This is a genomic window from Micromonospora sp. NPDC023737 (genome assembly GCF_040639715.1).
Lineage (GTDB): Bacteria > Actinomycetota > Actinomycetes > Mycobacteriales > Micromonosporaceae > Micromonospora.
On the sequence record NZ_JBFAAL010000020.1, the window covers coordinates 1 to 55937 of the forward strand.

General features: G+C 72.4%; 55 protein-coding genes (1 of these 55 running past the window's edge). 29 read left to right on the plus strand and 26 right to left on the minus strand.

Going from position 1 to position 55937, the window contains the following annotated elements:
- From AB0F98_RS28120 to AB0F98_RS28130, 3 genes are all read right to left on the minus strand, one after another.
- Positions 1-401: thiamine pyrophosphate-dependent enzyme (locus AB0F98_RS28120; protein WP_357741324.1), on the minus strand; the 401-nt coding region annotated here is incomplete at its 3' end.
- Positions 394-2241: a 2-oxoacid:acceptor oxidoreductase subunit alpha gene (locus tag AB0F98_RS28125; RefSeq protein ID WP_357741327.1), complete on the minus strand. Its 1848-nt coding sequence runs from the start codon at positions 2239-2241 to the stop codon at positions 394-396. The genes AB0F98_RS28125 and AB0F98_RS28120, both read right to left, overlap by 8 nt.
- 283 nt (positions 2242-2524) lie before the next feature.
- Positions 2525-3925: a hypothetical protein gene (locus AB0F98_RS28130; protein ID WP_357741331.1), complete on the minus strand. Its 1401-nt coding sequence runs from the start codon at positions 3923-3925 to the stop codon at positions 2525-2527.
- A gap of 130 nt (positions 3926-4055) precedes the next feature.
- Here AB0F98_RS28130 and ndhC point away from each other — a divergent pair, with 130 nt between their 5' ends.
- On the plus strand, positions 4056-4433 hold the full coding sequence (ndhC, locus tag AB0F98_RS28135) for an NADH-quinone oxidoreductase subunit A (protein WP_076470837.1): 378 nt from the start codon (positions 4056-4058) through the stop codon (positions 4431-4433).
- 104 nt (positions 4434-4537) lie between these two features.
- Here ndhC and folP read toward each other — a convergent pair whose 3' ends face one another.
- Positions 4538-5407 (minus strand): dihydropteroate synthase, encoded by an 870-nt coding sequence (gene folP, locus AB0F98_RS28140; RefSeq protein ID WP_357741335.1) that lies wholly within the window; start codon positions 5405-5407, stop codon positions 4538-4540.
- 150 nt (positions 5408-5557) lie between these two features.
- On the opposite strand from folP, the gene AB0F98_RS28145 reads away from it, so the two are divergent.
- From AB0F98_RS28145 to AB0F98_RS28160, 4 genes are all read left to right on the plus strand, one after another.
- Complete coding sequence (locus tag AB0F98_RS28145; protein ID WP_357741338.1) at positions 5558-6184, plus strand: DivIVA domain-containing protein; 627 nt, start codon at positions 5558-5560, stop codon at positions 6182-6184.
- Complete coding sequence (locus AB0F98_RS28150; protein ID WP_357741340.1) at positions 6181-6678, plus strand: SRPBCC family protein; 498 nt, start codon at positions 6181-6183, stop codon at positions 6676-6678. Before AB0F98_RS28145 ends, AB0F98_RS28150 begins: the two co-directional genes overlap by 4 nt.
- Before the next feature lie 125 nt (positions 6679-6803).
- The gene (locus tag AB0F98_RS28155; RefSeq protein ID WP_357741343.1) at positions 6804-7385 is read left to right on the plus strand and encodes a DNA-3-methyladenine glycosylase I; all 582 of its coding nucleotides are present in this window, start codon (positions 6804-6806) and stop codon (positions 7383-7385) included.
- A gap of 13 nt (positions 7386-7398) precedes the next feature.
- Positions 7399-8019, plus strand: a complete 621-nt coding sequence (locus AB0F98_RS28160; RefSeq protein ID WP_357741346.1) for a hypothetical protein — start codon at positions 7399-7401, stop codon at positions 8017-8019.
- Between the two features lie 46 nt (positions 8020-8065).
- On the opposite strand, the gene AB0F98_RS28165 is transcribed toward AB0F98_RS28160, so the two are convergent.
- Positions 8066-8857 (minus strand): enoyl-CoA hydratase-related protein, encoded by a 792-nt coding sequence (locus tag AB0F98_RS28165; RefSeq protein ID WP_357741349.1) that lies wholly within the window; start codon positions 8855-8857, stop codon positions 8066-8068.
- Between the two features lie 5 nt (positions 8858-8862).
- The gene (locus tag AB0F98_RS28170; RefSeq protein ID WP_357741351.1) at positions 8863-9681 is read right to left on the minus strand and encodes a PaaX family transcriptional regulator C-terminal domain-containing protein; all 819 of its coding nucleotides are present in this window, start codon (positions 9679-9681) and stop codon (positions 8863-8865) included.
- 190 nt (positions 9682-9871) lie between these two features.
- On the opposite strand from AB0F98_RS28170, the gene AB0F98_RS28175 reads away from it, so the two are divergent.
- On the plus strand, positions 9872-10039 hold the full coding sequence (locus tag AB0F98_RS28175; RefSeq protein ID WP_007455245.1) for a DUF3117 domain-containing protein: 168 nt from the start codon (positions 9872-9874) through the stop codon (positions 10037-10039).
- 135 nt (positions 10040-10174) lie between these two features.
- Positions 10175-11650 carry a leucyl aminopeptidase family protein gene (locus tag AB0F98_RS28180; protein ID WP_357741354.1) on the plus strand — a complete coding sequence of 492 codons (1476 nt, stop codon included), beginning with the start codon at positions 10175-10177 and terminating at the stop codon, positions 11648-11650.
- Positions 11651-11675: 25 nt separating this feature from the next.
- Here AB0F98_RS28180 and AB0F98_RS28185 read toward each other — a convergent pair whose 3' ends face one another.
- Positions 11676-12305, minus strand: a complete 630-nt coding sequence (locus AB0F98_RS28185; protein ID WP_357741548.1) for an O-methyltransferase — start codon at positions 12303-12305, stop codon at positions 11676-11678.
- A 258-nt stretch (positions 12306-12563) separates the two neighbouring features.
- Here AB0F98_RS28185 and AB0F98_RS28190 point away from each other — a divergent pair, with 258 nt between their 5' ends.
- Both AB0F98_RS28190 and AB0F98_RS28195 read left to right on the plus strand, forming a co-directional pair.
- Positions 12564-13895, plus strand: a complete 1332-nt coding sequence (locus AB0F98_RS28190; protein WP_357741551.1) for a trypsin-like peptidase domain-containing protein — start codon at positions 12564-12566, stop codon at positions 13893-13895.
- Between the two features lie 76 nt (positions 13896-13971).
- Entirely contained in the window at positions 13972-14391 is a 420-nt protein-coding gene (locus AB0F98_RS28195) for a preprotein translocase subunit TatB (RefSeq protein WP_357741357.1), read from the plus strand.
- Between the two features lie 92 nt (positions 14392-14483).
- On the opposite strand, the gene AB0F98_RS28200 is transcribed toward AB0F98_RS28195, so the two are convergent.
- From AB0F98_RS28200 to AB0F98_RS28210, 3 genes are all read right to left on the minus strand, one after another.
- The gene (locus tag AB0F98_RS28200; protein ID WP_357741360.1) at positions 14484-15632 is read right to left on the minus strand and encodes a P-loop NTPase; all 1149 of its coding nucleotides are present in this window, start codon (positions 15630-15632) and stop codon (positions 14484-14486) included.
- 217 nt (positions 15633-15849) lie between these two features.
- The gene (locus AB0F98_RS28205; RefSeq protein WP_357741362.1) at positions 15850-16476 is read right to left on the minus strand and encodes a DUF1003 domain-containing protein; all 627 of its coding nucleotides are present in this window, start codon (positions 16474-16476) and stop codon (positions 15850-15852) included.
- The gene (locus AB0F98_RS28210) at positions 16469-17749 is read right to left on the minus strand and encodes a CBS domain-containing protein (RefSeq protein ID WP_357741365.1); all 1281 of its coding nucleotides are present in this window, start codon (positions 17747-17749) and stop codon (positions 16469-16471) included. Before AB0F98_RS28210 ends, AB0F98_RS28205 begins: the two co-directional genes overlap by 8 nt.
- A 33-nt stretch (positions 17750-17782) precedes the next feature.
- Between AB0F98_RS28210 and AB0F98_RS28215 the strand changes: the two genes are divergently transcribed.
- Complete coding sequence (locus AB0F98_RS28215; RefSeq protein ID WP_357741368.1) at positions 17783-18652, plus strand: PhzF family phenazine biosynthesis protein; 870 nt, start codon at positions 17783-17785, stop codon at positions 18650-18652.
- Positions 18653-18701: 49 nt separating this feature from the next.
- Positions 18702-19214: a hypothetical protein gene (locus AB0F98_RS28220; RefSeq protein WP_357741371.1), complete on the plus strand. Its 513-nt coding sequence runs from the start codon at positions 18702-18704 to the stop codon at positions 19212-19214.
- A 136-nt stretch (positions 19215-19350) separates the two neighbouring features.
- Here AB0F98_RS28220 and AB0F98_RS28225 read toward each other — a convergent pair whose 3' ends face one another.
- Positions 19351-20100 carry an HAD-IA family hydrolase gene (locus AB0F98_RS28225; protein WP_357741374.1) on the minus strand — a complete coding sequence of 250 codons (750 nt, stop codon included), beginning with the start codon at positions 20098-20100 and terminating at the stop codon, positions 19351-19353.
- Positions 20101-20240: 140 nt separating this feature from the next.
- Between AB0F98_RS28225 and AB0F98_RS28230 the strand changes: the two genes are divergently transcribed.
- The 8 genes from AB0F98_RS28230 to AB0F98_RS28265 all read left to right on the plus strand — a co-directional run bounded on the left by AB0F98_RS28230 (position 20241) and on the right by AB0F98_RS28265 (position 30438).
- The gene (locus AB0F98_RS28230; RefSeq protein WP_357741554.1) at positions 20241-21158 is read left to right on the plus strand and encodes a DMT family transporter; all 918 of its coding nucleotides are present in this window, start codon (positions 20241-20243) and stop codon (positions 21156-21158) included.
- Positions 21159-21257: 99 nt separating this feature from the next.
- Positions 21258-23480, plus strand: coding sequence for an APC family permease (locus AB0F98_RS28235; RefSeq protein WP_357741377.1), 2223 nt, complete (start codon positions 21258-21260; stop codon positions 23478-23480).
- 497 nt (positions 23481-23977) lie between these two features.
- Complete coding sequence (locus tag AB0F98_RS28240) at positions 23978-25120, plus strand: iron ABC transporter permease (protein WP_357741379.1); 1143 nt, start codon at positions 23978-23980, stop codon at positions 25118-25120.
- Positions 25117-25917 carry an ABC transporter ATP-binding protein gene (locus AB0F98_RS28245; RefSeq protein ID WP_357741382.1) on the plus strand — a complete coding sequence of 267 codons (801 nt, stop codon included), beginning with the start codon at positions 25117-25119 and terminating at the stop codon, positions 25915-25917. Before AB0F98_RS28240 ends, AB0F98_RS28245 begins: the two co-directional genes overlap by 4 nt.
- A gap of 73 nt (positions 25918-25990) precedes the next feature.
- Positions 25991-26938: an ABC transporter substrate-binding protein gene (locus AB0F98_RS28250; RefSeq protein ID WP_357741384.1), complete on the plus strand. Its 948-nt coding sequence runs from the start codon at positions 25991-25993 to the stop codon at positions 26936-26938.
- A complete protein-coding gene (locus AB0F98_RS28255; protein WP_357741387.1) occupies positions 26935-28275 on the plus strand; it encodes a DUF1800 domain-containing protein in 1341 nt (446 codons plus the stop codon). Before AB0F98_RS28250 ends, AB0F98_RS28255 begins: the two co-directional genes overlap by 4 nt.
- A gap of 388 nt (positions 28276-28663) precedes the next feature.
- Positions 28664-29479 carry a DUF1501 domain-containing protein gene (locus AB0F98_RS28260; RefSeq protein ID WP_357741390.1) on the plus strand — a complete coding sequence of 272 codons (816 nt, stop codon included), beginning with the start codon at positions 28664-28666 and terminating at the stop codon, positions 29477-29479.
- Positions 29479-30438, plus strand: coding sequence for an NHL repeat-containing protein (locus AB0F98_RS28265; protein WP_357741394.1), 960 nt, complete (start codon positions 29479-29481; stop codon positions 30436-30438). Before AB0F98_RS28260 ends, AB0F98_RS28265 begins: the two co-directional genes overlap by 1 nt.
- Before the next feature lie 142 nt (positions 30439-30580).
- On the opposite strand, the gene AB0F98_RS28270 is transcribed toward AB0F98_RS28265, so the two are convergent.
- Complete coding sequence (locus tag AB0F98_RS28270) at positions 30581-31303, minus strand: GNAT family N-acetyltransferase (RefSeq protein WP_357741397.1); 723 nt, start codon at positions 31301-31303, stop codon at positions 30581-30583.
- 49 nt (positions 31304-31352) lie between these two features.
- Positions 31353-32177: an SDR family NAD(P)-dependent oxidoreductase gene (locus AB0F98_RS28275; protein ID WP_357741557.1), complete on the minus strand. Its 825-nt coding sequence runs from the start codon at positions 32175-32177 to the stop codon at positions 31353-31355.
- Between the two features lie 119 nt (positions 32178-32296).
- On the opposite strand from AB0F98_RS28275, the gene AB0F98_RS28280 reads away from it, so the two are divergent.
- Positions 32297-33253: a CoA ester lyase gene (locus tag AB0F98_RS28280; protein ID WP_357741400.1), complete on the plus strand. Its 957-nt coding sequence runs from the start codon at positions 32297-32299 to the stop codon at positions 33251-33253.
- Between the two features lie 51 nt (positions 33254-33304).
- Here AB0F98_RS28280 and AB0F98_RS28285 read toward each other — a convergent pair whose 3' ends face one another.
- Entirely contained in the window at positions 33305-33859 is a 555-nt protein-coding gene (locus tag AB0F98_RS28285) for a DUF4190 domain-containing protein (RefSeq protein ID WP_357741403.1), read from the minus strand.
- A 116-nt stretch (positions 33860-33975) separates the two neighbouring features.
- Between AB0F98_RS28285 and AB0F98_RS28290 the strand changes: the two genes are divergently transcribed.
- Positions 33976-34881 carry an SDR family NAD(P)-dependent oxidoreductase gene (locus tag AB0F98_RS28290; protein WP_357741406.1) on the plus strand — a complete coding sequence of 302 codons (906 nt, stop codon included), beginning with the start codon at positions 33976-33978 and terminating at the stop codon, positions 34879-34881.
- A gap of 18 nt (positions 34882-34899) precedes the next feature.
- Here the strand turns inward: AB0F98_RS28290 and AB0F98_RS28295 are convergent, their stop codons facing one another.
- Positions 34900-35460, minus strand: a complete 561-nt coding sequence (locus AB0F98_RS28295; RefSeq protein ID WP_357741408.1) for a DUF4190 domain-containing protein — start codon at positions 35458-35460, stop codon at positions 34900-34902.
- Between the two features lie 178 nt (positions 35461-35638).
- Here AB0F98_RS28295 and AB0F98_RS28300 point away from each other — a divergent pair, with 178 nt between their 5' ends.
- Positions 35639-36835, plus strand: a complete 1197-nt coding sequence (locus tag AB0F98_RS28300; protein ID WP_357741411.1) for an acyl-CoA dehydrogenase family protein — start codon at positions 35639-35641, stop codon at positions 36833-36835.
- A gap of 91 nt (positions 36836-36926) precedes the next feature.
- Here the strand turns inward: AB0F98_RS28300 and AB0F98_RS28305 are convergent, their stop codons facing one another.
- Both AB0F98_RS28305 and AB0F98_RS28310 read right to left on the minus strand, forming a co-directional pair.
- A complete protein-coding gene (locus AB0F98_RS28305) occupies positions 36927-37334 on the minus strand; it encodes a CoA-binding protein (protein WP_357741414.1) in 408 nt (135 codons plus the stop codon).
- A 43-nt stretch (positions 37335-37377) separates the two neighbouring features.
- A complete protein-coding gene (locus AB0F98_RS28310) occupies positions 37378-38424 on the minus strand; it encodes an Rv2578c family radical SAM protein (RefSeq protein ID WP_357741416.1) in 1047 nt (348 codons plus the stop codon).
- Between the two features lie 102 nt (positions 38425-38526).
- Here AB0F98_RS28310 and AB0F98_RS28315 point away from each other — a divergent pair, with 102 nt between their 5' ends.
- Entirely contained in the window at positions 38527-38907 is a 381-nt protein-coding gene (locus AB0F98_RS28315; protein ID WP_357741418.1) for a DUF393 domain-containing protein, read from the plus strand.
- 24 nt (positions 38908-38931) lie between these two features.
- Here the strand turns inward: AB0F98_RS28315 and AB0F98_RS28320 are convergent, their stop codons facing one another.
- From AB0F98_RS28320 to AB0F98_RS28345, 6 genes are all read right to left on the minus strand, one after another.
- The gene (locus AB0F98_RS28320; protein ID WP_357741420.1) at positions 38932-39618 is read right to left on the minus strand and encodes a cellulose binding domain-containing protein; all 687 of its coding nucleotides are present in this window, start codon (positions 39616-39618) and stop codon (positions 38932-38934) included.
- A 99-nt stretch (positions 39619-39717) separates the two neighbouring features.
- Entirely contained in the window at positions 39718-40098 is a 381-nt protein-coding gene (locus AB0F98_RS28325) for a DUF742 domain-containing protein (RefSeq protein WP_357741422.1), read from the minus strand.
- Positions 40076-40522: a roadblock/LC7 domain-containing protein gene (locus tag AB0F98_RS28330; protein ID WP_357741425.1), complete on the minus strand. Its 447-nt coding sequence runs from the start codon at positions 40520-40522 to the stop codon at positions 40076-40078. Before AB0F98_RS28330 ends, AB0F98_RS28325 begins: the two co-directional genes overlap by 23 nt.
- Complete coding sequence (locus tag AB0F98_RS28335) at positions 40519-42678, minus strand: nitrate- and nitrite sensing domain-containing protein (RefSeq protein WP_357741428.1); 2160 nt, start codon at positions 42676-42678, stop codon at positions 40519-40521. Before AB0F98_RS28335 ends, AB0F98_RS28330 begins: the two co-directional genes overlap by 4 nt.
- Positions 42675-45245: a helix-turn-helix transcriptional regulator gene (locus AB0F98_RS28340; RefSeq protein ID WP_357741431.1), complete on the minus strand. Its 2571-nt coding sequence runs from the start codon at positions 45243-45245 to the stop codon at positions 42675-42677. The genes AB0F98_RS28335 and AB0F98_RS28340 overlap by 4 nt, the downstream gene beginning before the upstream one ends.
- Before the next feature lie 5 nt (positions 45246-45250).
- Positions 45251-46543 (minus strand): Hsp70 family protein, encoded by a 1293-nt coding sequence (locus AB0F98_RS28345; RefSeq protein ID WP_357741434.1) that lies wholly within the window; start codon positions 46541-46543, stop codon positions 45251-45253.
- Between the two features lie 303 nt (positions 46544-46846).
- Here AB0F98_RS28345 and AB0F98_RS28350 point away from each other — a divergent pair, with 303 nt between their 5' ends.
- Together AB0F98_RS28350 and AB0F98_RS28355 are read left to right on the plus strand one after the other, a co-directional pair.
- Positions 46847-47761, plus strand: coding sequence for an IniB N-terminal domain-containing protein (locus AB0F98_RS28350; protein WP_357741437.1), 915 nt, complete (start codon positions 46847-46849; stop codon positions 47759-47761).
- 110 nt (positions 47762-47871) lie between these two features.
- Complete coding sequence (locus tag AB0F98_RS28355) at positions 47872-49728, plus strand: dynamin family protein (protein ID WP_357741560.1); 1857 nt, start codon at positions 47872-47874, stop codon at positions 49726-49728.
- 1196 nt (positions 49729-50924) lie between these two features.
- Here the strand turns inward: AB0F98_RS28355 and AB0F98_RS28360 are convergent.
- The 3 genes from AB0F98_RS28360 to trxA form a co-directional block, all read right to left on the minus strand.
- Positions 50925-52019, minus strand: a complete 1095-nt coding sequence (locus tag AB0F98_RS28360; protein ID WP_357741440.1) for an HTTM domain-containing protein — start codon at positions 52017-52019, stop codon at positions 50925-50927.
- On the minus strand, positions 52016-52456 hold the full coding sequence (locus tag AB0F98_RS28365; protein WP_357741443.1) for a hypothetical protein: 441 nt from the start codon (positions 52454-52456) through the stop codon (positions 52016-52018). The genes AB0F98_RS28360 and AB0F98_RS28365 overlap by 4 nt, the downstream gene beginning before the upstream one ends.
- 185 nt (positions 52457-52641) lie before the next feature.
- A complete protein-coding gene (trxA, locus tag AB0F98_RS28370) occupies positions 52642-53004 on the minus strand; it encodes a thioredoxin (RefSeq protein WP_355146899.1) in 363 nt (120 codons plus the stop codon).
- A gap of 550 nt (positions 53005-53554) precedes the next feature.
- Between trxA and AB0F98_RS28375 the strand changes: the two genes are divergently transcribed.
- The 4 genes from AB0F98_RS28375 to AB0F98_RS28390 form a co-directional block, all read left to right on the plus strand.
- The gene (locus tag AB0F98_RS28375; protein WP_357741447.1) at positions 53555-54070 is read left to right on the plus strand and encodes a MaoC family dehydratase; all 516 of its coding nucleotides are present in this window, start codon (positions 53555-53557) and stop codon (positions 54068-54070) included.
- Between the two features lie 244 nt (positions 54071-54314).
- Positions 54315-54824, plus strand: a complete 510-nt coding sequence (locus tag AB0F98_RS28380) for a hypothetical protein (protein WP_357741450.1) — start codon at positions 54315-54317, stop codon at positions 54822-54824.
- Between the two features lie 53 nt (positions 54825-54877).
- Positions 54878-55501 carry an RNA methyltransferase gene (locus AB0F98_RS28385; RefSeq protein WP_357741453.1) on the plus strand — a complete coding sequence of 208 codons (624 nt, stop codon included), beginning with the start codon at positions 54878-54880 and terminating at the stop codon, positions 55499-55501.
- 200 nt (positions 55502-55701) lie between these two features.
- Positions 55702-55937: the 5' portion of a DUF6758 family protein gene (locus AB0F98_RS28390; RefSeq protein ID WP_357741456.1), read on the plus strand. It continues 451 nt past the right edge of the window; the window shows 236 of its 687 coding nt (coding positions 1-236); it begins with the start codon at positions 55702-55704; the stop codon falls past the right edge of the window.

The window sequence follows — 55937 nt, forward strand, 5'->3', positions numbered from 1 at the left end:
TTGGTCAATCCGTAGATCCGGTTGTTGAACAGCAGGATCTTGAGGTTGACGTTCCGCCGGAGCGCGTGGATCAGGTGGTTACCACCGATCGAGAGAGCGTCGCCGTCGCCGGTCACCACCCACACGGACAGGTCCGGCCGGGTGGCCGAAAGGCCGGTGGCGATCGCCGGGGCGCGACCGTGGATGGAGTGCATCCCGTAGGTGTTCATGTAGTACGGGAAGCGGGACGAGCAGCCGATGCCGGAGATGAAGACGATCCGCTCGCGCGGGATGTTCAGCTCCGGCATGAAGCCCTGAACGGCCGCCAGGATCGCGTAGTCACCGCAACCTGGGCACCAGCGCACCTCCTGGTCGGACTTGAAGTCCTTGGCGGTGAGCTTGAGGGCGATGGGCTCAGACATTCTTGAGGACCTCTTCCAGCATCGTCTCCAGCTCGGCGGCGGTGAACGGCAGACCGCGGACCTGGTTGTAGCCGATCGCGTCGACCAGGTACCTCGCGCGGATGACGTGCGCCAGCTGGCCGAGGTTCATCTCGGGGATGACCACGCGGTCGTACGAACGGAGCACCGCACCGAGGTTGGCCGGCATCGGGGCGAGGTGACGCAGGTGCGCCTGCGCCACGGAGAGGCCGCGCTGGCGCAGGCCCCGGCAGGCCGCGCCGATCGGGCCGTACGTCGAGCCCCAGCCGAGCACCAGCACCCGCGCGTCGCCGTCCGGGTCCTCGACCTCGACGTCCGGCACCGGGATCGTCTCGATCCGGGCGGCCCGGGTACGGACCATGAAGTCGTGGTTGGCCGGGTCGTACGAGATGTCGCCGGTCTTGTCGGCCTTCTCCAGCCCGCCGATCCGGTGCTCCAGGCCCGGCGTGCCCGGGATGGCCCACGGGCGGGCCAGCGTCTCCGGGTCGCGCAGGTACGGCAGGAAGGTGGTGCCGTCCTCGCCGTTCGGGGCGGTCGCGAACTCCACCCGCAGGTCGGGCAGGGAGTCGACGTCGGGCAGCAGCCACGGCTCGGAGCCGTTGGCGACGTAGTTGTCCGACAGCAGGATCACCGGGGTGCGGTAGGTGAGGGCGATCCGGGCCGCCTCCAGGGCCGCGTAGAAGCAGTCCGCGGGGGACTTCGGCGCGATCACCGCGACCGGGGCCTCGCCGTGGCGGCCGTAGAGCGCCAGATTCAAGTCGGCCTGCTCGGTCTTCGTCGGCATGCCGGTCGACGGGCCGGCCCGCTGCACGTCGACGATGACCAGCGGCAGTTCCAGTGCCACCGCCAGGGAGATCGTCTCGCTCTTGAGGGCGACGCCCGGGCCGCTGGTGGTGGTGATGCCGAGCGCGCCTCCGTACGACGCGCCCAGTGCCGCGCCGACCGCGGCGATCTCGTCCTCGGCCTGCATGGTGAGCACGCCGAACTTCTTGTGCTTGCTCAGCTCGTGCAGGATGTCCGACGCCGGGGTGATCGGGTAGGCGCCGAGGAAGACCGGCAGGCCGGAGCGGACACCGGCGGCGACCAGGCCGAGCGAGAGCGCCGCGTTGCCGGTGATGTTGCGGTAGGTGCCGGGCGGCATCTGCGCCGGCTTCACCTCGTAGCGGACCGCGAAGTCCTCGGTCGTCTCGCCGAAGTTCCAACCGGCCCGGAAGGCGGCCACGTTCGCCGCCACCAGCTCCGGCCGGCGCGCGAACTTGCGCTCCAGGAACCTTAGTGTCGACTCGTACGGGCGGGAGTACATCCAGGAGAGCAGGCCGAGGGCGAACATGTTCTTGGCCCGCTCGGCGTCCTTCTTGGACACGTCCTGGTCGGCGAGGGCGCCGATCGTCATCGAGGTGAGCGCCACCGGGTGCACCGCGTAGCCGGCGAGCGTGTCGTCATCGAGCGGGCTGACCTGGTAGCCGACCTTGGCCAGGTTGCGCTTGGTGAACTCGTCGGTGTTGACGATGATGTCCGCGCCGCGAGGAAGGTCGACCAGGTTGGCCTTGAGCGCGGCCGGGTTCATGGCCACCAGCACGTTCGGCGCGTCGCCGGGGGTGAGGATGTCGTAGTCGGCGAAGTGCACCTGGAAGCTCGACACGCCCGGCAGGGTGCCGGCGGGTGCCCGGATCTCCGCGGGGAAGTTGGGCAAGGTGGAGATGTCGTTGCCGAGCTGGGCCGTCTCGGAGGTGAACCGGTCGCCGGTCAGCTGCATGCCGTCGCCGGAGTCGCCGGCGAACCGGATGACCACCCGGTCCAGTTGACGGATCTGCTTGCTCACGCCTGCACCTCGCTTCGCTGTGCGCGGTGGCGGCTCGAGTTGCTGGTGACCCCGCCTTGCCCGGCCACGCGACCTCCCTTACGCACCCTGCACCGCGCCGGCCGTGACTGGCCCGGCCCGCATGTGGTTTCTCACCTGAGAGCCTACGTCGGACCGACCCGTCACCTTCCCCGGAGGTTCATCGACTGGGACCGGATTGGGGGGTGAAATTCACCACTTCGTGGGGTTTCGCATCTCCTGCCGTAATAGAGATCACGATCGGCCGATGTCTCGGGCCTGTGGATCAAACTTTCGCGTCGTGCCCGCCCGGCACCACCGGCCGGGTGAGCCATCGACGCACCGCCGCGCCGGCCAGCCAGAGCGCCAGCACGATGAGCAGCGTCGAGACCACGACGAGGACCATCGCGATACGCCGTTCCGAGGAGCCGCCCGGCTCGTCCGGCAGCGTCCCGCCGGCACCCAGGACGCCTTGCGAGCCCGTCGGCGCGGGCGCGGCCACCACGGTTGCCAGCGCGACCGCGGCGCTGATCCGGAAGCTCATCTGCACCTGACGGGCACCGCCGCGGGCCGGCACGAGCCGGGCCACCACCGCGCCCGTCAGCGGTGCGTCCCGCTGGGCGGCCGGCGTGGCCTCGACCGGCAGCCGGAGGCTCACGTGGCGTCCGGCCCGGATCGCACCCAGGTCGCAGCGGATCCGGGTCGGGTCGAGCGGTACGCAGCCGGTCGGTGGCGCCGGCACGCTGACTCCGGCGGGCAGGAGCACGTCGATCCGGCCCGTGGCGTCCGCCGTGCCGGTGTTGGTCAGCCGTACGGCGAGGTCCGTGGCGGTGCCGCTGATGTCGAAGGTGACCTCGTCGGCCTCGAGCGCGATGCCGGCCGCCGGGGGCCCCGGTGGGAAGAGCACCGCGAACCCCTCGTCGTCGCCGGCCGATCCCGGCACTCCGGGGGCGCTGGCGGTGACCGCGACCGAGCCGCCCAACGGCATCCGTCGCCACGCGTCCCCGGCGACCCGGAGTCGGATCAGGCTGCTGAACCGGGCGCCCGCGGGCGCCGTCCACTCGCCGCAGCGGTACGCGCCGCCGCCGGTCGCCACGCAGCCGGCCGTGCCGGCGTCCATGAGCCCGGTGGGGAGCCGGTACGACAGGGCGACCCGAGCAGTCGTGCTCCCCGTGTTGGTGACGGTGACGCGCAACGTGGTGACCGTGCTGCTCGCGTTCCAGTACACGGGGGTCAGGGCGACGTCTCCGGTGCTGACCCGTACCCCGAGCGGGTGCGGCGCCGGAGCGCTGTGCGGCGCCGACGGCTGGACCGGAGGCCTCGGCGGCCCGGTGGGCGTCCCCGTGGGCGGCGCGGCGGTGGTGGGCTGCGCCGTCCACGGCGTGCTGGTGGCCGGCAGCGGCGGGTCACTCGTCGGTGGCGCGCTGGTCTCCTGCGGCGGATCGATGGTCGGTGGTGCGGTCGTCGGCCCCGGGTCGATAGCGGTCGGCTCCGCCGTCGGCGTCTCGCCGCCCTGCTCGTCGGGGTCGGTGAGCACAGCGACGGGGCTGGCCGTCGGGTCACCGGGCGCGGCCGGCCCCGGCAGCACGGCGAGGACGGTGAGCACGCAGAGCGTGACGGTCACCCCGAGCGCAGGCACGGCACGGGAACGCCGCGCTCGCCCGGCCGGTACGTCCACGCTGGCCATCTGCCCTCCGGTGACAACGGATCAGGGGTCCCATCGTCGGTACCGTTGCCGCACGGCACCAGTCCCGCCCGGAAACAAATCCGTAACGTGTCCGGAATTGGTCAACCGGCCGGGCGGTAGGCTGCCGATCGTGGACGGTTACCTGGGCTCGTACGCGACGCTCGGGCTCCTGCTGCTCGTCAGCGTCCTCTTCTTCGTGGTGGCGTTCACCGCCAACCGGGTGCTGCGTCCGGGCCGTCCCGCCGAGCCGCCCGGCAAGCGGGCGAGCTACGAGTGCGGGCTCGATCCGGTCGGTGGCGACTGGGCGCAGATGCAGATCCGCTACTACGTGTACGCGTACCTCTATGTGCTCTTCGCAGTCGAGGCGGTGTTCCTCTTCCCCTGGGCCGTGGTCTTCGACCGGCCCGGGTTCGGCCTGGTCACGGTCGTCGAGATGGCGATCTTCGTGGCGGTGCTGGCGCTCGGCATCCTCTACGCCTGGCGTCGCAACATCCTGCGCTGGACCTGAGGCGGCAGGAGCCCGAGCGTTCCGGGGGACCACTCCGGCTCGCCCTGCCAGCTTCGGGCCGGCTGCCCGCCGCAGGGCCGGCGCGGGTGCGGTCGGCGGCTCGATCAGGCCAGGCCGCGCCGGGTCGCCGCCGGCGGGCGATCCCCGCGGATCGAGGCGACCATGTCGAGCACCCGGCGCGTGGCGCGCACCTGGTGGGCCCGGAACACCCGGGCACCGAGCCAGGCCGAGACGACGGTCGCGGCGATCGTGCCCTCCAGCCGCTCGGCGGCCGGCAGGTCCAGCGTCTCCCCGACGAAGTCCTTGTTCGAGAGCGCGACCAGTAGCGGCCAGCCGGTGGCGGTCAGCTCGTCCAGCCGCCGGGTGATCTCCAGCGAGTGGCGGGTGTTCTTGCCGAAATCGTGTGCCGGGTCGATGAGGATCCCGTCGGCGCGTACGCCCAGCGCGACCGCGCGTTCGGCGAGCCCGGTGACCGTGGCGACCACGTCGGCCACGACGTCGTCGAAGGCGGCCCGGTGCGGGCGGGTCCGGGGCGCCAGCCCGCCGGCGTGCGAGCAGACGAGCCCGGCACCGGTCTCCGCGGCGACCCGGGCCAGCGCGGGGTCCGCCCCGGACCAGGTGTCGTTGAGCAGGTCGGCACCGGCGGCCACCGCTTCCACGGCGACCTCCGCACGCCACGTGTCGATGGAGATCACCACGTCCGGGAAGGCGGCGCGGACGGCGGCGATGGTGCCGACCGTACGTCGGATCTCCTCGGTGACGTCGACCTCGGCGCCCGGGCCGGCCTTCACCCCGCCGATGTCGATGATCTCGGCGCCCTCGGTCACCGCGCGCTCCACCGCCCGTAGCGCGCTGTCCGCCTCGAACGTCGCCCCCCGGTCGAAGAACGAGTCCGGCGTGCGGTTGACGATCGCCATCACCACCAGCTCACCGGGGGCGAAGGTCCGCCCACCGAGCCGCAGCTCCCCGGCCATTGCCGCCTCCCTCACCGAAGCCCTGCGGGCGTTCCCCGCACCGGCCGGTCCCGACGCTAACCCGTCCGCCGACGCACCGTTCGAACGGTCCGTCGGCCCGGCGTCGGTGGCGGGCTCGCCCCGGTCCGTTCGGCATGCCACGATCTGTGCATGGGTCAGGTTCTGCTCATGCTGGTCGTGGCGTTGACCGTCGCGGCGGTGGTGTTCGGGGTGACGGCGCTGGTCACCGGTCGTGATCCTGGCCTGGTGCCGGCCGAACCGGACGGACGTGCCGTACCGCTGCCGGGCGACCGGCCGTTGCGGGAAACGGACGTCGAGGAGATCCGGTTCGACACCGTGCTGCGTGGGTACCAGATGGCTCAGGTCGATCGGGCGTTGCGTCGCGCCGCCTACGACATCGGCTACAAGTCCGAGCTGATCGGTGTGCTGGAGGCGGAGGTAGCCGCGTTGCGGGAGGGGCGGACGGCGGACGCGGAGGCCCTGCGGCGGGCCCGCGAGCAGGCTGGTGCCGCCGCGTCGGCGTCCACCGGGGTCGCCGCCGTGCCCGGCACGACGCCCGGAAGCGACCGGACGTTCGAGGCGGGGGGCGGGCAGCCCGAGTTGGCGGTCACCGCTGCCGAGCCCTTCGTCACCGCCGACGGTGCCGCGACCCGCGGGACCACCTTCATCGGCCCCACCTCCGCTCCGGGCGACCCGGACGACGCGGCAGCCGGCCGGAGCAAGCCGGCGGACGGCTCCGGCGGGCACGGCCCGGTGGTGCGCTCGGAGCCGGTGTGACCGCAGAGCAGGGCGGGGACGATCTGCCCGAGGCGGCCCAGCCGGGCGCCGGCGAGGTGACCGCGACGGTCATCGTCGACGCCCCCGCGGAACGGGTCTTCGCCGCGTTGCTCGCCTGGGAGCGGCAGTCCGACTGGATCCCGTTCACCCGGGTACGGGTGGTCGAGGGTGACGGTCGCGAGGGCAGCCTCGTCGAGGCGCTGACCGCGCTCGGCCCGACCGAGCTTCGAGACGAGATGCGGGTGGTCCGGGTCGACGAGCCCTACGAGATCGGGGTGGTGCACTGCGGCCCGTTGCTGCGCGGCCCGGGCGTGCTGCGCTGCACCCCGTTGGCCCGTGACCGGACGCAGGTCGTGTGGCACGAGTGGTTCCACCTGCCCGGCGGCGCCGTCGGTCGGGTCGCCTGGCCGGTGATCTGGCCCGGCTCCAAGCTCGGGCTGACCCGCGCGCTGCGACGGTTCGGTCGGCTCGTCGAGCAGGGGCGGCTGCCGTGACCGGCGTGGCGGCGTGGCCCGCGAACGGCCGCAGCCACCCCTCTACCGATCGGTGACCCGCGCCCTGGGCAGCCCCGCGACGATGGGCGATGGGCTGTCGGTGCTTTGGCCTAGCGTGTGCAGACGTGACTGACCTGGTGATCGGTGCCGACGGGCTACCGCGCTGCGCCTGGGGGGCGAGCACCCCCGACTACGCCGCCTACCACGACACCGAGTGGGGGCAACCGCTGCACGGCGACGACGCGCTCTACGAGCGGATGACGCTGGAGGCGTTCCAGTCCGGGCTGTCCTGGCTGACGATCCTGCGCAAGCGCCCCGCCTTCCGGTTGGCCTTCGACGAGTTCCGGATCCCGACCGTGGCGGAATACGGCGAGGCCGACGTGACCCGGCTGCTGGCCGACGCCGGGATCGTCCGCAACCGCGCCAAGATCGAGGCCGCCATCGCCAACGCGCGGTCGGCCGCGGAGCTGCCCGAGGGGCTCTCCGCGCTGCTCTGGTCGTTCGCCCCGGCCCCACGCCCGGCCCGCCCGACCTCCTTCGCCGAGGTGCCGGCGATCACCGCCGAGTCGACGGCGATGGCCAAGGCGCTCAAGAAACGCGGCTTCCGGTTCGTCGGCCCGACCACGGCGTACGCGCTGATGCAGGCCACCGGGATGGTCGACGACCATCTCGACGGCTGCCATGTCAAGCCGACCGGCACGGCGTGATGGGATGGGAGGCATGACGACCGACACCGCGCACCGGCCGGACGGGACGGGCCGGACGGCGAGCACCGGCGCCTGGGCCGTCCTGCTGCCCGCCGGCCGCTACGACGCCGAACGGCTGGTGCACCACGACACGCTCGAGCTGACCGGCCTGGACGGCACCGTGCGCCCCCGTCCCGGCGAGGACGTGGCGGTGCTGATCGACGAGCCGGTGCGGGTGGTGGCCCTCGGTCGTGTCGCCGCGGCCACCGGCACCCGCCCGGACGACCCGGAGGACCCGCAGTCCGACCGCGAGGCGGCTCTGGTGGTGACGTACACCCGGCGGGCCTTCGACGAGCCGCTGCCGGCCGGTCAGCTCGCCCCCGATCGACCGGTCACCCCGCTCGACCCGGCGGTCCACCGGGCGCTGGCCGAGCGGCTCGGTCCGCCGCCGCCCCGACGTACCTGGCTGGTCAGCCTCGACCTGCCGATCGAGGCCGACTCGCCCGCCGAGGCGGTCCGCCTCTTCTGGTCGTACGTGCAGGAGCTGGGCCCGCGCGAGCTGCCCGCCTTCGTGTCGCCCGCCGGCGACGAACTCGCCATGCAGGCGTTCGTGCTCGGCGCCGAGGCCAACCAGGATCCGGAGGAGGACGACTGAGCCCGGTCGGGAGTGGCCTCGCGAGCGTGACCCGGCCGCCGCCCGCTCAGCGTCCCTCGAAGACCGGCCGTTCCTTGGCGACGAAGGCCATGGTGGCCGCCCGGTGGTCCGTGGTGGCACCGCAGATGCTCTGCGCCTGAGCCTCGGCCGCGAGCGCGTCGGCGAGGGTGCCGGCGTCGGCGATGGAGAGCTGCCGCTTGATCGCCCCGTACGCGACCGTCGGCCCGGCGGCCAGCCGTGCGGCCAGTTCCTGCGCGGCCGGAAGCACCTGCTCGTCGTCGTCGACCATGCGGTTCAGCAGCCCGAGCCGGCAGGCCTCCTCGGCGCGTACGGGCTCGGCGAGCATCAGCAGCTCGACCGCCTTGGCGTGGCCGACCAGCCGGGGCAGCGTCCACGACGCGCCGGTGTCGGCGGCGAGCCCGACCTTCGCGAACGCCATCAGGAAGCTGGTGCTCGGTCCACCGATCCGGATGTCGGCCAGGAAGGCCAGCGAGGCGCCGGCCCCGGCGGCCATCCCGCGCACCGCCGCCACCACCGGCTTCGGCAGGTTGGCCAGGCGGGCGGCGATCGGGTTGTAGTGCGCCCCGACGGTGGACAGCGGGTCCGTGCCGGTGGATTCCAGCGTCGCCACATGCTCGCGCAGGTCCTGCCCGGCGCTGAACGAGCCACCCGCCCCGGCGAGCACCACGGCCCGGCAGCTGCGGTCGGTCTCCAGTTCGGCCAGGACGTCCCGAAGGGCCTCCTTCAGCGCCACGTCGAACGCGTTCATCGCCTTCGGGCGGTTCAGCGTCAGCGTGACGACGGCGTCGGTCCGGTCGACGAGCAGGGGCTCAGTCACTTTGTCTAACGACCCTTCTGTCGGGCGATGCGGTTACCGGCGTCGAGGCACCTCTCGACGTACCGGTCGGCGGCCGGTCGCAGCCGGGCCGCGTGCCGGTCGAAGAAGCTGGCGGCAGCGGTGCCGGGCCAGCGTTCGGGAAGCAGCGCGGGCGGCAGCTGTGGGTCCCGGAACAGGAAGGTACGCCACGCGTGCACCAGCCGGAACCGGGCGGCGTACGCCTCCTCGTCCCCGCTGCGTACGTTCACCTTCGCGATCAGGGGCCGCTGCTCGGTCACGAACCGCTCGTACGCCTGCCCGATCTCGTTGAGGTTCCAGGCGCGGCGTACGACGGCCATCGCACCCGGCGTGCCGGCCGCGTGCGCCGCGGTGAACCGCTCGTGCCGCACCCCCGCCTCGCTGAGCAGCACGTCGACGTCCTCGCCCGGGCGGGTGGCCACCCAGGTGCACTCGTCGAGCGTCCCGTAGCCGAGGAAGGTGAGGTTCGCGGCGAGCCGTTGGCGCTCCCGACGGGACGTCGGTGCCTCCAGCACGATGAGGTCGAACCGGCCGTCCCAGCCGATCCGGCCCGTCCGATAGATCCGGGCGGCCGCCTCGTCGAGCCGCCGCGCCGCTTTGGACGTGATCGAATATCCCGGCCCGGAGGCCAGTTTGAGCGGGTCGAGCCAGCCCTGGCGGACCATCCGGGAGACGGCGGTGCGCACGGCCGGCGGGGCGATGCCCAGCGGTGCCAGCAGCTTGACCAGGGCGGCCACCGGTGCCCGGCCGCCCCTCGCCCGGAGGTGGTCGCCGTACAGGTCGAAGAGTGCCGACCGTGCCTGCATGACCGCACATTGTGACAGGCCTTCTCAAGATAAGCTAGATGCTGTTACATCAATACTGCTTCGGTTTGGGTCCGGCGGTGTTCATCAGGGAAAATCGTTGGTCGACGCCCCCGCGAAGGCTGCGGGTGGTCGTGATGAAGTGGCTGTGGGGCAACCCACCGACCCTGGTGTAGGTCTGAGGGGAGACAACATGGCGGCGATGAAGCCGCGGACGGGCGACGGTCCGCTGGAAGTCACCAAGGAGGGCCGGGGCATCGTCATGCGAGTCCCGCTGGAGGGCGGTGGCCGGCTCGTCGTCGAGATGACTCCCGACGAGGCCAATGCGCTCGGTGACGCACTGAAGGCGGCCGCCGGCTGATCGAGGAACGGTCTGGGCGGCGGCAGCCGTCCCGGCGGTTCGTCATACCCTGAGCCACCGGCCCCGGCCGGTGGCTCAGGGCTTCACCGGTGCGGAACGCGCCGCACCGAGACTTTCCTGGAGGTACGGTTCCGCGTGCTCGCCATCCGTCTGTTCGCCGAGCCCGACCGGCTCGACACACTCGTCCTGCCCGTCCGAGCGGCCGCAACGGCGGAGGGCGGCGACGCCCCGGCCATTCCGGTCCTGACCCCGGCCACGCTGCCCGAGGGAGTCGCCGACGAGGCCGCCGCACTGGTGCCGGCCGCGCGACTCACCGGTCGGGCCGGCGAGACCCGGACCCATCTCCGTCCGGGGCACAGCCCAGGCGTGCTGGTCCTGGTCGGGGTGGGCGACGGGGACGAGGCGGGCTGGCGGCGGGCCGGTGCCGCGATCGCCCGGGCGGTCGCCGACGAGGAGCACGCCACCGTCGCGCTGCCTGCCGACGCGTCCCCGGAGGCCGTGCGAGGGCTCTACGAGGGGCTGTTGCTGGCCTCCTACCGGTTCCGGCTGACCGACGCCGGTGAGGCGCCCACGCTCGCTCAGGTCGACCTCGTGGTCGCCGACCCGGACGACCACCTGGCGGTGGTCGAGACGGCCCGCACCACGGCCCAGCTGACCCGGTTCGCCCGTGACCTCACGAACACGCCCTCCTCGGTGAAGAATCCGCAGTGGTTCGCCGAGCAGGTGGCCGAGCGGGCCGACGGAACGCCGGACCTGCACCTGCGGGTACGCGGACCGGTCGAGCTGGCCGCCGGGGGCTTCGGCGGCATCCTCGCCGTCGGCGGCGGCTCGGCCAGCACCCCGCGCCTCGTCGAGCTGGACTGGCGCCCGGCCGACGCCCGTACGCACGTGGTGCTGGTCGGCAAGGGCATCACGTTCGACACCGGCGGCATCTCGATCAAGCCGGTGCCGGCGATGAAGCTGATGCGCAAGGACATGGGCGGTGCCGCTGCCGTGGTCGCCGCCACCCTCGGCGCGGCCGCGCTACGGCTGCCCGTCCGGGTCACCACGCTGGCGCCGCTCGCGGAGAACGCGGTGAGCGGGTCGGCGTTCCGCCCCGGCGACGTCATCCGCCACTACGGCGGGGTCACCAGTGAGACCACCAACTCCGACGCCGAGGGGCGGCTCGTCCTCGCCGACGCGATCAGTTACGCGGTCCGGGAGCTCAAGCCGGACGTGCTGGTCGACCTGGCCACGCTGACCGGGGCGAACGCAGTCGCGCTGGGCAAGCGGACGGGTGCCCTCTACAGCGAGAACGACGAGCTCGCCGGCACTTTCCTCGCCGCCGTCGAGGCGGCCGGTGAGCAGGCTTGGCGGATGCCGCTCCCGGCGGACTACGTCGAGTACCTCGGCAGCGAGGTGGCGGACCTGTTCAGCGCGCCGACGCAGGGAGCCGGTTCGGTGCTCGCCGCGCTCTACCTGCGCGAGTTCACCGACGACCTGCGCGACCGCTGGGTGCACGTGGACATGTCGGCGCCGTCCTGGGCCGACTCCGACGACGCCGAGCTGACCAAGGGCGCGACCGGTTGGGGCGTACGTTCGCTGCTGCGCTGGCTGGCGACGCTGAGCTGACCGGCGGTACCCGGCCCCGGCGGACCTACGGTTCGCCGGGGCCGGTCAGCACTTTGACCGCGGCGAGCAGCCCGTGCCCGGCCGGCAACAGGGCGGGGATCCAGTGCTCCGACTCCCGGATCGCCTTGATCGTCTCCCGGACGGTCACCGTCTCCGCGTCCCGCGCGGCCGGGTCCCCGATCCGGCCGCCGGCCAGCACCCCGTTGAGCACGAGGACGCCGCCGGGGCGCAGCAGCCGCAGCGCCGCCTCGACGCAGGCGTGGAAGCCGGTCACCTCGGCGTCGACGAAGAGCAGGTCGTACGCGCCGTCCGCCAGCCGTGGCAGCACGTCGAAGGCGCGACCGGTGATGATCCGGGTACGCCCGGTCGGGAAGCCCGCCTCCGTGAAGATCCGCCGGGCGATCCGTTGATGCTCCACCTCGACGTCGATGGTGGTGAGTACGCCGTCCGCGCGCATCCCACGCAGCAGCCAGACCCCGCTGACCCCGGTGCCGGTGCCGATCTCCACCACCGCCCGGGCGTTGCCGGCGGCGGCGAGCAGGCGTAGTGCCGCGCCCGCGCCGGGGGTCACCGCGTCGAGACCCACCTCGCGGGCCAGGCTGCGGGCGGTGCGGAGCACGAGATCCTCGGTGACGTACGACTCGGCGAACTGCAGGGCCGGGTTCGAACTGCCGGAACCGGCGACCGTGGCGATGGGGCACCTCCGGGCGGCGAAGTGGTGCAAGGGGTGGGTTCGCGGCTATGAGCCTAGAGGCGGCCCTCCGCACGCGCAGCCGCGCGTCCCGCCCACGCGATCACGGTGACAACCGCTGACCCCATCCCGGACATCCGTGCAATCCTGGAGGCGGTGTCCCGTCAGCCGCGGCCCGGACGCGCTTGTCGTGGTCGTGAGACGCGGGGCCCGGGGGACGGACTGGGAGGCACCGACGTGACCGACGGCTGGGACTGGCGCCGGCCCGGTGATGCTCCGGCACCAGCGGCACCGCCGGAGGTGGTCGGCCAGCCGGCCGCCACGCCGGGGTACCCGGTTGACCGCGAGGCATCGCCCTGGTGGTCCGATGCGCTCACCGACCCGTGGCGGGACCCGGCGGCGCCCGCTGCGGTGGTCGTCCCACTGGCGGGTCACAGCGGTACGGAGCCCGAGCCGGTCAGCGATCCGGACGCGCCCGGCCGGCCACGGCTCCGCGAGGTCCTCCTCATCCCGCTGGTCACGGCTCTGCTCGCGGGCGCTCTCGGCGGCGCCCTCGGGTACGCGCTGGCGGTGCGTGGCGGCGGCGCGGCCGGCACGGTGCTGGGCGCCGACCCGGGTCAGGCGCCCGCGCTCGCCCAGCGTCGACCGGAATCCCTGGCCGCGGTCGCCGAGCGGGTGCTGCCCAGCGTGGTGACCGTGCGGGTGAGCAGTCTCGGCGGTACGAGCGAGGGTTCCGGCTTCATCGCGAGCGCCGACGGGCACGTGATCACCAACGATCACGTGGTGGCCGGCGGCACCGGCCGGGCCTCGGTGATCTTCAACGACGGCACCTCCTCCGCGGCCAAACTGATCGGGCGGGACCCGGAGTCGGACATCGCGGTCATGAAAGTGGAGCGTTCCGGCCTGCGGCCGGTGGAGTTCGGTGATTCCGACTCGCTCGCCGTGGGCGACCCGGTGCTGGCCATCGGTTCGCCGCTGTCGCTGACCAACACGGTCACCGCCGGCATCGTGAGCGCGGTGGATCGGACGATGCAGGCCGGGGAGGCCGGCGGCCCGGTGCGGTACTACGCGGCGATCCAGACCGACGCCGCGGTCAACCACGGCAACTCCGGTGGTCCGCTCGTCGACGCGGCCGGCCGGGTGATCGGGGTGAACTCCACCATCAAGTCGTTGGTCTCGGAGGGGCAGGAGGCCGGCAACATCGGCCTCGCCTTCGCCATCCCGATCAACCAGGCGAAGCGGGTCACCCAGGACATCATCGGCACCGGCAAGGCTCGGCGTACGGTGATCGGCGCCCAGGTCGGCGGGCCGAACGCGGCCGTCCCCGGCGGCGGCGTACGCCTCGAATCGGTCGAGCCGTCCGGTCCGGCCCAGGCGGCCGGGCTCAGGGCCGGTGACGTGGTCCTGCGGCTGAACGGGCGGCCGATGACCGAGCCGAGCGATCTGATCGCACTGGTCCGCAAGTTCGCCCCGGGTTCGGTGGTCACGGTCGAGTACCGCAGGGGGTCGACCAGGCAGAACGCCTCCGTGACGTTGGCTGCGGACGCGAAGTGAACACTGCGTCACCCCCTCCCCGGTCCGCCTCCATCGTGCGTAGTCTTGCTCCTGACGCCGAGAGGGGGCCCGCAGGATGCTCGACAACCTGAACTGGTGGGAGATCGGTGCGCTACTTCTCCTAGCGCTGCTGATCTTCGGTGACCGGCTGCCCGCGGTCATCAGCGACGGGCTGCGAATGGTGCGCAACCTGCGCAACATGGCTCGCAACGCCACCAGCGACCTGAGCAAGGAACTCGGCACCGACATCCAGCTCGAGGACCTGCACCCGAAGGCGTTCATCCGCAAGCACCTGCTCAGCGAGGAGGACGAGCAGGCGATCCGGAAGCCGCTGCAGGGCGTGTACGACAACCTGCGCGCGGACGTCACAGGCGTGCACAACGAGCTGAAGGACGTGGCCAACGCCGCCGACCTGCGGTCGAACGGCCAGACGTCCACGGCCACCAGCGGCACTTCCGCTCCCGCTCAGCGGGTCAGCTACGACGACGCCACCTGATCAGTTGCCCTGATCGGCTCGATCAGCGGTAAGGCGCGCTGCCGCGGCTGACGGACACCGCGACCTCACCGAACCGGAGTCGATCGAACCGGCTAGCGGCCGGCGGGCTTCAGGCCGAGCGGCTTGCCCAGCAGCGACTCACGCCGTACGGCCAGCCGGTCGGCCACCTGGCCCAACGCCGCCGCGGCGGGCGACTCCGGCGCGGACAGCACGATCGGGTCGCCCACGTCACCGGCCTCCCGTACCCGGGTGTCCAGCGGGATCTGCCCGAGCAGGGGTACCTGGGCGCCGATGGTCCGGCTCAGCGACTCGGCGACGGTCTGCCCGCCACCGGCGCCGAAGACCTCCATCCGGGAACCGTCCGGCAGCTCCAGCCAGGACATGTTCTCGATCACACCGACCACCCGCTGGTGGGTCTGCAGCGCGATCGCGCCGGCCCGCTCCGCGACCTCGGCGGCCGCGGCCTGCGGGGTGGTCACCACGAGGATCTCCGAGTTGGGCAGCAGCTGGGCCAGCGAGATGGCCACGTCGCCGGTGCCGGGCGGCAGATCGAGCAGGAGCACGTCCAGGTCGCCCCAGTAGACGTCCGCGAGGAACTGCTGCAACGCCCGGTGCAGCATCGGGCCGCGCCACACCACGGCGGCGTTGCCGGCGGTGAACATGCCGATCGAGATGACCTTCACGCCGTGCGCCTGCGGCGGCATGATCATGTCTTCGACCCGGGTCGGGCGGCCGTCCGCGCCGAGCATCCGGGGCACCGAGTGACCGTAGATGTCCGCGTCGACGACGCCGACGGAGAGCCCCCGCGCGGCCAGCGCCGCTGCCAGGTTGACCGTGACGCTGGACTTGCCGACGCCGCCCTTGCCGCTGGCCACCGCGTAGACCCGGGTGCGGGAGCCGGGCTGGGCGAACGGGATCACCGGGTCGGCGTTCGCCGTACCGCCGCGCAGCTTCGCCTGCAGCGACTGACGCTGCTCGGGGCTCATGACCCCGAACTCGATCTCCACACCGGTCACGCCGGGCACCGCGGCGACCGCGGCGGTGATGTCCGCGCGCAGCTTGTCCTTCAGCGGGCAACCGGCGACGGTGAGCAGCAGCTCGACCCGTACCACGCCGTCCGGGCCGATCAGCGCGGACCGGACCATGTCCAGCTCGGTGATGGGCCGACGGATCTCCGGGTCGTTGACCGTGGCCAGAGCGGCCTGGATCGCGTCCTCGACGGTGCTGGCGGGTGCTGACATGCCCGCAATGCTACGTCGGCCGGTATCCGCTGCCGCGTCGCCGGGGGGCGGTGTGAGCGAATCGATGGGTCTCGGCAGCCACCCGACGGGGGGTGGACGAGCACCCGGCGAAGTGGGACTATCGAGACGGAACGCCGCTCGCCTGGCCCCTTGAGGCGCGCGGCGTTCAAGTGTCCGGACCCCTGTGCGCGCCGAGACGGCAGCACCCCGGGGGCGGTCAAACGTTCGGATTGCGTCGCGGCGTGGCGTCCCCGTGGCCGTCCCGGGTGAAGTCGCCGTCCAGCTCGTCCCGAGGTTCCGCCAGCCCTTCGTTGCCCGTCGTGCGGGCCTTCCCGTGCTGGCGCTGTTCGAGTCGCTGCCGGCGTTGGTTCGCCTCGTCGAGTTCCTCGGCCAGCCGGGCCAGTTCGGTGCGGACGAAGTCCCGGGTGGCCACCTCGCCCAGGGCGATCCGCAGCGCGGCGATCTCCCGGGCCAGGTACTCGGTGTCCGCCTTCTGCGCGGTCGCCCGCCGCCGGTCCTCCTCCAACGCCACCCGGTCCCGGTCCGCCTGCCGGTTCTGCGCCAGCAGGATGAGCGGCGCCGCGTAACTGGCCTGCAGGGACAGCACCAGCGTGAGGAACGTGAAGGTGTACGGGTCGAAGCGGACGCTGGGCGGGGCCAGCGTGTTCCAGCCGAACCAGATCCCGATCGCCAACGTCATGTAGACGATGAAGTTGGCGGTGCCCATGCTCCGGGCGATCCCCTCCGACCAGCGGCCGAACGCCTCCGGGTCGAAGCGGGGCAGCTTGACGCCTCGGGGCTCGCGCGGCTGGTCGAGCCGGCCCGCCCGCTGCCGCTCAGCCATCCGCGCCGTCCGGCGTCGGGACCGGGGACGGGGCGGCGATCGCGTCCCGATCCCGCCAGTCGCGCGGCAGCGAGTGGTCCAGCACGTCGTCGACCGTCACCGCGCCGACGAGCCGGTTGTTCTGGTCGATGACCGGCATGGCGACCAGGTCGTACGTGGCCATCCGGCGGGTTATCTCCGGCAGCGGGGTGGCCGGCTGAAGCGGGTCGATGTCGTTGACCACGACCCCGCCGAGCAGGTCGGCCGGCGGCTCGCGGAGCAGCCGCTGGAAGTGCACCATGCCCAGATAGCGTCCGGTGGGTGTGGTCATCGGGGCGCGGGCCACGAAGACCTGCGCCGCCACCGCGGGTGAGAGCTGGGGCTCCCGGATCCGCGCCAGCGCCTCGGCCACGGTGGCGTCCGGCGGCATGATGACCGGCTCGGAGGTCATCACGCTTCCCGCGGTGCCCGGGCTGTACTTGAGCAGCTGCCGCACCGGGTCGGCCTCGTCCGGCTGCATCAGGTCGAGCAGCACGTCCTGCTCGGGTGGGGGCAGTTCGTTGAGCAGGTCCGCGGCGTCGTCCGGATCCATCTCCTCCAGCACGTCGGCGGCCCGCTCCCGGTCCAGCGCCGCGAGGATCTCCACCTGGTCGCGTTCGGGCAGCTCGCTGAGCACATCGGCCAGCCGCTCGTCGTCGAGCGCGGCGGCCACCTCGTTTCGCCGCGCGTCCGGCAGGTCCTGCAACACGTTCGCCAGGTCGGCCGGGCGCATGTCCTCCAGCACGGCGAGCAGGTTCGCCGTACCCCGGGCGTCGGCGATCCCGGTCAGCCCCCGTACCCGTTCCCACTCGACCTGGTGCAGGTGGCCGCGGCGGGCGAGCCGCCCGGTCTGCTCGCGTACGGCCACCCGGGTGAGGTTCCACTCGCCACCCCGGCTGCACTCCATCGCCACGTCGACCACCGCGCCGGACTGGCCGCCCGGGTCCAACTGCACCCGCCGGTCCAGCAGCTCCTGGAGCACCAGCAGTTCGTTCGGGCGTTTCTCGAAGCGGCGCAGGTTGAGCGTGCCGGTGCCGAGTACGACGGCCTCCGCGTCGATCGAGGTGATCCGGTTGATGGAGAGGAAGATCCGCCGGCGCATCGGCATCTCGGCCACCAGGCCCACGATCTCCGGTCGCTGGGTGGGCCGGAGTCGGGCGACCGCGTCGCGGACGCGGCCGACCAGGTCACCGTTCGGATCGAAGACGGCAACTCCGGCGAGCCGGGCGAGGTAGACGCGGGTCGGGGATGTCACGGCCACCAGCCTAAGCGCCTAGGGTTTACCAACATGTCGACCTTGTCCTACGAGATCGTGGACGTCTTCACCGACCGCCCGTTCGCCGGAAACCCGCTGGCCGTGGTGTTCGGTGCCGAGGCCCTGGCCACCGAGCAGATGCAGTTACTCGCACTGGAGTTCAACCTCTCCGAGACGGCGTTCGTGCTGCCGCCCACCCAGGCCGGTGCCACCTACCGGGCTCGCATCTTCACCCCGACGGACGAACTGCCGTTCGCCGGCCACCCGAGTGTCGGTGCCGCGGTGGTGGCCGCCCGACGGGGCGTGTTCGGCGTGGGCCAGGTCGCACAGGAGTGCCTGGCCGGCATCATGCCGATCCAGGTCACCGAGACCGGCGCGACGCTGACCGGCGGCGTACCGACCCTGGGGCCCGAACTGGACCCGGAGCCGCTGCTGGCGATCGCGGGTCTCACCGCGGCCGACCACGCCGGGCCGGCACCCCGGGTCGCCGGGTGCGGGTTGGAGTTCCCGTACCTGCCGGTCCGCCCCGACGCGGTGGCCCGCGCCCGGGTCGACTCGGCGGCGGCACAGCGGCTCGGTGTGGACCATGTCTGCGTCTTCTCCTGGGACCCGTCGACCGAAACCGCGCACAGCCGGGTCTTCGTGCCCGGTATGGGGGTTCCGGAGGACCCGGCGACCGGGTCGGCGGCGCTGGGCCTCGGCGTCTGGCTGGTGGCCAGCGGTCTCCTCCCCGGCGACGGTCGCTCCAGCTACACCGTCCGGCAGGGCATCGAGATCAACCGGCCGTCGTCGCTGGCCTGCACGGTCACCGCGGCGAACGGCGCGGCAGTGGGAACCACGGTGGCGGGCCAGGTCGTCCCGGTGGCCCGGGGCGAGATCATGGTGCCGCCGTTCGTCGGCTGAACGGGGCGTACGGCAACGCTGACCGGGTCGGACAACGGAGGAGAGCGCTGTGACGGACGAGGACGGGCGGCGCAGCACGCCCCTGGTCGACGAGGTGATCAAGAAGGCCGCGGTGGTCTGGGTGAGCGTGTCCGGCGGCGCGGCCCGCGCGCTCTGGTGCGCCCCGCTGGAAGGCGCGCTGCTCGTGATCACCGGTCCCGGCGAGCAGACGGCGCCGGGGCTGGCCGAGGCGACCGGCGCGCACGTCACCATGCGTGGCGACCACGGCGGGCGGATCGTGACCTGGCCGGCCCGCGTCGACCGGGTGCTGCCGGGCACCGAGGAGTGGGAGACCGTCGCGCCGCTGGTCGCGGCGAAACGGCTGAACGCGCCCGGGTCCGCCACCGACCTGATGCAGCGCTGGGCGGACGACGGCTGTGCGCTGACCCGGCTCACGCCGGCCGGCGATCCGGTCTCCGGTGAGGCTCTGCCAACCGGCTCGCTCGCCGAACCGCCCCGGGACACCCCGGCGGCGCGCGCGACCCGTCGGCCGTTCCGGCTGCACCGGGTCCGCCGCCGCTGACCGTCGGGTCGCTTTCGGCTCCCGGAGCGGGATGGCCGCGCCCCCGATCGCGTCGCCGCCCCCGGGTCGTCACGTCCGGTCTCAGCCCGGCCGGTCCGGCTTGGCTGTCAAGCGGCAGAGGTCCGCCGCGGGACCGTCACGCGGGCGGCCGGCCGGCGGTGATCGGGGCGTACCGTCCCGTCGCCGGCCCGAGCTGGTCGCCGCCGGCGTCGACCAGGTCGAGCACCTCGCTCAGCGAACCGAGCACCGGGCCGCGCCAGTCGAGATCGGCGTTGAACACCATGTGTTCGGCGAGATCCGGCGCGGCCAGCCGGGCCGCGGTCAACCCGGCCCGCTCCGCGCCGGTGAGCTCCTGGCTGCCACCGTCGCCGACGAAGAGACACTCTCGCGGGGCCAGCCCGAGCCGCCGGCACGCCGCCAGGTAGAGCTCCGGATCCGGTTTGCAGCGCCCCACCTGCACCGAGAAGATCCGCACGTCGAGCAGGGGGGCGATGGCCAGGTCCGGCAGGAAGGCCGGCAGCTCGTGGGTGCAGTCGCTGATGAGGCCGGTGCGTAGTCCACGTTGGCGTAGCCCCGCCAGTGTCGGCACCGCGTCGGGCCGGAGCCGGGTGTCGGCGCGTACCGCCAGGTGCCGGGACGCCACGGCCAAGCGGACCGCGCCGTCCGACGGGTGTACGCCGGCCTGCGCGCAGACCCAACGCAGGGTCGCCTCGGCATTGCCGAACTGGCCGCTGGCCCGTTGGTAGAACGTCCGGTCCAACACCGCGGTGAACGTCTCGGCAGGGCAGCCGAGCAGTTCTGCGGTGCCGTGGTGGCCTGCGCCACGCTGAACGGACCGGGTCAGCGTGCCGAAGAAGTCGAAGAGCACCGCCTGGAACCTGGGCATGGGGGAGCGCCTCCGGGCGTGAGGGGGTCGCCGGCGCGGACCGCGTGATCGTAACGGAGCGCTGACGGTAAGTGTCGGTCCGGGTCGTGTGAGGATTGCTCCCCGTGTCCCCAGCTCAACACCGCCCGCCGCTCGACCCGATGACCATCGGGGCGCTCGCCCTCGCCGTGGTCGCCGTCTCGTCGTCCGCACCGCTGATCGCGTTCGCGGCCGCCCCCGCGCTGGCCGTCGCGTTCTGGCGGAACCTGCTCTCGGTCGCCCTGCTGGGCCCGTTCTCGGCGGTCCGGCGCCGCGCGGAGCTGCGTGCGCTCACCGTCGGCGCCGGACGGCGTGAGGGCCTGTACTGCGTGCTCTCCGGCGTCGCGCTCGCCGCACACTTCGCCACCTGGATGCCGAGCGCGCAGCTCACCTCGGTCGCCGCGGCGACCGCCCTGGGCGCCACCCAGCCGGTGTGGCAGGGGCTGATCGCCCGCGGCCAGGGGCGACGGTTGCCGCCGGTGGTGTGGGCGGGCATCGGGGTCGCGGTCGCCGGCGCGGTGTTCGCCACCGGCGCCGACTTCGCCGTCTCCGGCCGGGCGTTCGCCGGCGACCTGCTCGCGGTGGCCGGTGGCATGTTCGCGGCGATCTACACCGCGTTCGGCGAACGCGCCCGGGTCAGCGTCAGCACCGCCACGTACACCACCGTCTGCTACGGCGTGTGCTCGCTGATCCTGCTGGTCGTGTGCCTGGCCGGCGGCGTACGGGTGACCGGTTTCGACGGCCGTACCTGGCTGGCGATCCTCGCCCTGGTGGCGGGTGCCCAGCTGCTGGGGCACTCGATGTTCAACTACGCGCTGCGGCGGGTCTCCGCCACCACGGTGAGTGTGCTGATCCTGCTGGAGGCGCCGGGCGCCGCCCTGATCGGCTGGGTCTGGCTCGGCCAGCTGCCCCGACCGCTCGCCCTGCCCGGTCTGGCGCTGCTGCTCGCCGGAGTGGTCGTGGTGGTGCTCGGCGCGGCCCGCCGCCCCGCCCCCGCCCCCGTCCCCCCGGACGCCGCCCCCCTCCCCACCCCCCGCTGACGACCCGGCGGGCGCACTTTCCTTGAAAGAGTGGCCATTCCGCCGCCGGAACGGCCACTTTCCGTGAAAGTGCGGGGAGGGGCGTACGGGAGGGCGGGTATGCGAGGGCGCGGGAACGGGGGTGGCGGAGGGCGCGAGGTTGGGCCGGGAACGGCCGTCACGCCCTCGGCCGAGTTCCCGCCGCTGGACCCGCAGGAGCTGGGGGCGCTACGCCGCATCGGCGAGCACTGGCGGGCCGCCCCGGACGGAGCTCAACCCGACCCGTCGCGGCTGCCGTTGGATCCGACGATCGAACGGAGTCGAGCGGAGCCGGCACCCGGCCGCTTCGGCCGGCTCGCGCCGATCGCCATGTTCAAGCCCGGGGAGCCGGGTGAACTGGTGGCGACCGAGCCGGCGAACATTCCCGGCACCCGCGCAGGCCGGGCGCTGTCCCGCTGCCGACGGGCATTGTTGGGCCCGCCGCTGACCAGCGCGGCGGTGCTCTACGAGCGGATGCGCAAGCTGGTGGCCCTCCCGGTGCTCTCCTCCGACCTGCTCAGCTCGGTGGCGTACGGGCCGGAGGCGATGCTGGCCGTGCTGGTGCTCGCCGGCAGCGGCGCGCTCGGCCTGTCGCTACCGCTCGTCGCCGTGCTGGCCGTGCTCATGGTCGCGGTGGGCCTGTCCTACCGGCAGACCGTGGTCGCCTACCCGCACGGTGCCGGCTCGTACGTGGTGGCCCTGGACAACCTCGGCGTCCGGCCGGGGCTCGCCGCCGCAGCCGGCCTGATGGTCGACTACGTGCTGACCGTGGCGGTGTCGGTGGCGGCCGGGGTGCACGCGGTCACCTCGGCGCTGCCCGGCCTGGCCCGGTACACCGTGCCGCTCGGGCTGCTGACGATCCTCGTGCTGCTCGCCGGGAACCTGCGCGGGGTGCGGGCCGCCGGCAACCTCTTCGTCTGGCCCACGTACGCCTTCCTCCTCGCGCTGCTCGCGGTGCTCCTGGTCGGCTACGCGCGCGCCGGCGCGCGGGGTTTCGAACCGGTCCCGCCGCCGCCGGTGCCGGCCACCGAAGGGCTGGGGCTGCTGCTGGTGCTGCGCGCGTTCGCGTCGGGGGCCGTGTCGATGACCGGCATCGAGGCGGTGTCGAACGCCGTCCCCGCGTTCCGCCCGCCCGAATGGCGCAACGCCCGTACGACGCTCAGCTGGATGATCGGGATGCTGGTCGTGCTCTTCATCGGGCTGACCGTGCTGATCCACCTGAGCGGGCTGGCACCGGCCCCGGAGAAGACCCTGCTGTCCCAACTCGCCCGGGCCACGTTCCCCACCGGCCCCTGGTACGCGCTGGTGCAGGCGGCCACCGCGCTGATCCTGCTGCTGGCCGCGAACACCGCGTTCAACGGGTTCCCCCGGCTGCTCTTCTTCATGGCCCGGGCCGGCCACGCGCCGCGCCGGTTCCTGCACATGGGGGACCGGTTGGCGTTCAGCAACGGCCTGGTCGCGCTCGCGGTCACGGCGGGAGTGGTCTTCCTGGTGTTCCGCGGCCGTACCCAGGCGCTCATCCCGCTCTACGCGGTCGGGGTCTTCCTCGCCTTCACCCTGTCGCAGAGCGGCATGGTGGTGCACTGGCACCGGCGACGCAACCGAGGCTGGCGCCGGCGCGCAGCGATCAACGCGCTCGGCGCGTTCCTCTCCGGCCTGGTGCTGGTGACCGCCGCCATCACCAAGTTCACCGAGGGCGCCTGGGTGGTGGTCGTCGCCGTACCGCTGCTGGTGCTGCTCGCGCTCGCCATCCACCGGCACTACCGGCGGCTGCAACGGTCACTGGCCCTGCATCCGCCGCCGGACGGCCGGCGTCCCGGGCCGGCGCTCACCGCGGTGCCGCTGCCCGGCGCGGCCGAACCAGGTGCGCCGGCCGAGGCCCAGGAGCTTCCGCAGCAGGTACGCCACCTCGTGGTGGTGCCGGTCGCCCGCCTGAACCGGGCGTCGCTGCGGGCGCTGGCGTACGCGGCGTCGCTGCGCCAGCCGACCCTGGCCGTGCACATCGCCCCCGAGGACCCGGAAGCGGACCGGTTCCGTGAACAGTGGGAGGCCTGGGGCGACCACGTGCGGCTGGAGACGATCGTGTCGCCCTACCGGACGTCGATCGGGCCGCTCGCCCACTACCTGGAGGCGTTGCACGCCTCCCGCCCCGATGTTCTGCTCACCGTCGTGGTGCCGGAGGTGGTGGTGCGGGGACCGTGGCAGCGGCTGCTGCACAGCCGGGCCGAGCATCGCCTGCGCCGTGCCCTGCGAGCCCTGCCCGGTGTGGTGGTGACGAGCCTGCCGGTCCATCTGGCCGACTAGTCCAGGCGACCCAGCGGCTGGCCGCTCGGCATACCGAAGCGCCTCCCTCCGTGGTAGCCGGGTGCTCGCCGCCGTTCTCCGGGTTCTCCGGTTTCCCGATCGACCGGACAGGCGTCGGTCGGGCGCGAACCCGTCGTGTGGCTGGCCCGAGTGGCGGGCCGACGACCGTTACCCGGCGCCCACGGTTCGAGCGCGACTTGCGCTGGCCAGGCGCTATCGCTACGTTACTTGAAAATGATTTCCGTTTCCGGCTAGGGCGAGAGTATGTCAAGGCACTACTGGGTCACCACAGGTGAACCCACGTTCGACAAGTCCGTCTTCCGTCGACTACGGCCTGCGCGCCGGTCGTCATCCGAATTCCACAGTCGGCAGCACCGGGTGGCCGTGCTCGGCGGGCGCGTCCGCACAGCGTTGCCCGTCGAGGGCACGCGGACGATCGGCCGGCGCAGCACCGAAACCCTCGTACGCGATCTGCCCGCCGCTCGGGTTGAACTCTGATGGCGAAGGCGGCCGGGATCCGGCCGATCCTCCGGCTGAAGAGCGCTCCTGAACGCGATCGAGAACCGGCGACCTCCGAGGCGGAAGCGACAGCGCCTCGACGGTTCGTCGTCCGACTACTCGTGGTGTGCGGTGTGCTGGCCTGCGGGCTGGCAGTCGCTGTCGTCGCCGGTGTGGCGTTGGGGCCGGTCCGGATTCCCCCGCTCGAGGTGGTCACTGCCCTGGCCGACGATCTCGGACTGCCTCTTCCTGGCGACGCAGCCGGTGGGGAGCACGCCACCGTGATCAACTACATCCGGTTGCCGAGGGTGCTCGTCGGTGCGTTGGTGGGTGCCGCGTTGGGCATCGCGGGGGCAACCATGCAGGCGGTCTTCCGGAATCCACTGGCGGAGCCGGGCGTCATCGGAGTCTCCTCCGGCGCTGCGCTCGGCGCCGTCGCGGCGATCTACTTCGGCTGGACGGCGTTCACCCCCTGGATGCTGCCGGCTACGGCGTTCGTGGGTGCCGTCGCCGCGATGGGTTTCGTCTTCATGGTCGCCGCCCTGCGCCGGGACCGGGGCCCCGTGACTCTCCTGCTGGTCGGCATCGCGGTCAGCGCCTTCTTCGGTGCGCTGATCTCGGTGATGGTGGCGACGACGACGAACAACGAGGAGTTGCGCGGCATCGTGTTCTGGCTGCAAGGCGGGCTCGGCGCCAGAACGTGGCAGCACGTCCAGTTGGCCGCGGTCCCGGTGGTGGCAGGTTGCCTGTTGTTGACCGTGTTCGGGCGAGACCTGAACGTCCTGTTACTCGGTGACGACGGCGCCCGTGCTGCCGGGCTCGACGTGGCCCGCCAACGGGTGGTGATCCTCGGGCTTACCTCGCTGTTGACCGGCGCGGCGGTGGCTGTCAGCGGGGTCATCGGCTTCGTGGGGCTGGTTGTCCCGCACGCGCTGCGCCTGGTGATCGGTCCGGACAACCGGATTCTCTTGCCCGCCAGCGCACTCGGCGGCGCGGCGTTCCTGGTCCTGGCCGACCTGATAGCGCGCGTCGCCTTCAGCCCCGCCAGCCTGCAGGTGGGCATCGTCACCGCCCTGTTCGGGGCGCCGGTCTTCCTGGCCTTGGTGCTGCGGCGGCGCGGGGCCTCGGGCGGTCTTCGATGATCGTCAACGCCGTCAACGTGGGGCTGCGTCAGGGTGCCACCCGCATCCTCCATGCGGTCGATGTCGCAGTCTCCGCCGGGGAGGTTGTCGGCATCATCGGGCCCAACGGCGCCGGCAAGTCCACGCTGCTGCGCGCGATCGCGGGCGTGGTCATCCCCGACGAGGGTGAGATCACGATCGCCGGAGTGGACGTGGCCAGCGCGCGGCCCAGGTTGCTGGCGCGGCAGCTGGCACTTGTCGAGCAACACCCGGTCATGCAGTTCGACTTCAACGTCCGTGACTACGTCCTGTTGGGCAGGCACGCCCACCTGGGGCGCTTCCAGGCGGAGGGTGCCGTGGACGCTGCCCATACGGCAGCGGCACTGGCGAAGGTGGGCATCTCCGCGTTCGCGTCCCGGAACGTGACGACCCTGTCCGGCGGCGAACGCCAGCTCGCGGCGATCGCCCGGGCACTGGTGCAGCAACCCCGCGCCCTGCTGCTCGACGAACCGACGTCCGCACTCGACCTGAGCCACCAACTCCGGGTCCTGGAGCTCGTCCGGGACCTGGCCGCCGAGCAGCTCGCCGTGATCGTCGTGGTTCACGACCTCGACCTGGCGGCGCGGATGTGCGACCGGCTGGTCCTGCTCGTCGATGGACGCGTCAGCGCCGACGGGCCACCGGAGACGGTCTTGGACGCGGACCTGCTACGCGACGCGTACCACGTGCACAGCGTCGTGCGCCCCAGTCCCGACACCGACGCGCAGACCGTGACGGCGCTGCGTCACATCCCGACCCCGAACAACAAGTCCGAGTAAATACCCGGAAAGGAATCCCATGAGAGCACCAACCGCCGTACGCCGCGCTCTGGCGCTGGTCGCGGCGCTGATCATGACGTCAGCGCTGATGGCCTGCGCGGGCGCCAGCGCGAGTGAGGACCAGCACCCGGCGGCCGCCGACGGCTACCCCAGGACGATCAAAACGGACGTGGGGGACGTCACCATCAAGTCCCGCCCCGAGCGCATCGTCGCGGCGTCAACCAACGCCGCGGAGATCGCGCTCTCCCTCGTCGGCCCGGATCGCCTGATCGGCGTACCCGAGTGGCCCACGGACGACCGGCACAGCCCGTTCGCCGCTGAAGCGCGCCAGGTGGGGCACACCGTCGGAACGGTGGCCGATGATCCCGAACAGATCCTCGCGCTCAACCCTGACCTCGTGCTCATCACGTTGGCTCACGACACCGAGCGCGACGCGCTCAAGGTGCTGCAGCAGGCCGGCTTGCCCACCCTCGTGTTGAGCCACTTCCCGAGCGTCACCACTGACGCGTTGGCAGACATCTCCCTGATCGGTGAAGCGCTCGGTGCCGAGCAGAAGGCCACCGAGCTGGTCGGTCAGCTGCGTGGTCGGTTGGATGCCGTCAAGCAGGCTGTTGCTGGGAGCACGGTGAAGCCACGGGTCGTGTTCATCTCCATGTGGCTCGACACCGGCCCGTACGTGACCGGACCGGGGACCATCAACCATGACCTGATCACGCTCGCGGGAGCAGCGAACGCGATCGAGGACGCAGGCTTCGACAGCAGTGGCTATCTGGATCCGGAACAGCTCGTCAAGGCAGCACCGACCCATATCGTGACGCTGGATTCCGCTGGGGTCGGTCTCGACAAGCTCACCAAGGGATTCCTGAAGAATCCGGCACTCGCCAATGTTCCCGCCATCGCGAAGGACCGGATTCTGGTGCTGCCCGACCGGATGTTCTCTCCCGCGCAGGCCGGGATTGAGGGCCTCGAACTGATGGCCAAGTGGCTGCACAACCCGAACGCCACGCGGGAGGTGCAGTGACGCAGGCGCATGCCCACCGCACCGTCGCTGGGAAACCGCGGGCGGAGCTGGCCCACCTGCTGCGGCGGGCGGGTTTCACGCCGACCGCCGCCGAGCTGGACCAGGCGGAACTGCTCGGCTACCGGGCCTCCGTCGAACGGCTGCTGAGCCCGCCGCCGCCCGCCGAGGACGAGCAGTACCTCGTACACCGGCATCTCCCGGCAACCGAGTTGCCGATCGAGGCCGCGATGGCCGCTCCCGAGGTCATGTGGCAACTGATCACCAGCGGACACCCCCTGCGGGAAAAGGTCGCCCTGTTCTGGCATGGGCTGTTCGCCACCGCGTTCAAGGACGGCATCGCCGGCGTCGACCAGGCAGCCCAGTTCGCGATGTTCCGTCGGCACGGCCTGGGCAGTTTCGCGGACCTGCTGGTCCGGCTGTCACTGGACCCCGCGATGTTGGTGTGGCTGGACAACCAGCTCAGTGCGGCCGACCGGGTCAATGAGAACTTCGGCCGGGAACTCCTCGAGTTGTTCTCGATGGGGCGCGGCAACTATGACGAACAGGACGTGCACGCCAGCGCCTCGGCCTTCACCGGGTGGGCGGTCCGTCCCGGGCCGTCGGCGTTCCACCTCGGGGCTCGCCGGATGTGGTTCCACTACGACGCGCAGCGCCACCACGGAAGCCCGCAACAGATGCTGGGCCGAGATGTCGTCAACGGCCACGACGTCGTAGCGGCGATCATGGCGCAATCCGCTACGGCCCGATACATCGCAACCCGGCTGTACCTCTTCTTCGTCGAGCAGAGCCCGCACCCGGAGACCGTCGCTGCCATGGCGGACACGTTCACTGCGACCGGTGGCGACATTCGGGCGGTGCTGCGAACCCTGTTCACCAGCCGCCGGTTCCTCGACCCGGTGGTACGCCGCGTGCAGGTGAAGTCGCCGGTCGAGCTTGTCGTGGGACTGGCCCGGACCGGGCAGTCCTGGTCAGTTCCCGACCACCGGCTCGGGGAACTCGTCGACGCGGCCGCCCTCATGGGGCAGCGCCTGCTGACACCGCCCAACGTTGCCGGCTGGGTCAGCGGCGAGGCGTGGCTCCAGGGCTCCAACCTGCTGGAGCGGATCAACTTCGCCGCCCGAATGGTCAGCGCGTCGGCGTTGCTGGTGGGCCGCGCTGAGCAGACCGGTCTTCCGGTGTTGGACGCCTGCCTGGCGGCGCTTGACCTTGATGACGTGTCGGAGCAGTCGCGGGACTCGTTGGCGCGGGCCATCGGGCGCCTCGGCGACGACGGGGAACCGACCAGCGGTCGGGCCATGACCCTTGCCGTCGCATTGCCCGAGTTCCAGTACTGCTGAAAGGAAGGCCATGTCCTCCAATTTCGTGGTGATACACCTTGCCGGCGGTAACGACGCCCTGAACACCGTTGTGCCCTTCACGGATCCGCACTACATCGCAGTCCGCCCAACCCTCGCCCTTCAGCCGGATGCTGAGCTGCCGACACTGCGTCGTCCGGGACGTGAGGACGTGCCGGGCGGGCCGAGCGTGCTGCCGATCAACGACTCGCTAGGCCTGCATGGCGCCCTCACCGGGTTCCGTGACCTGTACGAGCAGGGCAGACTGGCCGTACTGCTGGGCGTGGGGTACCCGGAGCGAGACCGGTCGCACTTCCGCTCCCTGGACGTGTGGCACACCGCCGAACCGCACCAGGTCCGCAGTGACGGGTGGCTGGGCCGAGTCGCGTCGGTGTTGGACCCGCAGCATGACAACCCGGTGCTACTGACCAACATCGGCCGGGCGATGCCGCTGGCCCTGGCCGCTCCTGGCGTCATGGCGGCGTCGCTGGAGTCGATCGGAGGATACGGCCTGCTTCCGCCGGCCGACCGACGTGACGCCGCTGAGGGTGTCGCTCATTCCGATCTGGCCGCCCTAGCGGCCAGCTTGTACCAGGGCCGCGCGCTCCCCGACCCGTGGGGCTCCGCGCAGCAGGTCGGGGTATCGGCGATCCGCGGGATCCGCTCCTTCGACGCGGTTCCCGATCGCGCCGAGACCGATGTGCAGTATCCGCCGTTCAACCCCATCGCCGCGCGCCTGGAGGTCATCGCGCGGATCGCCATTGCCGGTGTGGGGGCGCAGATCTTTCACACCAGCCATGACGGCTACGACACGCACGAGAACCAGTTCGCCACGCAGCACAGGCTGCTGGCCGATCTGAGCGAGGCCGTCACCGTGTTCCTCGACGACCTGGCACAGCGCGATCCACTGGACCGTACTCTGGTCTTGATCCATTCCGAGTTCGGACGCCGTATCGCCGAATCCCGCGGCGGCACCGACCACGGCGGAGCTGGAGTCGCGTTCCTGGTCGGCAACGGCGTGGCCGGCGGCATCTACGGTGACATGCCCAGCTTGCGCCGCGAGGACAGCATCGACGGTGACCTGCGCCCATCGTTGGACCTGCGCGAGGTGTACACCGCGATCCTTCAGCGGTTCCTGAACGTCGACGCTGCGGCGGTGCTCGGCAAGGCGTTGGGAAGCCTACGGCTGGATCGGACGGTGGCGTGATGACCGCGGCGGCAATCAGTATCGGCGTATGGGGCAACAAGCTCCGGGGGTTCGCTCACCCGGTCGATGCCTGCGTCGACGAGGCAACGGGACACCTGCTGGTGCTCAATCGCTCGACTTCCTGGAGCTCGCCGCACGGCCGTGCCGTGCGTGTCAGCGTGTTGGATCGGCCCGACCCCCATGCCGATGTGATCGCGGAGATCGCACGCCATGGCTCCGAGGCCGGCCAGCTGATGGCCCCGGTGGCGCTGGCTGCCGACGGGACAGGCCGGATCGCCGTCACCGACGAGCACAGCCACACCGTGACGGTGTTCGGCAGCGACGGACGGTTCATCAGCCGTATCGGCGGTCCCGGGACGGCACCTGGCCTGTTCGATCACCCCGCCGGGATCGCCGCCGACCCGGATGGCATCTGGGTTGCCGACGCCGGCAACGACCGGCTGCAGCGGCTCACCTGGGACGGCGCACCGATTGCCGTCGTTGGTTCGACCGGCCTGGGCCCGGGTCAATTCCGCAGGCCGTGGATGGTGAACGCCGATACCGAGGGAAACCTCTGGGTAGCTGACTGGGGCAACGACCGTATCCAGGTCCTCGACCCCCAGGGAACGTGCCGACAGGTACTCGGTTCGCCCGAAGGCGAGCCGTTCCTGCGGCCAAGCGCAGTGCTCCCCATGCCCGACGGTGGACTCGTAGTCTCCGACTGGGCGCACCGGTGCATCCATCGCTTCGATCAGCGGATGCGGCGCATCGGGGTGTGGTACGGGTCGGCGCAACTGTCACCGTGGGGGCAGGAGCGGCTCGCCCAGTTCGACACCATCGCCGGACGCCGCGACGCGGCCGCAGACCCAGCCGGGGAACAGCTCATGGGGCGGCCGGGCGGGCTCTGCGCCTTGCCGGACGGGAACGTGCTGGTTGCGGACACCGCACACCATCGACTCCAGGTCTACCCGAGCGTGTAACGCGGCCGCCGGATGCGACGCCGCGGTGGTATGTCGCACGGGACGAAACCTCCTGCACAGGCTGCTGCCAGGTCGCGATCGCCCGGTCGGTGAGTGTGGGGACGGGTCACCCGGCCGGGTGACCCGTCCCCACACCGCAGCGTCAGACGTCGTGCACCTGCAGCACCCGGCTGACCGGCGCGGCGTCGCCGAGCGCGGCCCGCAGCGCCACCCGTTCCGGGTCGGCGAGGAAGCTCTCCTGACCGCCCGGGGTGGCGAACCGGATCACGTGTACCTCGGTCCGGCCGTCGCCGGTGCGCAGCCGCCGTTCCAGCCGTCCACCGTGTCGGCCGAGCATCGCGAGCACGGCGTCCTCGTACCGCTGGCCGGCTTCGACGTCGGGCAGCTCGACCAGCACGGCCAGCCGCACGGCGTCGGCCGGGTCGGCGACCAGCGACTTCCAGAAGTGGTGGTCGACGTGGCCGCCGGGAATGCCGTCCCGGATACCCGTGTCGGTGTAGCCGTGACGCCGGTAGAAGCCCGGCGCCTGGAACGAGAACGACGACACGGAGATCTCGGTACAGCCCCTTCGCCGCGCCTCACCCTCGGCCGCCCGCAGCAGCCGGCCACCCCAACCGTCGCGCCGCCGGTCCGCCCGGACCCAGACGGTGTCGATGCCGGCCCGCCCACCCCAGGTCCAGCCGGTCAGACCGGCGACCAGTTCGCCGTCGCCGTCGGTGACCCGGACGGAGAGCCCGGCCTCGTCGTCAGCGCCGGTGGCGGCGTTGTTGAAGGCGGTCAGCTCCCGGTCGATGCGGGCGGCCAGTTCCGTGTCCTCGCCGGCGACGCGCAGGGTCGGCGCGGCGGTGTCGTCTCCCGTCGTCATGGCGCGGAGTATGGCAGCGGACGGGCGCCGGGGGACACCACGCGACGGGTCAGGGGTCGATGCCGACGGCCTTGGCGCTGGCCGTCCAGAGCCGCGCGGCGAGCCGCGGGTCGGCCGCCTTGCGCAGCGGACGGCGCAGCCGTCGGTTGTAGTAGTACCCGCCGTTCAGCAGTCGCGCCGGGTCGGAGTTGACCAGCCAGAGCAGCGTCTCCGCGCCCTTCTCCGGGCTGCGGAACGGCAGCAGGCGCATGCCGGCCGCGACCAACCGGCTCTCGTTGCCGAACCGGGTGCGCACCACACCCGGGTGGAAGCAGTGCGCGTGGATCTCCGGCCAGCGCCGGGCAGCCTCGGCGGTGAAGAGGATGTTCGCCTGTTTGCTGGTGCCGTACGCCGTCAACGCCCGGTAGCGCCGCAGCGGAAGGTTGAGGTCGCTCGGGTCCAGCGCGCCGCTGCGGTGCGCCCCGGAGGCGGTGACCACGATCCGGCCGACCCGGTCGCGCAGCAGGTTGCTGAGCAGGAACGGTGCCAGATGGTTGGCCTGAATGGAGAGTTCGTACCCGTCGACCGTGGTGACCGGCTGGAGCACGATCGCGCCGGCGTTGTTGACCAGTACGTCGATCCGGTCGTACGCGGCGCGCAGCTTCTCGGCGAGCCGGCGTACGTCGTCGAACACGGCGAAGTCGGCCCGGAACAGCTCCGGCTTCTCTCCGGACGCGTCGCGGACCCGGTCTCCGGCGGTTTGCAGGCGCGCCGGATCGCGGCCGACCAGTACCACCTGGTCACCTCGGCGCGCCAGGTCGACCGCGGCTGCCAGGCCGATGCCCGAACTGGCGCCGGTCACCAGCACCAGGCGCCGCCCAGTGAGATCTTCCACAGCTCCGTTCACCCCGGTCATGGCGCGACGTTACCGTGGCGTAGCCCCCTTTGGGATCGTTGAGCCTCAGTCTTCGTCGGCTGGCGTCGGCGTTCCTGCCACGCCGGAAGGAGCCATCCATGGCCGCTGTCGGTCGCCCCCGCCGGTCCTGCCTGGCGGTACCGGGTTCCAGCGTCAAGATGCTCGGCAAGGCCCAAGGGCTCCCGGCCGATCAGGTCTTCCTCGACCTGGAGGACGCGGTCGCGCCGTTGGCGAAGCCGGACGCCCGCAAGAACATCGTGGCCGCGCTCAACGAGGGCGACTGGGCCGGCAAGACCCGGGTCGTACGGGTCAACGACCTCACCACCCCGTGGACCTACCGGGACGTCATCGACGTGGTCGAAGGCGCGGGCGCCAACCTGGACTGCGTCATGCTGCCGAAGGTGCAGAACGCGGGTCAGGTGCAGTGGCTGGACCTGACCCTCACCCAGTTGGAGAAGACGCTCGGCCTCGAGGTCGGCCGGATCGGCATCGAGGCGCAGATCGAGAACGCCGCCGGCCTGGTCAACGTGGACGAGATAGCCGCCGCGTCGCCGCGGGTGGAGACGATCATCTTCGGTCCGGCCGACTTCATGGCCTCGATCAACATGAGGTCGCTCGCGGTCGGCGCGCTCATCCCGGATTACCCCGGCGACCCCTACCACTACATCCTGATGCGGATCCTCATGGCCGCCCGGATGCACGACAAGCAGGCCATCGACGGGCCGTTCCTGCAGATCCGGGACCTGGACGGGTTCCGCGAGGTCGCCCGGCGCTCGGCCGCGCTCGGCTTCGACGGCAAGTGGGTCCTGCACCCCGGCCAGATCGAGGCGGCGAACGAGGTCTACTCGCCGGCCCAGGCCGACTACGACCACGCCGAGCTGATCCTCGACGCGTACGAGCACTACACCTCGGAGGCGGGTGGCAGGCTCGGCGCGGTGATGCTCGGTGACGAGATGATCGACGAGGCGTCTCGAAAGATGGCCCTGGTCATCGCCGCCAAGGGGCGGGCCGCCGGAATGACCCGCACGTCCTCGTTCACCCCACCCCAGCAGTGACCGCCGGTCGTGCCGGCCGGGACGTCCCGACCGGCACGACCGCCGCGGTGGTCAGCTGTTCTGGTTCGCCGCGACGACGATCGCGATGATGATGCCGATCGTGGCGAGCACCGCGATGACCGTGGAGATCCAGCCCGTGATGATGCCGGCGGTCGCCATGCCCTCGCCGCTCTCGCCCCGCTCGCGGATCTGGCGCCGGGCGATGTGGCCGAGGATCGCACCGACGACGCCGATGATGCCGCCGACGCCGTACCCGCAGAGGCCCATGATGCCGGTGATGCCGATGACCATCGCGGCGACCGCCATCCCGTTGGTCGGCGGCGCGGGCGGATAACCGTAGCCCGGGTACGCGGGCGCGTGGCCCGGCTGGGCGTACGGCGCGACGGCGGGCGGCTGTTGCGCGGCGTACGGGTCGGCCGGGGCGTACGGCCCCACAACGGGTGGCTGCTGGCCGCCGTACGGATTCGCCGGCGCGTACGGGTCGACCGGGCCCGGCTGAGCGGGTACCGGCGGGCCGCTCATCGGCAGCGTCGGATCGGCTGGTTGGCTCGGCTGCTGGCCCGATCCTGACGGATCGTGCCAGCCGGGCTGTGGAGGATAGGTCATGCGCTCTCTCCGTTGGCTGCGTGTGCCGCCAGGGTAGCCAGCACCGGGCAAAACCGATGCCCCCGGCATCCGGGTGCCTCGTTGCCCGTGCCGCCCCGAACGGGCAGGATCCAGGCATGGCAATCGACGCGCGCGCCGCGGACCGCTCCGGCAGTCGACCGAGACGGGACGCGAGCCGTCCGGGCTTCGCCCGGCGCAACCGCGCGACCGCACCGACCAACGTGGCCGATCAGGATCTACCGGTCGCGTTGCCGGATCCGGTGACGATGCGGCTCGACGGCCGGGTCGCGCTGGTGACCGGGGCCGGCAGCCCGGACGGCATCGGCTTCGCGACCGCCCGCCGCCTCGCCGACCTGGGTGCCCGGGTGGCGATCGTGTCCACCACCCGCCGGATCCACGAACGGGCGAGCGAACTGGGAGTCACCGGGTTCGTCGCCGACCTGACCGACGAGTCCGAGGTGGGCGCCCTGGCCGACGCGGTCGCCGAGCAGCTCGGCGACGTCGAGGTGCTCGTCAACAACGCCGGCCTGGCGAGTCGGGCCAGTCCCGAGGTGCTCCGCCCGGTCGCCCAGCTCACGTACGACGAGTGGCGCGGTGAGATCGACCGGAACCTGACCACGGCGTTCCTGTGCAGCCGAGCGTTCATCGGCGGGATGGCCGAGCGGGGCTGGGGACGCGTCGTCAACCTGTCGGCCACCGCCGGACCGGTCAACGCGCTGCCCACCGAGGCGGCGTACGCCGCGGCCAAGGCGGGCGTGGTCGGGTTGACCCGGGCCCTCGCCATGGAGGCGATCGCCGACGGGGTGACCGTTAACGCGGTGGCCCCGGGCACCATCTACACGGCGGCGTCCACGATGGCCGAGATCAAGCAGGGGCTCGGCACGCCGGTCGGACGGCCCGGCACACCGGACGAGGTGGCCGCCGCGATCGCCTTCCTCTGCTCGCCCGCCGCGTCGTACATCACCGGGCAGATGCTGGTGGTCGACGGGGGCAACAGCGTCCGCGAGGCCGAGTTCCGCTGAGCCCACGCCGACGGGTGATCAGTAGTTGTTGCCGTTGCTGCCGGCGAGGATCACCACGGCGAGCCAGCCGCAGCAGGCCAGCAGGCCCAGGCCGGTGAAGACGTAGCTGAGGATCAGCCCCCAGGTGGCGAGCTGTTCGCCTTCCTCACGGCTGGTGCGCAGCTGCCGCTTGGCCAGGTGGCCGAGGACGATGCCGGCCGGCGCGAAGACGAACGCGAAGACCAGCGACAGGATCGCCAGCACGTTGGTGCGGACCGGGCCGGAAGGAGCCGGCCCGTACTGCCCGTACGGCGGCTGCGGGGCGTACGGCGGCTGCTGCCCCCACTGCGGGCCCGGCGGGTAGCCGCCTGGGTGACCGAACGGCGGTTGGTCGGGTGCGGGTGGAGTGGGTGACTCGTCGGCGGGCGGTAGGTACGGCGGGCGTTCCGGCGGCGGACCGAACGGCGACGGCTCGTCCGGCGGCGGCGCGTAGGGCGAACGCTCCGGCGGCTGCCCACCGGGCGGCTGGTCCCGCGGTGGCTCGTACGGCGAGGGTGGCTGCTCGTGACCGGACGGGTCGGACGGCGGCGGGTTCGTCACGGTCTCCTCCTCCTGCCGGCGCCGGGGCATGGGCCCTCTTGCCGGACGCTACCCGCAGCGGTGAACCTTTTCACAGCGGTTGTGTGGACTGGTCACCTTGGCCTCGTCGCGAGGGCGACCGATACTGACCGAGCGTTCAGTTACCCACGAGTAATGCCCCGATCCCCCGGAGGCTGACATGGCTCGACTCGCCCAGACGCCCGGCCTGACCGATGTGCAGCGGTCGATCCTGGAGACCGTTCGAGAGTTCGCCGACAAGGAGATCATCCCCCACGCGCAGCGGCTGGAGCGCGCCGACGAGTACCCGACCGGCATCATCGACGGGATGCGCGAGATGGGGCTGTTCGGCCTCACCATCGCCGAGGAGTACGGCGGGCTCGGCGAGTCGCTGCTGACGTACGCCCTCGTGGTCGAGGAACTGTCCCGGGCCTGGATGTCGATCTCCGGAATCGTCAACACGCACTTCATCGTGGCGTACCTGATCTCCCAACACGGCTCGGCCGAGCAGCGGAGCCGGCTGCTGCCGAGGATGGCCACCGGCGAGACACGGGGCGCGTTCTCGATGTCCGAGCCGGAGTGCGGCTCCGACGTCGCCGCGATCAAGTCGAAGGCCGTCCGCGACGGCGATGGGTTCGTGATCGACGGCCAGAAGATGTGGCTGACCAACGGGGCGTACTCCTCGGTGGTGGCCACCCTGGTCCGGACCGACACCGGCGCCGACTCGGTCTACGGCAACATGAGCACCTTCCTGCTGGAGAAGGAGCCCGGCTTCGGCGAGACCGCGCCCGGCCTCACCATCCCCGGCCGGATCGAGAAGATGGGCTACAAGGGTGTCGAGACCACGGAGATGGTGCTCGACGGGGTGACCGTGCCCGCCTCGGCCGTATTGGGCGGGGCGGAGAAGGTCGGCCGCGGCTTCTACCAGATGATGGACGGCATCGAGGTCGGGCGGGTCAACGTGGCGGCTCGGGCGTGTGGCATCTCGATCCGGGCCTTCGAGTTGGCCGTCGCGTACGCCCAGCAACGCCGCACCTTCGGCCAGCCGCTCGCCAAGCACCAGGCCGTCGCGTTCAAACTCGCCGAGATGGGTACGAAGATCGAAGCCGCGCACGCCCTCATGGTCAACGCGGCCCGGCTCAAGGACGCCGGCCAGCGCAACGACGTCGAGGCCGGCATGGCCAAGCTGCTCGCCTCCGAGTACTGCGCCGAGGTGGTGCAGGAGGCGTTCCGCATCCACGGCGGCTACGGCTACTCCAAGGAGTACGAGATCGAGCGGCTGATGCGGGAGGCGCCGTTCCTGCTGATCGGTGAGGGCACCTCGGAGATCCAGAAGACGATCATCTCCCGCGGCCTGCTCAAGGAGTACAAGCTCTGACCGCCGTCCCGGGATCGCCGCGGCGGAGCCTTCGCTCGCGCAGACCCGACCTGGCGCGGCAAGCCGGCCGGGGCTGCGCGGTGGGGCCCGGTCAGCCGAGCCGGGTGAGCGCGCCGACGGCGCGTTCCACCGCCAGGCAGCGGTTCTCGACGTACTCGATGCCCGCCTCCTCGGCGATCCGCCGCGCCTCGGGCGAGATGATGTCGAGCTGAAGCCACACGGCCGGGGCGCCGATCGCCACCGCCTGCCGGACCACCTCGACCGCGTCCTCGGCGGGCCGGAACACGTTCACCAGGTCCACCGGGTGCGGAATGTCGGCGAGCGTGCGGTAGACCCGCTCACCGAACAGTTCGTCGGCGCTCGGGTTGACCGGGATGATCCGCCAGCCGTGCCGCTGCATCTGCAAGGGCACGCTGTGCGCGGCCTTGAGCGGGTCGCGGGAGGCGCCCACCACGGCGATCACGGCGGAGTCGGCGAGAATTTGCTGAGCGGTACGCACCGGGCGACTGTAGCCCCGCGACCCGACGTTCGCCCACGAGCGGTCAGAGCAGGGTGAGCTGCTCGGCGGCCGGCGGTGGCGGTGGTTGCGGAAGGTCGCGGTTGTCGCCCTGCTCAGCCCGGTGCAGGCCGTGCCGACGGGCGGCTATCCGCACCCGCGCGGTCAGCTCCCGCTGATAGGCCTGTGGGGCGTACGAGCCGGCGCGGTAGAGCTCGCGGTAGCGGGGCACCAGGTGCGGAAACTCGTCGGCCAGCCAGTGCGCGTACCACTCGCGAGCGCCGGGGCGCAGGTGCAGCGGTATGGGAGTCACGCTCGTCGCCCCGGCCGCCGCGATCGCCGCCACGGTGGCGTCGATCGACTCGTCGTCGTCAGTGAGGCCGGGCAGGATCGGCGCCATCAGTACGCCCACGGAGAAGCCGGCCTCGGAGAGCATCCGTACGGCGTCCAGCCTGCGGCGCGGGCTGGGTGTGCCCGGCTCGACGGCCCGCCAGAGCCGCTCGTCGACGAAGCCCACCGAGAAGGAGACGCCGACCCGGGTGACCTCGGCGGCCTGCCGCAGCAGCGGAAGATCGCGCAGGATCAAGGTGCCCTTGGTGAGGATCGAGAACGGGTTGGCGAAGTCGCGCAGCGCCGTGATGATCTGCGGCATCAGCTGGTAGCGCCCCTCGGCGCGCTGGTAGCAGTCGACGTTCGTGCCCATCGCGATGTGCGCGCCCCGCCAGCGCGGCGCCGCCAGCTCCCGCCGGAGCAGCTCGGCCGCGTTGACCTTGACGATCACCTTCTGGTCGAAGTCCGCCCCGGCATCCAGGTCGAGGTAGGTGTGAGTATTTCTCGCGAAGCAATATTTACATGCATGACTGCATCCACGGTAGGGGTTGATCGTCCACTCGAACGGGACGTGTGAGTTGCCCCCCACGCGATTGATGATCGACTTGGCCTGCACCTCGTAGAACGTCATGCCGGCGAAGCCGGGAGTGTCGAAGGTGCGGACGGTCGCGCCGGGCAGCGCCAGCGGCAGGGGTGGCGTCGCTGGCGCTGCCCGTTCGAGAGTCCCCTCGTCCGGGGGAGCGGCGAGGTTGTCCCAGCGCATGGCCATTATTCGAACACATGTACGAGCACGGTGCAAGCGTGTCCGTCGTGTCGCCGACCACCTCGTCGACGCCGGCACGGCCTCCGGGTGGAGGATGGAGGCATGGAGAGGTCGACGTTCGTCTACGACGGCGATTGCGCGTTCTGCACCCGCTGCGCCCAGTTCATCGAGCGGCACATCCCCACCTCGGCTCGGGTGATGCCGTGGCAGTTCGCCGACCTGACCGCGCTGGGTCTGACCGAGGCGGAGTGCGACCAGGCCGTGCAGTGGGTCGGCGTGGACGGCGTACGCGCCGCCGGGCCGGACGCCATCGCCCGGCTGCTCGGCGACAGCAATCTGCTCTGGCGGGTCGCGGGAGCGGCCCTGCGCTTCCCGCCGGTACGCGCGGTGGCCTGGCCCGCGTACCGCTGGGTGGCGCGCAACCGCGACCGGATGCCCGGCGGGACCGCCGCGTGCGCCGTGCCGGCCGCGCAGCGGGACTGACCCCGCCGTCGGTCGGGGGCGTCGTCAGCCGGGGAGGCCGGTGCAGGCTGTGTCGTCGATGGTGCAGGCGGTCGGGGCCGCGCTGACGAGCGCGCCGGCGACCCGGAACGTCACCTGTACGGAGCCCCGTCCCGGCACCTGCCCGCCGCCGTCCGGCACGAAGGTCCAGGTGGTGCCGTCGCGGGTGACGCGGGCCCCGGTGACCGCCGTGACCTTGAGGGACTCCCGCGGCAGCGTCACCACCAGGGTCCAGTCCGGTGCGGGCACCGTCCCCGGGTTGCTGATGTCGACCGTGGCCCGGTAGCTGAGCAGCGCGCTCTCGTCGATCGCGAACTCGGCGCGCAGCGGTGCCGGAGCCGGGGCGGACGTGGTCGCGGCGGCACTGGACGGCGTCGCGGTGGTGGGGCTCGCCGTCCCGGCGGGGCGGCTCGGCGTGGGGGCGACGGATGTGGCGGGGCGGGCCTCCGCGCCGGGGGTGCCGGGCTCGGGCGCGGCCGCCGGGCCGGGGCCGGGTGGTGGGTCCAGGGCCACCGGTGCCAACCGCTCCGGTGTGCGCAGCACCAGGACGACCGGTATCGCCGTGGCGACGAGTACCGTCAGCGAGGCGACGACGGCGATCCGAGCGGCACGTGATCCCGTGCTCCGGTCGATGACCGTACGCCGGACCGACGCGGCGAGGGCCACGATCCGGTCGAGCACGATGATCGCCACGGTCCGCCGTGGCTGCGGCGGTGATGCCGGCACTGCCCACTTCCCCCTTCAGATGGTCCGACGCGCGTCGCGGCGGGGCCGCCACGGTGGTTCGTCGGTTCAGAGCGCGCGGAGCCCGGCGAGCAGCTCCCTGAGCAGTTCCTCGGAGGGCAGCTCGGCGAGCGTCGGCGGTTCGTGTGTCTCGATCAGCCCGGCCGCGAGCAGGTCACCGAGGAGTACCCGGACGGTGCCGACCGGCAGGTCCAGTTCCGCGCCGAGTTCCGCCACCGACAGCGGTCGATGACACATCTCGACGATCGCCGACTGCTCGGGGAAGAGCCGTCCGGCCGCGGGAGCCGGGCCCCGGGCGACGACCAGGGTGATCAGGTCGAACCGGCCCCGGTCGGGGGCCGCGCGGCCTCCGGTCATGGTGTACGGCCGGACCACCGGCCCGGCGTCGTCGTCGTACCACGCCTCGTCAGCGGCTCCGGTCGGCTGCACCGATCTCCCCGGTCGTCACGGTGGAGGCCGGCGTGAGGTACACCGGTAGGTGCCGTTCGGCCTGCCCCACGAAGAGCGCCACCTCGTACGCCATGTCGCCGACCTCGGCATCGGCTCCGATGCGGACGGTGAGGATGGCGCCGTTGCGGGTGGTGGCGACGAAGAGGAACGCCCGTGCCATCTGCACGACGATCTGCCGTAGCGCGCCGCCGACGCAGACCCGGGTGGCGGCCGAACCGAGCGCCTCCAGCCCGGCGACCAGGCTGGACAGTTGACCCGCCAGTTCGTCGTGGACGCCCCGGCTGGCGCCGAGCAGCAGCCCGTCGGGGGAGAGCACCACCGCGAACTCGGCGCCGTGCACCCGGTCGACCAGATCGTTCAGGGCCTCGGTCAGGCCGTCGGCGGTGACCACTGAATGCGTCATGAGCGTCCTCTCGCTGCTCTGGGTGCCGGTATCTCAACCGTGTCGGTGCCGGCCCTGCCCGGCCCGGGCTGACCGGACCCGGAATAGCGGGTCCGGACCGGCAGGTCGCCGGCGGAGCCGGGGCCGACCGATGGCCGAGCCGACGGACCGGACCGGGGGCCACCCGGCCCGGGCGCTGCGGCGTCCGGCCCCGTCGGCGTGACCAGGGCGGACGGGAGCAGCACGATCGCCGCCGTTCCGCCGCGAGGACCGGGTTGCAGCGAGACCCGGGCACCGCAACGGGCAGCGAGTAGTGCAGCAGCGTACAGGCCGGTGCGGCCGGACGGGGGACCCGCCATCGGTGGATCGGCCAGTGTGAGGTTGGCTGTGGCGAGGGCGGCCGGGGCGAGGCCTGGTCCGTCGTCGGTCACGACGACGGCGCAGCCGCCCGGCCGGTGCTCGCCGGCCATCCGGACCGTGGTCTCCGCCGGGGAGAACACCAGGGCGTTCTCGACGAGTTCGGCGAGCAGGTGGATGACGTCGGTGACCGCGGGTCCGGCGAGGTGCCACGGCCAGTGCGGAGCGACGAGGACCCGCTGGTAGTCGGCGACCTCGGCGACGGCGCCGCGGGCCACGTCGAGCAGCGGAACCGGTCGGCGCCAGCGTCGGGACGGTCTGGCCCCGGCGAGAGTGACCAGTTTTTCGACGTTGCGCCGCAGCCGGGTGGCGAGGTGATCGAGTTGGAACAGCTCGGCGACCTCCTCCGCGTCGTGCTCGCGTCGCTCCATCAGGTCGAGCAGGTTGAGCTGCTCGCGCAGCAGCACCTGGTTGCGCTGGGTGAGGCGGAGGAACAGTTCCCGGGTGGCCGCCCCGCCGGTGTGCTCGACCCGCCGCCCGGTCACGGAGCCGCCGCCTGCGCGGCCCGGGCCGGCGGCTCTCACGATGCCGTTGTCCCGTCCGCCCCACCCGGTGGCTGCGGGACCTCCGTTCGCGTGAACGTTCCTAACCCCGGGGACGGGACGGCCGGGCGCGTGGTCGTTCCGGCCGTCGAGCGGGGCGCGTCCGGGCGACCCGACGTCACGGGCGGCGGCTGATCCGGGACGGCCACCGGCGGGAGGCCGGCGCAGCTCCCCGGCCGGTGCGGCGGGTCGGGTGTGGCGGCTGGGGTCGGGTGCGGCGGAGAACCGGCGGAGGGCGCGGGCCCCGGCGAGCAGCAGGGCGACCAGCGCGAGCAGGCCGAGGCCCAGCACGGCACCGGTACGCACGACCAGCAGGGCCGCTCCGGGCGTGGCCCGTTCCACGCTTTGCCGGGCCGTGGACCTGACCAGGTCGTGCAGTTCGGCCAGGGCGGGCGCGGAGGCGGCCTGCCACTCCTCGGCGCTGGGCTCGGGGCGGGAGTCGACCGGGTGCAGCAGCCGATCCTCCAGCGAACGGAGTGCCGCGAACCGGGGGCCCTGCACCAGGGTCAGGTAGGCGTCCTGATCGTTGCCCGGCAGCCCGACGACGGCCTCGGTGCCCGCGTACCGCCGGATCTCGATCAGCTCGGCGAGGCGACGTCGGTCGTCGGCGCTGGTCAGGCCGGCCGTCAGCGCGGCGGTGAGCAGGGTGTCCTCCCGGGCGAGCAGTTCCCGCGTACGGGCGAGCGCCACGATCGACCGGGTCTCGGCGGCCAGCCGGTTCTCGCGGGTACCCCACTCCGGGCCGTACACGGCGAACGCGACGTCGATGAGCTGGTCGTAGCCGGTGACGGCCTCGGGTCGGCCGGCGTCCGCGTCGGCGCGCAGGTCGGCCAGTCCACCGAGCCGGCGTAGCAGCGTGTCGGCGCGGTCGTGTACCGCCCCGGCGGTGAGCAGCCGCAGGTCGGTACCGCCGGCGGCGTCGCGTAGGGCGGTGACGCTGCGGTCGGTGTCGGTGCGTGCGCCGGTGAGGGCGGACGGCTCCTGCGTCCCGCTGGCGATCGTGCCGGCGGTGAGGCGCCGTTCGGTCTGCAGGTCACGGATCAGCCGGTCGGTGGGCTGGCCGAGGGTCTCCGCCAGGGCCCGGACGCGGAGCAGGTCGGCGGCTTCCGCGCCGGTCAGGTACGCGGCGTACGACCAGAGCACGAGCAGCGCCACCGCTGCGGCGGCGAAGAGGCGCCGGATCGGTTGCCCGGTCATCGTCGTCGCGGGTTCGCTCATCGGGTCGACCGTCCGGGCCAGGGCTGCCCTGCCGCCGTGTCGGGGCGTTGGGCCACGATGGTGCGTAGCAGCGCCAGCAGTTCCGCGCGGTTGGCGCAGTCGAGGCGGGACCGCATCCGGGCCACGTGGTGTTCCACCGTCTTCGCCGAGATGAAGAGCCGGTCGCCGATCTCCCGATAGGTGAGCCCGGCCAGCACCAGTTCGGCCACCTCCCGCTCGCGGTCGCTGAGCCGGTGCGCGGCCGGCGTGGCCAGCGCGTCGGCGACCTGCCCGTCGTCGCCGGCCACCGATGGCCGATCCGGCCGGGACCCGGCGGACCGTCCCTGGAGCGTCCGGGCGCAGTCGAGGAGGGTGGTCATGGCTCGGCGGTCCGAGGTGCGGATGGCGGCCTGTCCGGCGAGCCGGGCCCCGTCCCAGCAGAGCCCGGCTTCGTGCAGGCCGCGGGCTGCGGCCTCCACCGGGACCGGGTCGACCACGCCACGCAGCACGTCGACCCAGCTGGCGGCGGCCGCGGCGACCACCGTGCCGTACCGGCTGTGCGGCGCGGCGGCCAGCAGCGCGGCCACGTGCTCGTCGGCGGCGCCCGGCTCGTCGGAGAGGATCGCCGCGTGCAGGCCGCTCCAGTGCAGCGGGGTGCTCCACAGTGGTGGATCGCCGAGCCGGGCCAGTAGCGACCGGGCCCGGTGCAGGTGTGGTGCCAGCCGGTCCAGGTCGCCGAGTCTGGCGCCCGCGATGGCCAGCTCACCGAGGGGGAGCAGCGTGAACAGGTCCACCGGGTGGCGTACGACGGCTTCCAGGGCGTGCCCCCAGCCGCGCTGGAGCGCGCCGAGGTCGCTGTTGCGCCGTGCGATGCCCAGCTCCAGGGCGGTGGCGAAGAGCAGGTCCCGCGACTCGAGCGGCCGGCCGTGGCCGGTGACCGCGCCGAGCCGGGCGGTGGCGTCGGCCGTACGACCCCGGACCATCAGGATCCAGGCCTGGAGCAGCCGGTGGCGGCGTGCCATCAGCGGGCCGCCGATGCCGCTGGCCACCGCCCGGTCGAGCACCCGCTCCGCGATGTCCAGCTCACCTGCGTGTACGGCGATAAGCGCGGCGAGGGCGGCCGGGCTGTCAGGCAGGAGCACCGCTCGGCCGTCCGGCTCCAGCAGCGCCGTCGCCTGCACGAGGGTGGACAGGGCCGCCGTCGGCGCCCCGCCGAGACTCTCCCGTATCCCCTCGGCCATCAGCCGGGCTGCGCTCGCGTGCAGGGTCGGCGGCCCGCCACTGTCGTCTTCGTGGGCGTCGGCCGCGGCCGCCGGGTCGCCGGCGGCCAGCGCGCCGACGGCGGCGAACGCCGCCGCCGGGGCCGCTCCCGACCAGCGGTACAGCTCGACGCTGCGGCCGACCTGGCCGCGATGGGTGAGCGCCGTCGCGGCGACCAGTGCTGCCTCGGCGCGTTCGGTGGGCGTCGCCGAGGCGAGCAACCGGTCGGCGAGGCGGAGCGCGACGTCGAGGTCTCCGGCGAGGGCCGCGGCGACCGCCTGCCGGACGGCTACCGGCCGTCCGGCGGTGGACGCCGCCGCGAACAGTTCCGCCGCGAGGGCCGGCTCGGTGGTGAGCGCCTCCTCGGCGGCGGCCTCGAGCGTCCCGGCCGGGCAGTCCCTGGCCACTCCGGCGCCGAGCAGTGCACGGACCAGCGGCAGCACCGATCCGCCTCGGGCGAGCTGGACCTCGCTGAGCCGACGCCAGACCGCTGTGCGCTCGGCGGCCGGGCTGAGTGCGGTCACCGCCCGGCGTACCAGCGGAGCGAGGCGGCCGTCCGCGCCGAGCAGGCCGGCGGCGCGGGTCGCGGCGACGAGGGCGTCCACCTCGGCCGGCTCGCGGCCGAGCAGCGCGCCGAGCAGGTCGATCGGCAGCGGTACGCCGGCGGCGACGGCCAGCAGCAGCCGACGGACGTCGGGGGAGAGGTCGTCGAGGTCCGGGCCGAACTCGAGGACGGCCTGCCGGGGCGGCTCGGTGGGGACGCCGGGTCGCAGGTCCTGCCCGCGCAACGCCCGGGCCAGCCGCTCGACGTCGCGGGGCACTCCGGCGGTCTGGCCGTGTACGAATTCGATCAGGTCGGGTCGCCGGCCGAGTTCCGGCACGGTGGCGAGGTACGCGGCGGTCTGTTCGCGGGCGAACGGGGTGAGCAGGATGAGCTGTCCGTCCCGTCGTACCGCGTCGGCCAGCTCGACCAGCGGGGCGGATCGTGGCCACGGCCGGTAGGCCACGACGAGCCGGTGCCGCCGACCGGCCACCAGCTCGCGCAGTGTCCGGAGTCGGGTGTCGTCGAGCAGGTGCGCGTCGTCGACCAGCAGGACGGCGTCCGGGTCGGCTGCGGCGGCTCGCTCCGGGGCGGCCACGTCGACGGTGACGCCGGCGCGCCGGTGGATTCCGGCCAGCTCGGCGAGGTACGCGCTGCGGCCGTGCCCGTCCGGGGCGGTCACCGCGAGCAGCAGCGGTGCTGCCGGATCGGCGGTGACGTGGTCGAGCAGGTTCCGCGCCGCGTGATCGAGTATCAGCCGGTTCCCGGCGAGGGCGCTCGTGGTCATCGTGGTCATCCTTCGCGTCCCCGGCCCCGGGCCAGTGCGAGGCGGGACGGCCTCGGCAGCTCCAGCGGGGTGACCCGGACCGGGGGTCGGGGTGGCGGCTCACCGTGGTTCAGCCGGTCGTGGTTCGGACGTCGTGGCGTGGGCACCGCGGGGTGGTGGCGGGGGCCGGGCAGCATGCCGTGGTGCGGGTCTCCGTCGGGGGCGGGGGTACGGTCGGGCTCGGGCGGCCGTGGCCGCGGCGACAGCACCTGGCAGGCGGCCAGCGCCGCGCCGGAGGCGGCGGTCAGTTGCGGGTCCGGCTCGACCTCGACCGGCACCGGGAACGCGGCGGTGAGCAGCTCGGCGACGAGCGGGATGCGGGTGGACCCGCCGGTCAGCAGGACGGCGTCGAGGTCGGTGGGACGCAGCCCGGCGGAGAGTACGCTGCGCAGCAGCAGGTCCACAGTGGCCTGCACCGCGGGCCGGATCATCTCCTCGAACTCCATCCGGGTCACCGGTACCCGGGCCGGGCCGGTCGGCAGGGTGAGCAGTACGTCGGTCTCGGTGCTCACCGTCAGTTCCCGCTTGGCCCGTTCGCACTCGGGCCGCAGGGCACGCAGGGTGGCGTACGTCTCCCGGCGGCCGGCGGCGGCGAGTTCCCGGGCCAGCACGGTCCGTACGTGCTCGGCGAGCGCCTCGTCGAAGTCGGCCCCGCCGATCCAGTCCAGCGCCTGCGGGAGGCCGAGGGTCTCGTACCGGCCGTGCGCGTTGCGCCGGACCAGCGCCGCCTCGAAGCTGTCGCCGCCGAGGGCGTACACCGCGGCGGTGCTCCCGGCGAACCCCCGGGCGGCGTGGCTCTCGGCGACGGTGATCGTGCACGGCAGCAGCGTCACGTTGGACAGTCCGAGCTCCCAGAGGGAGTCGCGCAGCAGTTCGCGGCGGTGCCGTCCCCACCCGGCGGGGTGGCTGAGCACTACCGCGTCGGCCGGTTCCCCCTCGCGGGCGAGGACCCGTTCCACCACCCAGGTCGCCAGTACGGCGGTGAGCAGATGCGGTGGGCAGGCCTCGCCGGCCAGCAGCAGCGGCACGTCGTCACCGACCCGGTGCAGGAAGCCCCGGGCCGTCCGGCTGCCGTCGTCGGTGCCGGACTCGCCGACGACGAGCGTCCCGTCGGCACCGAGGTGCAGCACCGACGGCACGGTGGCGGCACCGCTGTCCAACGTGACCACCTCGGGACGGGTCCAGTTGGCGCCGCGCCGCCGGGCCAGGGTGGCCGAGGTGGTCGTGCTCCCGATGTCGATCCCCAGGACGTACGGCATGTGCTTTCTTCCTCCGCCGGTGTCGGCCGGCCGCGGCTCCGCGGGTTTCCCGCAGGGTGAACGACCCACCCCCGGCAAATCCCCGTGGGCTCCTACGTTCGTACCAGACATGGCTCCGGCATCGGCCCCCTAAATCTGGCCGCCTCGGTTCCCCCAGTCCCCCTAACGGCCGATGGGGCAGAGGCCCTAATCGGGCGTCACAGATTGCGGGCCGTTCCCCGATGCCCGATCCCGGACGGTGGTCATAGCGTCGCTGTCGACGAACGGCGGGAGACGACGCCCACATCCGAGGAGAAGCGGCACATGGACCAGACCCTGCACGACTTCGTGCTCAACCTGCTCACCGACCCCGATGCCCGGTCGGCGTTCGACCTCGACCCGGAGGGAGCGCTGCGGGCCGCGGGCCTCACCGACATCACGGCCGCGGACGTGCAGGACGTGGTGCCGCTGGTGGTCGACTACGCGCCGGTGCAGGGGCTCGCCCCGGTCGCCCCGGTGATCGGCGAGCTCGGTGCCGAGCCGTTGGTGACGGACGCGACCGACGTGGTCGGTCAGTTGCAGACGGTGGCGCAGCAGCTCTCGGTCACCAGCAGCTACAACGGGGTGGACGTCAAGGCGGGCGTACTGGGCGCCATCGCGGTGGACCCGGCCTCGGCCGCAGCCGGGGTGACGGTGCTTCCCGGCATCGGCCTGGGCGTCGGTCCCGGCGGCATCGGCACCGACCTGACCGGGGTGCACGACGTCGCGCACACGCTGGACGCGGACGTGGTCGGCGTCGTGGACTCCGTCGCGGACCCGGTGGTCGGGGACGTGACCGGGACGGTCGGCAGCCCGGACTCGGTGCTCGACGCCACCGACCACGGACTGCTCGGCACCCCGGAGAACCTGCTCGGCGGCTCGGACGGTCTGCTGGGCGGGACTCTCTCCGGCGCCACGGGTCAGGTCGGCGGCCTCGTCGACTCGATCGGCGTCGACGACACCCTGGGCGGGCTGGGCCTGCACGACGGCGGCAGCGGGATCGTTCCGCCGGTCGACGTGCCGGGCACGGTCGGTGGCGTCACGCACCAGGTGGATGGGCTTCTTTCCGGCGTCACCGGCACGGTGGGCAGCGTGACCGGTGGCGTCACCGACGGGGTGACCGGCGACGCCGGGGTCCACGGGGACGCTTCGGCGTCTCACGGCGGCGGTCTGCTGGGCATCACCGACGGTCTGCTCTGACCTCCCTCGGTCGGAGCGGGAAGGCCGGGCCGCCGTTGGCGGCCCGGCCCTTTCCCTTCTTCGGTGGCCCTCTTGATAATTGAGCCGAAATCCGCACACTTGGTGCGGTGATGGCGGGGATCTGGCTGGACGTGCTGGACGAGATCGCCCGTACGTGCCGCGAACACGGACGTGGCGATCTGCTGCAGGCGGTCCGGCAGAAGCGCGCGCAACTGCTCGACCCGACCCTGCGGGTACTGGTCATCGGGGAGCCCAACCAGGGCAAGAGCCAACTGATCAACGCGATCGTCAACGCGGCGGTCTGCCCGGTGGGTGACGGCCGCACCACCGTCCTACCGACCGTCGTGCAGCACGCCGAGGTCGCCGCGGCCGTCGTGGTCCAGGCCGCGCCGGCGCCGCCCGGTGGGTCGTCGGGGACCGCGCCGGCCAGCAACGTGGAGCGCACCGTGGTGCCGGTGGAACGGATTCCGGCGGGCGTCGCAGGCACGTACGGCCGCCGCCCCGGCGGCGGTCCCGCGTACGTCGAGATCGGACTGCCGCGCGCGCTGCTCGCCGCCGGACTGGTCCTCGTGGACACTCCCGGCGCCGACGAGGTCGGTGCGCACGGTGGCACGGCGCCGGTCGCCGCGCTGAACCGGGCCGACACCGTGCTGCTGGTCTCCGACTCGACCCGTGAGCTCTCGGTGGCCGAGCTGAACGTGCTGCTGCACGTCACCCGCTCGCATCCGAACGTGCTGGTCGTGCAGAGCAAGACCGATCTGGTGCCGGACTGGCGGGCGGTGGCCGAACGCAACCAGCGGCACCTCGCCGAGGCCGGAGTGCCGGCGGCTCTGATCCCGGTCTCGGCGGCCCTGCGGCTGCGCGCCGCCGCCGCCGACGACCGCGCGCTCAACGCCGAGTCCGGCTTTCCCGCGTTGATCGCCCGACTGCACCGCGACCTGGCCGGCAAGGCCGACGTGCTGGCCCGCGCCACGGTGGGTCTGACCGCCCGGACAGTGGTCGAGCAGCTCGCCGCGCCACTGCGCGCCGAGTTGGAGAGCCAGCAGGCCGAGGAGCAGTCGGGGCCGATGGCCCGGCTGCACGCGGCCCAACGTGAGGTCGAGGAGCTGCGGCGCTGTTCCGTACGGTGGCAGAACGCGCTCAACGACGAGATGGCCGACCTGCTGTCCGACATCGAGTACGACCTGCGCGACCGCACCCGCCAGATCCTGCGCGAGGTCGACGACGCGTTCGACACCGCCGACCCGCTGGTCGCCTGGGACACGTTCCAGGAGTGGTTGGCGCACAGCCTCACCGAGGCGGCCGAGGCCAACCACGAGTGGCTGGTCCAGCGTTGCGACTTCGTCGCCCGGCGGGTGGCCGGCCACTTCGCCCGGTACGGCTACGACGTGCTGCCGCCCTGGTCGATGACGGTGCCGGAGGACCTGGCCGACCGGATGCCGGAGTTCGAGCAGCCCAACATCGACCGCTTCACGGTCAGCCAGAAGGTGATCACGGGCATGAAGGGCTCGTACGGAGGCCTGCTGATGTTCGGCCTGGCGCTGACGCTGGCCGGCATGCCGATGATCAATCCGGTCTCGATCGGCGCGGGTGCGCTCTTCGGTGGCAAGAGCATCCGGGACGAGAGCAAGCAGCTGCTGCGCCGCCGCCAGGCCACGGTCAAGACGGCGGTCCAGCGCCACGTCGACGACTACTTCGTACGGGTGGTCAAGGACTGCCGGGACGCGACCCGCCAGGTGCAGCGGATGCTGCGGGACCACTTCGCCGCACTGACCGACGAGCTGCAGGAGGCCATCGTCCAGTCGCTGCGTACGGCCAAGCAGGCCGCCGACACCGACGCGGCCGTCCGCGACCAGCGGCAGCGCGAGATCAAGCTGAAGATGACCCGCCTCGCCGCGCTCTACGACCAGGCCCAGCAGCTGACCGCCGCCCGGCCGGCGGCGGTGCCGTTGGAGCCACGGGCATGACCGTCGGTCTGCGCCTGGACGAGGCGGTCTGGGGGCTGCTGCACCAGGCCCTGGAGCTGTACCGGGACGATCCCCGGGCCACCGGGCACCTGCGGCACCAGCTCGCCCGGCTGGAGCAGCCGCTGCGCGTCGCGCTCGCCGGTCCCTGGCGTGCCGGCAAGTCGACCCTGCTCAACGCGATGATGGGCGAGGAGGTCGCGCCGGTGGTCGGGGCCGACGGCAGTGGCGTCTTCACCTGGTACGAGGACGGTCCGCAGCCACGGGCGACCGCGTACTCGGCCAACCACCCGCCGCAGGAGCTGGCGATGGTGAAGTCGGCGACCGGGATGCGGGTGGATCTCGTCGGCTGGCGGGCCGGCGAGTTGCGCGACATCGTGGTGCGCTGGCCGACCCGTGCGCTGCGGCAGGTGACTCTCCTCGACACGCCCGCGATCACCGGCCCCGCGGAGCACGGGCGGTCGCCGGTGATGGACCGCGTGCTGCGGGACGCGGACGCGGTGCTCTACCTGACCCGGGACGGCCGGGGCACCGACCTGCGGGTGCTGGAGTCCGGCCGGGACAGCGCGGTCGGGCAGGCCGCCCCGATCAACACGATCATGGTGCTCGCCCGGTCCGACGAGACCGGGGGCGGCAAGATCGACGCACTGCTCACCGCCCGCCAGCTCGCCCGACGCCAGCAGCGCGATCCGCGGGTGAACGCGCTCAGCGTCACCGTGGTGGCGTGCAGCGGACTGATCGGCCTGGCCGGCCGGGTGCTCAGCGAGTCCGATTTCGCGGCGCTGGCCCAGCTGGCCACGGTGCCGAGGCCACAACTCGAGGGGTACCTGCTCTCCGCCGACCGCTTCCTCCGCAGCGAGCTGCCGGTGCCGTTGGACGCCGAGGTGCGAGCGGGACTGCTGGACCGGCTCGGCCTGTTCGGGGTGCGGCTCGCCACCACCCTGGTGCGGACCGGCTGCGACAGCCGGGCGGCGCTCTCCGGCGAACTGATCCGCCGCAGCGGCCTCGCGGAGCTGCGCGAGTCGGTCAACCGGTTCTTCGTCGACCGCCGGGACACGCTCAAGTCCCGCTCGGCGCTGGCCGCCGTCGAGGCGCTGCTGCGGGCCGAGCCCGGGCGGGGCACCGCCGAGCTGCTCGCCAACGTGGAGCAGATCCTGGCCGGCGCCCACGAGTTCCGGGAGCTGCGCCTGCTCGCCGCGCTACGCGACACCCGGCTCGGGTTCGACGCCGAGGTCGCCGCGGAGGCGCGGCGGCTGGTCGGCGGTGACGGGGTCGGCCTTGCCGCCCGGCTCGGCGTCGAGCACGACGCGGGCGTGCGGCGGCTCTGGGAGGCCGCCGCCGAGGCTCAGTGGCGCTGGCGGGACCGTGCCGAGGACCCCCTGCTCCGGCTGGCCCAGCGGCGCGGGGCGCAGGTCGTCGTCCGCAGCTGCGAGGGGATGCTCGCCGAGCTCGCCGAGGGCGGGCGGTGAGCCGCGGCGCCGGAGCCGGCGCAGCCAGTGGATCGGGCGGACCCGCTCCAGCGGCAGGAAACTGGCCATCGCGGCCAGGTGCGGCGCGAACGAGATGGTGATGGTCGCGAAGGTGACCACGTGGAACGAGTAGAAGAAGCCGACCGTCCAGAGCCGCCAGCGGGCCGGCACCAGGAAGACAAGCGGGCTGGCCAGCTCGAAGGCGATGATGCCGAACTGGGCGATGATCAGCAGGTACGGCACCTGAGCGATCAGGTCCGCCAGGTCCGTACCGCGCCTGATGATCGCCCGGGCCAGGACCGAGCCGGTCAGCCAGTCCAGACCGCCGAACCGCAGCTTCGCCCAGGCCGCGAGGAAGTACGTGCAGACGACGGCGATCTGGGTGACCCGCAACGCCCAGCCGGCCGCCTCGCACCGGGTGGGGTCACCGTGCCGCGCCCGCCCGACGCTGGGAAGCACGGCGAGCGCGATGAGCAGGCCGAACCGGTCGTGGTCGACCTTGCCGTAGCTCATCGCGATGATCATCCACTCGAGGTAGAGCGCGAAGACCGACCAGCCGAGCAGCCGGGGTGCGCGTCCGCTCGCCGCGAGCAGCGCCAGCCCGAGCAGGGTCCAGAAGATCACCGCGACCAGCGCCGGGGTGGGTGTCGGCAGGTGCGCCATCCGACCGACCAGCAGCGGCTGGTAGAGATCGCCGGGCACATTGACCCGGGTACGCACCCACGGCGTGAAGAACACCAGGTCGGCGGCGACGAACAGGTAGATCAGGGTGCGGAAGGCGGCCACCCGGCCACGCGGCACCGGCTCGGTCAACCAGCGGATCATGCGGGCACCTGCCAGCTGACCACCGTCTCGTCGGTGTACCGGCCGGTCGGGCGGCCGTCCTGGATGCCGATCCAGCGGATCACGATGCGGACCTCGACCAGCGCGGGCGCCTCCGGGTGCCGTTCCGCGTACGCGTCGGCGACCTCGGCGAGCCGTGCCGGGTCGGCGACGTACCGGCTCTGCTGGCCCTCGATCTCGGCTCGGCGGATCCCGGTCGCATCCTCGCCGAGACCCACCACCGCGCCGGTGCGGTCGACCCCCTCGACCCGGGTGTCCGGGGCGGGCGCGTTCGGCGGGTTGGACGTCGCGTACATCCGGAAGGGGCCGAACGGGAAGTGGTCGTCGGTGCCCCAGAGCGTGCCGGCCAGCAGGACGGCCAGGCCGAGCACCGTCGCACCGACCCGGGCCGCCCGTCCCCGGTGGGTCAAGGTCTCCATCGGATCGTGACCCTACGGGAAGGAACGGTCGATACGGGTCCCTCCCACGGTCGAGGTCCCTCGACCGGTACGCCGATCGTCGTCACCCGGCGGCCGGTGCTCCGGCGGTTGCGGCCGGTACGCAGACAGAAGACGGCCGGGCCCCCAGCTGAGGGGCCCGGCCGTCGACCGTGATCTTCGGTGGCTCAGTGCTTGTGCTCGGCCAGCTGCCGCCGGACGTCGTCCATGTCGAGCGCCTCGACCTGCTCGATCAGGTTCTCCAGCGCGGACTCGGGCAGGGCGCCCGGCTGCGCGAAGACGATCACACCGTCCCGGATCGCCATGATGGTCGGGATGGACCGGATGTCGAACTTGGCGCCCAGCTCCTGCTGCGCCTCGGTGTCGACCTTGCCGAAGACGATGTTCTGGTGCTTCTCCGAGGAGCGCTCGTAGACGGGGGCGAACCGCTTGCACGGGCCACACCAGTCGGCCCAGAAGTCGACGAGGACGATGCCGTCCTTGCCGGTCATCTCGTCAAAGTTCGCCGTGGTCAGCTCGACGGTTGCCATTGAAGTCTCCGATCAGCGCGCTATCCGTACGATCCGTAGAACCAGGGTTGACCGCATCGCATTCCCGCTTCACGGCCGCCGAAACGGCGCACGGCCGGGTGCGTCCCCGTACGGCAGGTTATCGACCTCCGTCTGTCAGTGTCCGTCCTGCGGAACGCAACTGCGACATGCATTTGCGTGACGAAGCGTGATGGGAGCGCTTCCGAACACGTCGGCACGATTGACCGGTACGAATCGGTAAGTCGGGGCTTGACAAGGAGCTATTTCATGCATAGAGATCGCTGCGGAGAGGGTGGGTAAACACGGAGAGTGTTGTTACAAAAAGGTAAATGTGATCTGGCTCTCTGTTGCAACCGGACGGGCGTACGGCAGAATCTTCCGCATCAGAGCGTGGGCGGCGGGTGCCGGGGAGGGCCCCGCCGTTCATTGCGTCTCCCCTCGGATGTGGCCCGTGTGACATTTCCGCCTGGCCCTCGCCTCGAGCAGCACCTTAGCGATCGATAAGGCATGCTGTGCCGAACTCCATCGCCGCCCGTCGAAGGGGACCAGGATGCAGTTCGGCCGTTACTACGAGGAGTTCGAGGTCGGCGCGGTCTACCGGCACTGGCCCGGCAAGACCGTGACCGAGTACGACGACCATCTGTTCTGCCTGCTCACCATGAACCACCACCCGCTCCACCTGGACGCCCACTACGCGGAGTCGGCGACCCAGTTCGAGCGCAACGTCGTGGTCGGCAACTACATCTACTCGCTGCTGCTGGGCATGTCAGTCCCCGACGTCAGCGGCAAGGCGATCGCCAACCTGGAGGTCGAGTCGCTCCGACACGTGGCACCGACCTTCCACGGCGACACCGTCTACGGCGAGACCACCGTGCTCGACAAGCGCGAGTCGGCCTCGAAGCCCGACCGGGGCGTGGTCTCGGTCGAGACGCGCGGCTACAAGCAGGACGGGACGCTGGTCTGCGTGTTCCGCCGCCGCGTGATGGTCCCCAAGCGGGAGTACGCCCTCCGCGATGTGCCCGAGGGTGTGGACCCGGAGCGACCGAGTTTCCCCGAGCCGCGCTGACCCGACCGAACAGCGCCGGCCCGCTCGCGTCCTGACCTCGCGGGGGACCGCACAGGCGGCCCGGCGCGGAGCGCGGTCCGGAGCTTCGGCCCCTTCCTCGTGTTCCGGTGAGGAAGGGGCCCTTTTCGCGATCCGGGGCATATGCTGACGCCGGAGGTCCCGCGATGAGCGAGCGCAGCGAGCGAACCGTCAGGCTCAGCGCGTCGGTGCCTCATGGCGCCGCGGAGCGAAGCGGAGCGGCGGCATGAGCCACTCCCTCGGCGGAGGGTCGCCCTCCGCCGGGCGCCGCGCCGCACCGCTGACCACCGCCGTCTACTCCGCCGCCGAGTGGGATCTGCTCACCAGCCTGCCCGGCCGGGTCCTCGCGGCCGCCGCCGCGGGCGGTCCCGGCCGGCCGCGCCGCGGCGTGACCGAAGCGCTCGCCGGCCTGGAGGCGCTGACGGCCGGACGATCCTTCGACAGCGACCTCGTCCGTGCGGTGGTCACCACGATCTACGCCCGGCCCGACGGTCAACCCGTGCCCGGCAACGGAAGCACCGACCTGGTCGATCTGCTCGCCGCGTGCCGGGCGGCGGTGCGAGTGCTCGACCGGCGGGCCGATCCCGCCGACTCGGCCGCGTACCGGCAGTGGGTGCAGTCGGTGGCGGCCCGGGTCTGCCGGGCGCTTCCACCCGGCCGGGTGCAGCCGGTCGGCGAGTCGCCGGCCGACCGGCGCCTCCTGGACCGCCTCGGCGACGCGCTGGGCCTGCGCTGAATCCCCCACCCCGTCCGGGTGGGGGCGCGGCATCGCCGTACCCTCTGGTGATCGTGACCGGTGACCAGCTCGACGTCGGTGTGGGCCCCTGGACGGGTGACCCGCCGGAGGACCCGCGGTACGACCCGGAGCTGCTCGCCTCGGGGGACCGGCGCAACGTCGTCGACCGCTACCGCTACTGGCGCCGAGAGGCGATCGTGGCGGACCTGGACGAGCGCCGGCACGACTTCCATGTGGCGATCGAGAACTGGCAGCACGACTTCAACATCGGCACGGTGGTACGCAACGCCAACGCGTTCCTCGCCGCCGAGGTGCACATCGTGGGACGCCGGAGGTGGAACCGGCGCGGCGCGATGGTCACCGACCGCTACCAGCACGTCCGGCACCACGAGACGATCGAGGAGTTCGTGGCCTGGGCGGCCGGGCTGCAACTGGCGGTCGTCGGCATCGACAACCTGCCCGGCTCCCGTCCGCTGGAGACGGCCACGCTGCCGCGGCGCTGCGTGCTCCTCTTCGGTCAGGAGGGGCCCGGTCTCTCCGAGCCGGCGCGCGTCGCCTGCACGCAGGTCTTCTCGATCGCGCAGTACGGCTCGACCCGATCGATCAACGCCGGGGTCGCGAGCGGCATCGCCATGCACGCCTGGATCCGGACGCACGCCGGACCGCCCCCGGACTGACCCGCCCGACGGGTACGGGGTTGTCGTCTGGGCCACGGCGAGGGCGACCGGACCGACGCGTCCGCCGACCATCCGCCACGCCCACGGACGGATGACAAGACTCGGCGTGTCGCGGGGATCCTTGTCGCGATGGGACGGATCCGGCCGCTCGGCTTGACGGCTCCGCCGCGCGGGGTGACGGTGGGAAGGTGAGCGTCGCGGTGAGTTGTCCACGTTGCGGTGGGCCTGTCCGGCCACCCGACCTCATGCACTCCGAATCGCGGTGCGCGAGTTGCGGGCCGGTGTCGCCGCTGCACGTGCCCGAGCACATTGGAGCCGAGATCGTCGCCAGCGTGGTGGAGCGGATCGTCGCCGACGTCGATCCGCCTCGGGAGTCGGCCACGCCGCTGTGGTGCCCGTGGCCGCTGCCGGCCGGCTGGACGATGACCGGCGTCGC

Bases quoted from the DNA above. Each gene is read 5' to 3' on its own strand.
- AB0F98_RS28130 (WP_357741331.1), bottom strand. From the start codon at position 3,925: ATGGCCAGCGTGGACGTACCGGCCGGGCGAGCGCGGCGTTCCCGTGCC.
- folP (WP_357741335.1), bottom strand. From the start codon at position 5,407: ATGGCCGGGGAGCTGCGGCTCGGTGGGCGGACCTTCGCCCCCGGTGAG.
- AB0F98_RS28145 (WP_357741338.1), top strand. From the start codon at position 5,558: ATGGGTCAGGTTCTGCTCATGCTGGTCGTGGCGTTGACCGTCGCGGCG.
- AB0F98_RS28160 (WP_357741346.1), top strand. From the start codon at position 7,399: ATGACGACCGACACCGCGCACCGGCCGGACGGGACGGGCCGGACGGCG.
- AB0F98_RS28170 (WP_357741351.1), bottom strand. From the start codon at position 9,681: ATGCAGGCACGGTCGGCACTCTTCGACCTGTACGGCGACCACCTCCGG.
- AB0F98_RS28175 (WP_007455245.1), top strand. From the start codon at position 9,872: ATGGCGGCGATGAAGCCGCGGACGGGCGACGGTCCGCTGGAAGTCACC.
- AB0F98_RS28195 (WP_357741357.1), top strand. From the start codon at position 13,972: ATGCTCGACAACCTGAACTGGTGGGAGATCGGTGCGCTACTTCTCCTA.
- AB0F98_RS28200 (WP_357741360.1), bottom strand. From the start codon at position 15,632: ATGTCAGCACCCGCCAGCACCGTCGAGGACGCGATCCAGGCCGCTCTG.
- AB0F98_RS28205 (WP_357741362.1), bottom strand. From the start codon at position 16,476: ATGGCTGAGCGGCAGCGGGCGGGCCGGCTCGACCAGCCGCGCGAGCCC.
- AB0F98_RS28215 (WP_357741368.1), top strand. From the start codon at position 17,783: ATGTCGACCTTGTCCTACGAGATCGTGGACGTCTTCACCGACCGCCCG.
- AB0F98_RS28225 (WP_357741374.1), bottom strand. From the start codon at position 20,100: ATGCCCAGGTTCCAGGCGGTGCTCTTCGACTTCTTCGGCACGCTGACC.
- AB0F98_RS28230 (WP_357741554.1), top strand. From the start codon at position 20,241: ATGACCATCGGGGCGCTCGCCCTCGCCGTGGTCGCCGTCTCGTCGTCC.
- AB0F98_RS28235 (WP_357741377.1), top strand. From the start codon at position 21,258: ATGCGAGGGCGCGGGAACGGGGGTGGCGGAGGGCGCGAGGTTGGGCCG.
- AB0F98_RS28240 (WP_357741379.1), top strand. From the start codon at position 23,978: ATGGCGAAGGCGGCCGGGATCCGGCCGATCCTCCGGCTGAAGAGCGCT.
- AB0F98_RS28245 (WP_357741382.1), top strand. From the start codon at position 25,117: ATGATCGTCAACGCCGTCAACGTGGGGCTGCGTCAGGGTGCCACCCGC.
- AB0F98_RS28250 (WP_357741384.1), top strand. From the start codon at position 25,991: ATGACGTCAGCGCTGATGGCCTGCGCGGGCGCCAGCGCGAGTGAGGAC.
- AB0F98_RS28265 (WP_357741394.1), top strand. From the start codon at position 29,479: ATGACCGCGGCGGCAATCAGTATCGGCGTATGGGGCAACAAGCTCCGG.
- AB0F98_RS28270 (WP_357741397.1), bottom strand. From the start codon at position 31,303: ATGACGACGGGAGACGACACCGCCGCGCCGACCCTGCGCGTCGCCGGC.
- AB0F98_RS28280 (WP_357741400.1), top strand. From the start codon at position 32,297: ATGGCCGCTGTCGGTCGCCCCCGCCGGTCCTGCCTGGCGGTACCGGGT.
- AB0F98_RS28285 (WP_357741403.1), bottom strand. From the start codon at position 33,859: ATGACCTATCCTCCACAGCCCGGCTGGCACGATCCGTCAGGATCGGGC.
- AB0F98_RS28290 (WP_357741406.1), top strand. From the start codon at position 33,976: ATGGCAATCGACGCGCGCGCCGCGGACCGCTCCGGCAGTCGACCGAGA.
- AB0F98_RS28300 (WP_357741411.1), top strand. From the start codon at position 35,639: ATGGCTCGACTCGCCCAGACGCCCGGCCTGACCGATGTGCAGCGGTCG.
- AB0F98_RS28310 (WP_357741416.1), bottom strand. From the start codon at position 38,424: ATGCGCTGGGACAACCTCGCCGCTCCCCCGGACGAGGGGACTCTCGAA.
- AB0F98_RS28315 (WP_357741418.1), top strand. From the start codon at position 38,527: ATGGAGAGGTCGACGTTCGTCTACGACGGCGATTGCGCGTTCTGCACC.
- AB0F98_RS28330 (WP_357741425.1), bottom strand. From the start codon at position 40,522: ATGACGCATTCAGTGGTCACCGCCGACGGCCTGACCGAGGCCCTGAAC.
- AB0F98_RS28335 (WP_357741428.1), bottom strand. From the start codon at position 42,678: ATGAGCGAACCCGCGACGACGATGACCGGGCAACCGATCCGGCGCCTC.
- AB0F98_RS28340 (WP_357741431.1), bottom strand. From the start codon at position 45,245: ATGACCACGAGCGCCCTCGCCGGGAACCGGCTGATACTCGATCACGCG.
- AB0F98_RS28345 (WP_357741434.1), bottom strand. From the start codon at position 46,543: ATGCCGTACGTCCTGGGGATCGACATCGGGAGCACGACCACCTCGGCC.
- AB0F98_RS28350 (WP_357741437.1), top strand. From the start codon at position 46,847: ATGGACCAGACCCTGCACGACTTCGTGCTCAACCTGCTCACCGACCCC.
- AB0F98_RS28355 (WP_357741560.1), top strand. From the start codon at position 47,872: ATGGCGGGGATCTGGCTGGACGTGCTGGACGAGATCGCCCGTACGTGC.
- AB0F98_RS28360 (WP_357741440.1), bottom strand. From the start codon at position 52,019: ATGATCCGCTGGTTGACCGAGCCGGTGCCGCGTGGCCGGGTGGCCGCC.
- AB0F98_RS28365 (WP_357741443.1), bottom strand. From the start codon at position 52,456: ATGGAGACCTTGACCCACCGGGGACGGGCGGCCCGGGTCGGTGCGACG.
- trxA (WP_355146899.1), bottom strand. From the start codon at position 53,004: ATGGCAACCGTCGAGCTGACCACGGCGAACTTTGACGAGATGACCGGC.
- AB0F98_RS28375 (WP_357741447.1), top strand. From the start codon at position 53,555: ATGCAGTTCGGCCGTTACTACGAGGAGTTCGAGGTCGGCGCGGTCTAC.
- AB0F98_RS28380 (WP_357741450.1), top strand. From the start codon at position 54,315: ATGAGCCACTCCCTCGGCGGAGGGTCGCCCTCCGCCGGGCGCCGCGCC.